This window comes from Streptomyces sp. NPDC002467, assembly GCF_042889825.1.
Lineage (GTDB): Bacteria > Actinomycetota > Actinomycetes > Streptomycetales > Streptomycetaceae > Streptomyces.
Map to the genome: position 1 here is coordinate 1 of NZ_JBIARJ010000036.1, position 53,895 is coordinate 53,895.

Genomic DNA, 53,895 nt, shown 5'->3' on the forward strand with positions numbered 1-53,895 from the left:
AGGGGGGAGCGTTTTGCCAGGTCAGCGATGTGCTGCCGATTTTTTTCCGACCAGGTCGGTCGGAAATCCGTCGGGTCCGATCGGAAATCCGACCATCGAAACGACCTGGGACTTTGTGCATCGCCGCAGGTCGCTTCGATGGTCGGAAATCCGACCAGCACCGTGAAGCTCCTCCGGGCCGACGACATCCCCGGGCCCCGCCCCACACCGTCTGATCGAGCGTCATTCTGATCACAGAGAGCTACTTTTCACTTCGCGGCAGCTTCGGGAGGACAGGGCCGTGACGTCGAGCACCTGTGCTGGCTGGCAGCTCCAAATCGCTTCCCGCCTGCCGCCCCCACCCGCAAGATCGGGGCGTGAACGTCATCACCGAGGTCTACCAATTCCTCAAGGCGCACCAAGCGGCCTTGATGCCCCTCTTCACCCTGGCCGTCGGCTTCGGGGGCGCCCTGCTCGGAGCCCATCTCCAGGCCCGGGGCGGCTTCGCCCAGGCGCAGGCCGCCAAGGACGCCGCGGAGACGGCCGCCACCGCGACGATCGCCGCCGTCCGGGAACAGACCGAGCGCGCGGCGGCCGCCGCGCACGCCGCGACCGTCCGGGACCGGAGGGAAGCTGCGATATCCGAGCTCCTGCGCACCACGCGGGAGTTCGCGGCGGCCCTGGACCGCCTCTACCGGGAGCCGGACACCGCTGCCGTGGACGTGGCCTACGACGCCTTCCTGCGCGCCCAAGGCGCCGTCGAGCTGACCGTTCCCACCGTGCTGACACCCGCCACCAACCTGGTGGTGGAGACCGCGCAGAACCTGGCGGTACTCGCCCGGGACCGGGCCGAAGCCCAGCGTGCCCGGGTGCACTTGGCGGCCCTGGCCAGCTCCATGCCGGAGTACATGGGCATGGAGCTGGCACAGACCGCGTTGACGTCCTTCCGCGAGGCCTGCCAATCCGACAGCCCGGACCTGATGGAGCGGCACAACGCGGCAAACCAGGAGCTCTCCCAGATCTCGGGGATCACCACCGACGAGCAGACCGTGCTGCTCCTCGACTGTTTCAACGAGGAGCTGGCCCCGCTCCGCACCCAACGCAAGCAGGAGCACGCCGAGGCGGTGAAGGAGTTCATCGCCCGCTCCCGCGCCGTCCTGGGCGTCAACGACTAAAGATCGGCGAGATGCCGCTACTGACCGTTCCGATCCTCCCCGATGGCCAAGCTGCCCGGCCCGGACGCCGCGAACGACGACGCCCCCGGCGCGGGAGTGCGCCAGGGGCGGAGCCGGTGTGTGACTACGGATGGCACTGTTGCAGACGGAGCGGACACTGTCGCGGGCTCACGCGGACACGATGTCGGCGAAGCGCGCGTAGTGGACCTGGAAGGCGACGTCGGCCGCGATGGCGGTCCGGGAGCTGCGCGCCTTCGCGACGACCAGGTCGGCCTCCAAGGGCCGCGACGTCGGGTCGTACGCGTCCTCGCGGTGGACCAGGACCACGGTGTCCGCGGCGAAGGCCACCTCGTCGTGCAGGTCCTCCAGGGCCGGCATCCAGTGCGGCCGCCGCGAGACGCCGCCGAGTGGGGCGGTGGCGACGACAGGGACGGCCAGCTCACGGGCCAGGGCCTTGAGGGCGCGGGCCGCCTGCCCCAGGGAGAAACCGGGCCCCACGGCGTCCAGGCCGTCCACCTCGACGAGCTGGACCTGGTGTTCACGCACCAGGCGCCGGGCGTGCTCCATCAGCTGCCCGTCGCCAAGTACGGCCGGGGCCAGGACGAACAGCGGGGCCACCTCGAGGATCGAGCGCGCACGCGCCAGCCGGCGGAGGTCCTCCTCCACGAGCTCGCCCGTCCGGACGTGGTCTCTGGCCACCCGTCCGGCCGTGACCAGTGCGCGAACCATGATCTGCTCCGCGCTCTGCTCGGCGGACGCGAGCAGGACGGGCACCACCACGCGCTCCTCGTCCCGGCCGCCGAGCGTGCCCCCGGCGTTCCACTGGCAGATGTTCTGCAGGAGGGTGCTGCGGCCCAGGCCAGGCCGGGACGCAAGAACCGTCAGTGTGCCCGGCTCCAGCCCGCCCATCACGGCATCGAGCCCCTTAAGCCCGGTTCGAAGACCCGGCCGGTGCCCGAGGCTGTGCGCCGGCGCCTCCCCGCTCTGCGCGAGGAGCTCCGCCATCGTGAGCACGGGCGACTGCTCGGTCCACTCCATCTCGGAGGACGTCCTTTCAACGAAGGGGTGGCCGCACCGGTGCGGCCACCCCAGGGTGGGAAAACAGGCAGGTCACAGGCCGATCAGGTGCTCGCCATGTCGACGAACCGGCTGTAGTGGCCCTGGAAGGCCACGCTGATCGTCGCCGTCGGCCCGTTGCGGTGCTTGGCCACGATCAGGTCCGCCTCGCCCGAGCGGGGCGACTCCTTCTCGTACGCGTCCTCCCGGTGCAGCAGGATCACCATGTCCGCGTCCTGCTCGATGGAGCCGGACTCGCGGAGCTCGCCGATCTGCGGCTTCTTGTCGGTGCGCTGCTCGGGCCCGCGGTTGAGCTGGGACAGCGCGATGACCGGGATCTCCAGCTCCTTGGCCAGCAGCTTGAGGTTGCGGGACATGTCGGAGACTTCCTGCTGGCGGTTCTCCGGGCGCCCCATGCCGCCGGACTTCATCAGCTGCAGGTAGTCCACGATCAGCAGGTCCAGGCCGCCCTTGCTCTGCTTCATCCGGCGGGCCCGCGAGCGGATCTCGGTCAGCGACAGGTTCGGGGAGTCGTCCACGATCAGCGGGGCCGCGTCGATGTCGGGCGTGCGCCGGGCCAGCCGGTTCAGGTCGTCCTCGGTGACCGTGCCCGCGCGGATGTGGTGCAGGGCGACCCGGGCCTCGGCGCTGTAGAGGCGCTGCATGATCTCGGAGCGGCCCATCTCCAGGGAGAAGAAGGCGACGGTGTGGCCGTAGCGGACCGCCGCGGCCCGGGCCATGTCCAGGGCGAGGGTGGACTTGCCCATCGCCGGGCGGGCGCCGATGACGATGAACTGACCGGGCTGGAAGCCGTTGGTCAGGCTGTCCAGGTCGGCCAGGCCGGTGGGAATGCCGTCGATCTTGTCCGTGCCCTTGATCCGGGCGTCGAGCTCGTCCCAGAAGGAGGGCACGTCCTCGCGGACGTAGGCGTAGCCGGCGGTCTGCTCCCGGGTCGCCAGGGCGTCGAGGACCTCGGCCTCGACGGAGCTGCGGACCTCGTCGAGCTGGCCGACGCCGGAGTAGCCGAGCTGTGTGATCTTCGTCCCGGCCTGGACCAAGCGGCGCAGGACGGCGTTCTCGTGGACGATCTCGGCGTAGTAGGCGGAGTTCGCTGCCGTGGGCACGGCCTGGACCAGGGCGTGCAGGTAGGAGGCACCGCCGACCTTGGCGATGTCACCGCGCCGGGTGAGCTCGGCGCCGACGGTGATCGGGTCGACCGGCTCGCCCTTGCCGTACAGGTACAGAATCGCGGCCTGGATGGTCTCGTGGGCCGGGCGGTAGTAGTCCCGCTGCTGCATCGGGGTTTCGAGGACCTCGCCGATCGCGTCCTTGCTCAGCAGTTGGCCGCCGAGGGCGGCCGTCTCGGCTTCCAGGTTGTGCGGCGGAACGAGCTCGAACCCGTCCCGGCGAGGGCGGGGGTACTCGTCGTCAGGAGCAGCGTGGGGTGCGACGATGGTCATACGGATCTCCTTGGTGAGGTCTTCTGTGGCGGCCGGTTCTTAGCGGGAGTGGCCGCCACAGGCATGTGCGGAACTACGGGTACGGGTCACGCGGGCTGACCGGCGCGGAGCCGGGCCAGCAGGTCGGCGCCGTTGACGGACGCGGGTTCGGACCCCTGACGCTGCTGACGCTCACGCTCGGCGAGACGGCAGGGCGAGCAGTCCCCCTCCTCGAACGCGGGATGCCGTTCGCACATCGCCGGGCCGGAGCGCTGCTTCGGGACCGACGCCTGCGGGGCCTCGGGCCAGGTCATCGCGTCCTCGATGCTCTTCCAGCTCGGCTTCACCCGGCCCATCCACTCGGCCAGTCGGCACAGGTGGTCCTGGTTCGCGCCGGCGGCCAGGAGCTCGGCCGCCTCGGCGCCGATGGCGGCCGCGCGCTTGGGCAGGTACGGGTGGCCGCTGGCCGTCATGCCGCTGGCCCAGGCCTCCACCACGGAGGCCGCAGCCGAGACGTCAGCATCGGGGGTGGCGTCGGGCGCGGGCGCGGCCGCCTTCTTCGCCAGCTTCTTCGGGGCAGCCTTGGCGCCGGACGGCGCCTTCGCGGCGGGTGCGGACCGGCGGCTCTTGGGCGCCGCAGGCCGCTCCGCACCCACTCCCTCGGGGGCACCGGCCCCGGCCCGGGCCGCGGGCTTCTCCGCCCCGGCCGCAGGGGCCGGCGCGGCAGCGGCCTGCGGACGGTTGGAGGTCCGCCGTACCTTGCCGTCGTCGGTCCGGGTGTGGAGCGGCGGCTGCGGCGGGTTCTCCCGCCAGTCCGGGGTGTAGGCGTCGAGCTTGTCCCACACGTTCCGCCAGCCCACGTACGCGTCCGGCGGCAGGTCGTTGACCTGGTACTTCCGGAAGGAGTTCTGGATGCCGCCCTTGCCCGTCGAGGTGACCAGCCGCTCGTCGCCGTCGGGGTTCACGACCAGGTCGTGCTCGGCGAGCAGGCGCAGAGCGTCCTTGACCATGGTCGGGCTGCAGGGCTTGTCGTTGATGCCGGGCAGCAGGTAGCACAGCTGGTCCACCGACATCCGGCGCAGGCCACCGCCGGTCCGCCGTGCCGTCTCGGAGACCATCGCCCGCAGCAGCAGGTACAGGTGGAGGGCGGTCCGGGTGATGCCGGGCACCAGGAGCACCCAGTCACGGACCTGGGTGTAAGACCAGTAGTCGGTGATGTCGCCGACGAACTCGATGTCCTCGGCGTTCTCATCCATGACGGGAGCAGTCATCGGGCCACCGCCCCGGCGGCCGGCGCGGTGGTGAAGGCGGTGCAGTCGAGCGCGTTCGTAGTCACCAGGCCGTTGTATGCGCCAAAGCGGACACCCTGCTCAGAGCAGGTCAGCGGGCGACTCAGGGTGTAGTTCGTAGTCATCACGGCGCCTTCGTACGCGGCCGCGACGGTTACCGTCGCGGGCTCCGCAGAGGCGGGCCGGAGGGGGCGGTGCATGAGGTGTTCGGCTCCCGTTCGGGGTAGGAGCCGTACGTCGGTGGGGATCACCCGGACAGCGAGGTCATACGCAGGGTGGTGCTGCGCTTTCCTGCGATTGCTCGCTATCCTGGGCGGTGGTAACCGGGCCTCGTGCTTGGTGCCCGGCGTTACCGCCGACGTACGACTCGGGAATCAGTGGCTTTCTCAGGGCCTGGTGGCGAGTCGTGGTGCATGAGATGGCCGCTTCCTGTTGACGCAGGGGCGGCCATCGCCCGTTTTACGGGTCCATCGTCGCGTCCGATCTCCGGTTGGGCTGACCGGGAAGTCTGTGGTCAAAGCAGGCCCGCCCGCGATCATGCGTGGTCGTTCGCCTGTTGTAACTTGCCGGACGGTGCTTTGGTCCCGCTGTCCCGTCTGCCGGGCGAGAACTTGCGTGGGCGTCCCGCAGGGCGGGCCGACGGCGTGTCGCCGGGCCCAACGTGCGCGCGACCGCATACGGGTACGCGTAGCCTGCTGCCATCGCAGGCACCTCCAGTCCACTACAGGTGCTTTGGACGCGGGCGCCGACCTTCCACAACCGGCACCGCGACCGGCAGGCCCTCCGCATCGCGGCGGGCCTGTTCGCGTTTTGCGGGCCCATCATCCTCCTCAGCCCACCCGATCGTGCTCAGCGGACGAACTCTGGGTGTGTCGGGCGTCGTCGAAGGTGACGTAGGCCGCCGTCGCGTCATCGCTCACCTTGAACCTGGCCCAGCGGGTGCCATCGGCGTCGGACGCTTCGGCGGATCGGGTCTTGGAGATGAGCGCTGCCGGCCCGGCCCCGTCCAGCACGTCGAGCAACTCCTCCCAGGAAAGCTGGTGGAAGGTGTCGGCGAGACGGCTGGCGCCATCCGACAGCAGCGCTGCACGCCGGACTTCAGCGGCGGGGACACTGCCGGTGATGGCGTGGTCTGCGGCTGCTGGATTGGTGGATGCGACCCAGTAGCCGCCGGGGCTGTTTCGCAGGCTGCGCTGCACGGCTACGAGTTCAGAAACCCGAGCGGCCCGCTCGGGGGTGCCAGCGGGTCCGGCCAGCGCCGCCGCCATCTCCTCCCCCGCGACGTCTTCGACGCTGGTGTCCGCTACGGCCTTGACCGTCCCGGCCGTGTCCAGCACCAGGACGGAGTCCGACAAGACGAGGTAGTCGAGAACACTCTGACGCTGCCGGAGCATGACTACGGTCGCCGCGGGGACTGCCTCCTGGTCGAGAGCGCAGGTACCCGAGTGCATCGCGTTGACATCCTCGATCGCGGTCCGGAGCGCCTCGGCGAGCGGCCGATCGTCGTCACCCATCAGCGCGACCAAGCGCGTGCCGAGCTGCCGGACGAGCCACGGTGTGCCGTGGCTGCACGCCATCGGCAAGTCCTTCGGTGCGGACAGTCCATCGAGCACCACGACACTGCCGGGGCCTGTGAAGACGCCGTCCTCGTTCTCGTCCCCCACGCCCTTGGCTGACGCCGTGGTGATCTGCATGTCAGGCCCCTTCTGGGCGGTAGAAGGGAGTGATGCGCTCGCTCTCGAGGATCTCCCCCGTCGTCGGGTCGAATCGGCTGGAGATCAGCGTTGAGAATCGCTTGGCCCGGAGTTCGCTGTGCACGTTGGCCAGTTCCCGGGTCAGCCAGTGGACGACGCCACCGGAGCCGATGGCGTGGATCCCCGCCACGTACAGGAAGGTTCCCTGACCGTCGGGGCGCGGCAGCCGGCCGAAGTACGCGACGTCGCTGTTCTCCCCACTGTCCATCGGTGAGCGGTAGGTCTTCCCGCTGGTCCGGTCGGTCAGGTGCCAGCCCTCGGAGTCCTTGGCGAACCGCAGATGCGGGTCACCTTCGAGGATCTGTTCAAGGAGCGGGGACAGCCGGGGGCCACAGATGACGACGAGATTGTTCCGGTTGAGGCGGACGTTGCCGCCGACCGGAATCGGCTCCAGGGTGCAGGCAAGGCCGACTTCCTCGGCCAGCTCGCTCAGCTTCCCGTAGGTCTGGACGTCCGGCGTTGCGATCACCGGGCCCTGGACGGCCTTCTCCTTCCCGTCCTCCAGCTTCTCGGCCAACGCCACGATGACCGTGCCGGAGCCGAGGAAGAGGCGTTCAGGGGGCGACCCCTTGGCCAGTTGGCTCACGCGAGCCTTACTGATGCCGAGTTCCGTCGCCAGCTGGGTGCTGTTCAGGTTGCCCGTACGCAGGGCTGCGTTCATGGCTTCATTGCGGACGGCCTGGAGCTCGTTGCCGTAGTCCAGCACACGGCCGGTAAGGCTGTGGGCGGACTTGGCCCGCTCAAGAGGGTCGATCAGTTCCTTGAGCTGGGACAACGCGGCATCGAGAGCCGCATCGAGCTGTTCCTGATCCATTCGTGCCTCCCTTCGTAGGGTCCTGTTTAGCGCATTTAACCGTAGCTGTTCAAGGTGCTTGACGCTTCGGCGGGGTCGTCCTATGGTTTCGATGTCGCCAGGTTAAGCGGGCTTAACCGAATCGGTTGAGCGTGCTGTACCTGCACGTCAAAGCACTTCTTTTGCTAGCGCAGCCGCTGAGCAGCACCCGGTTGCGGACGGCACCTCCATGCCCAAAACGGCGACACCGGACCGCCTCGGAGCTGTACCGAGCTGGTGTCCCGAGAAGAACTCCACAGAGTGACAAGGCGAAGAAACACAAGCTCAGGCCCTATGTCTTCAGTCCGGCGCTCGCCCTTACGGGGGTGCCGCGGCTGTGGCTATCAGGCCACCAGCTACGCCCTTCCCCGCCAACGGGGAGCGGCCCCGCCAGTCCCTGGTGCTCGAACACCTGGGGCGGGGCCGCTGCACGGACAACCCCTCCAACACAGGAGTTGAACCGATGGACAGCATCTCCTACATCCACGCCGCCGCGCAGCAGCCGGCGGCTGAGTCCCGCCTCTTTGCGATCGACCGGATCGGGTTGTCGGCGGTCCTTGGGATCGACGTCGACCTGGTCCGCGGCCCCGCCGGCGCCGAGGACGAGCTCGACGAGTACACCCGCCTCTGCGCGCTGGTCGACATGACCGACGCCGGGTTCGTCGGCGACGCCGACCTGGACCTGATCGGCGGTCTGATCGAGGACATGGAGCGCGAGGACGACGACCTCGGCCCCGAGCCCGAGGGCCGCTCCGGCATCCTCCCCGTCTCCGACGCCGACATCTACGGCGAGGCCGACGACTACTTCGCGACGGGGTGGGCGGCATGAACGCCGACACCCTGCGCCGGGCCCTGGACGGCGGCCGCGACCTCGCCCGCCGCCTGATCGAGCGGGCCGACCGGCTCCACCCCGCCGCTCTCGTCGTCCTGGTCGCCGTGCTCCTGGCCGTCGGCTACGGCGCCGGGGTCGTCCTCGTCGCCGCCGCCATGGCCGTGGTCACCGCCGTGGCCGCGCTCCTCAAGGCGGGCGCCGTGGTGATCGCCGGATGGCTGCTGCTCCGCCTCGTCTACCAGGGCGCCGTCCGCTGGTCCGCAGGACGAGCCGGGCCGGTGACCACATGACCCGGCCGTGCGTGATCGAGACGCTCCTCGACCCCGAGACCCTCACCGTTGCCCGCACCACCCGCACCCGCGCCCACGACGAGGGCCGGTGCGCGCAGCTCCTCGCCGCCCAAAACCGCCGCCGTGCCCACCGGGCCCGGCTCGACGCCCAGGCCGACCCGACCCCCGAGGGAGTACCCGCATGATCCGCCAGCACTGCGCCGACTTCCGGTTCGCCCACCCGGGACCGGTCACCGACTGGACCCCCGACGAGTTCGAGGGCTACCTCGCCGCCCAGGACGCCGACCGCGCCGCCGCCGCCCGGACCCTGTCCCGCCGCATCGTGCGCGCCGGGTGGGCGCTCGTCGAGGTCGTCCTCGCCGCCTACGCCTGCCTCGCCGTGGTCGTCCTGGTCGCCACCAACAAGCTCGGCGACGGCGCCGACTGGGTGGCCGACAAGCTGTGCAACGGAACGGACCACACCACCCGCCGCCTCGCCCGCCTCGGGCGGCCCGGCCCGAACCGGCTTCTCGTCCGGCTCTACGACCCCGGCGAGCCCGGCCGAATCCTCCCCCACGACGACCCCGACGAGGACGACGCCGCCCGCTGGTTCGCCCACTGGGAAGCCGAGGTCGCCTACTCCGACGCCGCCGAGGCCCGCGCCGACGAGGCCGAGACCCGCGCCGAGCGCGCCGAGGAGCAGCTCGCGGGCGCCGAGGCCGCCCTCGCCCTGCTCTACGTCGCCGCGAACCTGGACGCCGTCCGCGCCGCGCAGCGCGAGCAGTTCATGACCGGCACCCTCCGGTCCGGCAAGTCCTTCCCCAACCCCACCCCGCCCGCCGGCATCCCGGCGGCGGGCAGCACAACCCGTAAGGAGATCACCCCGTGACCGCCGTCTCGCTGGAGAAGCCCTTCGACGACCTCGCCGACGAGCAGCTCGCCGACCCGGCGGGCACCGAGCCCGGCACCGACCCCGGCCTCGCCTCGTACGTCACCGCCCAGGCCAACGCCAAGGCCGCCGAGATCAGGGCCCGTTCCGAGGCCAAGGTGCGGGAGATCAAGGCCCAGGCCGAGGGCGACGCGCTGCGCGCCGCCGCCGAGGCCGACGCCGAGAAGCAGCGCATCGCCAACCGGCGCGCGGCGATGAAGCTGGAGCAGGACGAGGCCGCGCACGAGCGGAGGATCGCCGAGCAGCAGGCCGCCAAGGCGAAGGCCGACGCCGAGAAGGCCCGCACCGACAAGGCCTCCGCCGACCAGGAGCAGGCCGAGGCCGACCGCGTCGCCGAGGAGCAGCGCAGCGAGACCACGTGGAAGTGGGCGGCGCGCGGGATCTACGCCGCCGGCATGGCGCTCGCCGCCCCGATCCAGTTCCTCGCGTTCTGGGACCCCGAGCGGAAGTTCATGGTGTCCGCGCCGATCCTGCTGGAGGGGCTCGCCCTGGCCCTCGCCGCCGGGGCCGCGTGGGCCGTCGCGACCCGCCGCGACGTCCTGCCGTTCCGGATCGGCATCGTCATCGCCGCGATGATCGCCGCCGGTATCAACCTGTGGCACGGGCTGACCGACGAGACGATCGGCTTGAACGCCGGGATCATCGGCGGCATCGCCTCGCTCGCCGGGCCGTGCGTCCTCATGGCGTACGAGCATGGCCTTGCCCAGAAGCGCGACGGCATCCCCTCGTTCCGGGAGCGCCGCGACGCCGAGAAGCGCGCCAAGGCAGAGCAGGCCGAGGCCGCCCGCAAGGCCGAAGAGAAGCGGCTCGGCGAGGAACAGCGGGCCGCCGAGCGGAAGGCCGCCGACGAGGCCAAGGTCGCCGAGCAGACCCGGCAGGACACCGACCGCCAGCAACACCACCCCGACGTGTGGGCGGTCGCCGAGATGATGCGCTCCGCACAGGGCACGGCGGTCGTCGACACCCGGATCTGGGCGGCCGCGTGGAAGGTCGTGCACGGCACCGACAAGCCGGGCGAGACCGCCGACACCGAGGCCCTCGCCCGCGCCGCTGCGGCCCGCGTCAAGGCCGCCCGCGAGGGCCTGCTCGGCGAAGACCCCGAAGAGCTCCTTGCCCAGGCGGGTAAAGGGCTCTACGGCCTCGACGGAGGCGCCGACGACACCTTCACCGAGGAGCAACTCGACCTCGTGCGCGAGCTCGCCGCAGAGCTCGGCGACGCCGCTCTCCTGTCGACGGGGAACATCCGCAAGCGGGTCACCTGCCGCACCGCGACGGCCGGTCTGCTGCGCGACACCGTGCAGGCCGAATGGGCCGCGTCGGTCGGCTCCCTGAACTGACGGCACCACTCCGGCGGGGTGCCCGGCCGATGCGCCGGCACCCCGCCCCGAACCATCGGCCCCCGCCTCTTGAGGAGATCCCTCATGGCCATGACCCCGATCCGGTTCCGCACCCTCGTCGACCGTGCCGGACGGCACTGCCAGTGCGACGCCGACGAGCCGTACGGCTGCGGCAAGACACACCCCACCACCGGGGACCGCTGCTACGAGTCCGGCTCCTGGCGAGCCCCCCTCGTCGTCGTCCCCCGCGACCCTCACCTCCCTCTGCACGAGGCCGTCGGGCTGCTCGACTCGCAGCTCGTCGTGATGTGCCGCCCCTGCTCCACCCGCCGCGCGAACAAGGCCAAGGCCGCCCGCGCCGCCCAGGCCGCCGAGCAGCTCGCCGACGCGCAGCTCGGCATGTTCGACGCCACCCCCTACGTCGTCCCCAAGCCCGCCAAGACCCGCACGCCCAAGGAGTCCGCCGCATGATCCCGCTCGCCCACATCGGCGCCGACAGCTCGCCCGCCTCGCAGGAGGGATGGAACCGGCTCGGTGACCGGCTCCACGCCCAGGCCCTCGCCCTCATCGAGAATCCCGACCGCACCGAGGCCGACCTCGCCGCCGCCACCGTCCGGATCGCCGCCGCCACGGCCGCGTGGCAGCGCGCCACCACCGCCCGCCCCTGACCCCCGAGGAGAACCCCGCAGTGAGCGAGACCGCCAACACCGGCACCCGCATCCCCCGCACCGTCATCCTCGCCGCGCCCGTCGGCACCTACCTCGGCATCACCGGCCCGTACGGGAACGACTGGTCGGCCGTCGAGACCACCCTCGTCGCCGGGGGCGGGTTCCTCGTCGTCCTGTTTGCCGGCCCCATCGCCAAGGGCCTCGGCAAGGCGAACAAGGCCGCCAAGGCCCGCGCCAAGGCCAAGGCCGCCGAGCTCAAGGCCAAGGCCGACGAGGCCGCCGCCAAGGCCAAGGACATGTAGGAGCGCCACCCATGCACACCGCCTCGACCCCCGGCGCCGGTACCCCGGCCGCCGGGACCGGCGAGACCTTCCTCGCCACCGCGCACCGGCTCGCCGCCCTTGCCGACGCCAACGCCGCCGCCCACTGGCCGAGCCTCGCCCGGTGCGCCGCCGACCTCGGCCTCGTCTACCTCGACCTCGCCGCCGTCCTCCCCGACGGCGGACCCCCGCGCCGCCCGCACCTGGAGCGCGCCCTCGAAGCGGCCGAGCAGGCCCGCGAATCCCTCGACGACGGCACCGCGGTCGGCTGCTCCGCCCACACCGCCCGCGCCCGTCTGCACCTCGCTCTCGACGAGCTCGAGCGCCGCCCGTAGCCGTGCCCGGACATGCGAGAGGGCCCGGCTGGGACGACACCCCGGCCGGGCCCCTGGCCCCAACCCTGCTGAGAAAGGACCACCCCCCATCATGACCGAGCACACCTCCGGTCACGCCCACCAGGGCGACGACGAGCAGCCCCTGGACCTGACGGCGTTCATGGACGCCGACGAGCTCGACCGCCTCGCCGCCGACGCCCGCGCCGCCGTGCGCGGCACCCCCGCCGGATACGCCGACATGACCACCGGGACCGTCAGCTACTACCCGCAGCACACGCACCCCGCGGGCACCCTCGGCGACGAGGGCCTGGTGATCGAGCAGCTCGACCAGGACCCGGGCGCCGGCGCCCCGGCCCCGGTCAAGGTCCCCCGCCCCCGCACCGCGTGGCAGGACTGGGTGCCCGAGCTGCTCATCTCCGCCGAGGCCCGCCTCGCCCGGCGCCGGGCGATCGAGCACGCCGCCGCCCACCACACCCGGCGCTCGCACCTGTACCTCGGGCGCCTGTTCAAGGCCGGGTGGTACGGCATCCGCTACGGCACCGGCAACCTCGTCGGGCACTTCACGGCCGCCGACTCCTACGCCGACGACATCGCCAAGGCCAAGGCCGCCAAGGCCCGGAAGATCGGCGAGGCGTCCGGCAACGACTGGGTAAGGGCGTTGAAGGCCGAGAAGCGCGCCGAGGGCAAGGCCCGCCGTCACGAGACCCTGCCCGTCCTGGGCGCCGCCGGGGCCACCTCGTACGTCGCCGCGCTCCTGGCCGTCGCCCAGGTGTGGGGCCTGATCATGGCGGGCGTGATCCTGCTGCCCGCCATGGCGGCCCTCATGGCGTACGGGCAGCGCGAGCACGCGCGCCGGCACTCCGACCTCACCCCGGTGGTGCACTTCGAACCGGCGACCCTCGCCGCCGATGCCCCCCTCGGCAAGGACTCGTTCGAGTCGGCCCTCAAGCGCATGGGGCTGATCAAGGAGACCAGCGAGATTCACCTCGTCGGCCTGCCGCGCGCCGTCGCCATCAGCGCCGTCGAGATGACCGTCGAACTCCCCGACGAGTGCAGCCTCGCCGCCCTGGTCGCCAAGAAGGACAAGCTCGCCCAGGCGTTCCGCATCCGGCCCGAGTGGCTCGACATCCGCGACGGCGAGCACTCCGCGCAGGTCGTCGTATGGATGGCCTCGGCCAACCCGTTCGGCACCCCGTTCGTCTCCCCGCTGGTTGACGAGCCGGTGCGCCAGGATGCATGGGGCAAGGGCATCCTGATCGGCTTCAACCGGCGCGGCGAGCCGGTCTACCTCAAGCTGGCGCACGTCATGGTGCTGCTCGGCGGCGCCTCCCGCACCGGCAAGGGCATGCTGCTGCGGAACCTGATCTGTGGTCTCGGCCTCGATCCCCGCGTCAACATTCGTCTTGCTGCGGGCGCCAAGCCCGGCGAGCACATGGGGTACAGCTCCGTGTGCGCCACGTTCTTCGGCCGCAACCCCCGCCGCCTGGTTGCCCTGCTCGACGCCCTGCTCGCCGAGGCGTACCGGCGCGAGGACGTCCTCGCCCGGCAGCGGCGGGCCAAATTCAGCGAGAAGGACCTCGCCGAATTCCCCCTCGAACTCGCCATCATCGACGAATTCGCGCAGTACATCACCGCCACCGAACTCGTCCCCCGCCCCGGCGACCCGGAGAAGGCGATGAAGGCGGGCGACCGGATCGCCGAGCAGGTCGAGGAGCTCGCCGGTTTCGCCGCCGCGCTGAACATCACCGTCATGCTCACCACCCAGGACCCGGACGCCGGGACCATCCCCCGCAAGTTCAAGAACAACAGCAACGCCAGGGTGGCGACGAGGACCCGTTCGGCAGTCCAGACGAATGCGATCCTCGCCGACGGCGCGACCGGCGCTGGACTGCGCGCCCACGACATTCCCCAGGAACTCCGGGGCGCGGCCATCGTCGATATCGACGGCGCGGACGGTGAACTCATCCGCTCGTGCTTCATCGAGGACGAGCACTACGACGGCGCCGAGCCGATCATCGCCGCCGGATACGCGCTGCGCGCGGCCGAGGGCCGGGCCCCCGGCCAGTTCGCCGACCAGGTCGAGGAATGGCTCATCAGGGCCACCGGTGAGACCTCGGCGGCCGGCGGCCCCAACGGGTCGGGACGGCCGGGCAGGCCCGCGGCCGCCGTCATCGCCGCACCCATCCTCGACCTGCTGTTCGGCGCGTTCCCCGAAGGCGCCGACAGGGTCTCCATGGCGGACGTGCGCAAGCACCTCGCCGACTACGACGCCGACCGCTGGGGGCAGGGCGACGGCGAGGAGCGCCCCGCCTACGAGGCCCGCGTCGGCAAGCAGCTCGCCGCCGAGATCGAGGAGGCACTCGCCGGCACCCCGGCCGCGCTGGAGTCCAAGCAGGTGCGCATGCCGGATGGGAAGCGGCCCACCGGCTACCTGCGGGCCGACGTCGAGGCCGCCCGCAACGCCGCCCGGAATAACCCGAATTGACCGGCTGACAGGCCCCCTGACATGCGGCAACCGCGCAGGTCAGGGGCCTGCCACCCCCGACTACGCACCCCCCGGACCCCCTGACTCGGCATGAGGTCACCACTGCCCGTCAGGGGGTCCGGCAAGCCCCTGACCTGCGCGAATGTCGCCAGTCAGGGGGCCTGTCACCCCACCCAAACCACCGCAAAGCGATCACTCCCGAAAGGGGCCCGTCATGACCAGCACCCCCGAGCAGACCACCGCCGCCACCGTCCTCGGCGCCGCCGAGCGCGGCCTCGCCGACGCCCTGCTCGCCGAGGCGTTCACCACCGGCCCGACCGTCCGCCCCGCCCCGGCCGCGCCCGCCATCCCGCCCGGCTTCCGCCTCGTCGAGACCGTCCGCCCCGACGGCACCACCGTCCGCGAGTTCATCCCCCAGGCTGCGACCGCCACCCCCGGCGAACCGGCCCCGGCGGCCCTGCCCGACGCCACCTTCCCCAAGCCCGGCCGCATCCCCGCATGGGCCTACTCGACCCGCGCCCTCAAGACCTACTGCGTCCTCGTCGCCACCGCCTCGACCACCGCCCTCGCCGTGATCTACGGACCCGCCATCGGCGCCGGCCTCACCGAGGCCGCCGCCGGGGTGTGGGCCGCCATCGTCACCGCCGCCAAGGTGCTCGGCTCGATCGCCCTGGTCCTCGGCCTCGCCTACCTGTTCCTCCCCAAGAACAAGAACCGCGCCCCGCGCACCGGCACGTTCGAGGGCATCGTGCGCGGCACGTGGAAGGAGGACTAGCCCCCGCCCTGACCCGACGACCTTCCCCGGCGCCCGCCCCCGACCCCGGGGCGCGGGCGCCGGCACCCCGACCCCAGAAAGGACCCCCGGCACCGTGACCGCATCCATGAACATCAAGGCCCTGCGGGTGAAAGGCGACTACGTCCAGTGCCCCGAGCACGGCACCGTGACCGGCGTCATGCGGGTGCTCGCCACCGACCCCACGACCGCCATGGCCTCATGCGTGCGCACCGCCTCGCTCATCCCCGGACGGGGCAGCACCGGCCAGTGCTTCTTCCCCGTGCCCAACCTGACCGGGCAGCAGGTCGCCGCCATCGCCGCGCAGATCAAGCCCGGCCGGTTCCGCGTCACCCTCCCCGGCGGCACCCTCCTGGAGGGCGAGGTCGCCGCCGCCCAGGCCGCCCCCGCCGCCAAGCCCACCGCGTCCGGGAAGTTCGCCCAGGCGCAGGGCGGACAGGGCGCCGACCAGCGCGGCCGCGCCCCCTCCGGCGGCGGCACCGCCAAGGCTGCGTTCGGGGCGCTGGCCGCCACCGCCAACATGGTCGGCGCCGTCGCCGGAGCCGCCGGACAGGTGGCCGGCGCAGCCGCGCAGACCGTCACCGCGACGGCCGGGGTGGCGGGCAAGGTCGTCGACGCCGGTAAGGCCGGGCTCAACACCGCCACCGCCGGGATCAAGGCAGTCGACAACGCGGCCGCCCGCTCCTTCGCCAAGAACAACCAGAGCAACGACAGCGAATGACCACACCAGCCCGGGTTGGGTCTGTTACCCCCAACACCTCCAACCCGGGCTGTCCGACACCCGCCCCGCATCACCGTCGACCACCGAATGGAGAGCGAGATGCCGAGCAAGACGGCCCTGAACCCGCCCCGCGGCGAGTGCAAGCAGTGCTGGCGCCACGCCTACGACTCCCGCGAGATGCACAAGACGCTCGGCCCCCGCGAGGACTGCCCGGACTGTGTGGACCACATGCTCCACGGCCACCCCGCCCACATGATCGTGAGCTGAGCTGACCCCATTGGGTCCAACAGGCCCGACCCGGCCCGGCGCCCCGACCAGGGGTGTCCGGGCCTTCCTCGTGTTGGCAACTTTGAGTTGGCCAACTTCGTATTGACATGCCAACTTTGAGTTGGCACTCTTTGGGTGTGGGCAGCAGCCCGCGCCGACCGAGACACGGGAGCCGAACGCCATGACGCAGTCCTCCACCACCCCGGCCGACACCGCCACCAGCGCGCGACTGCTGCAGGCCCGCACCGACGTCATCGCCGAGATGGGCCGGACCGACGCCAAGGCCAGCGCGCTCCTCACCGTCCTGGGCATCCCGCTCGCGGTCCTCATCGCCGCCGTCCCCGGCCACCACCTCCCGGCCGCCGCCACCGTCCTCGCCGGGCTCGGCGTGGCCGGCCTCGCCGCCGCGATGCTCCTGGTCCTCGCGATCGTCCTGCCCCGCCTCGGCGGAGACGCCCGCGGCTCCTACCTCCACTGGGCCACCTGCACGCCCGAGGAGGTGACCGCCGACCTCGCCGTCGACCGCAGCGCCGAGCGGCTCGTGGTCCTCTCCAAGATCGCCCTCAAGAAGATGCGCGCCTTACGGGTCGCCATCTTCGTCACGGCGGGCGCGCTCGCCGCCCTCGCCCTGGCCCTCGCCGTCACCCTCGTCTGACCGTCCAACCCGACCCGCGAACAAGGAAGGCCTGTCCATGACCGAGGTCATCACCACCAACACCCCGGCGCCCGCGCCCCACAGCATCAGCCTGCGCATCCGCTACGCCGCCGTGACCGGCGCCGAGCTGCTGTGCCCGATCCTCGCCGGTGTCGCCGCCCTGCTCGCCGCAAACGCCTATCTCCACCACTCCGGGCCCGAGGCCGGACGGCTCGCCCTCCTGGGCGGCCTCGCCGTCGCCGCCGGAATCCTCGCCCAGACGTTCTTCGGCGACGCCCTGCGCCAGACCACCGCCCGCCTCAACGGGCAGCTGCGCGGCGGCCGTACCTGGTCCTGCGCCTCCTGCGGCACCAGCATCCGCGCCGACCGGTGGTCCGACCACGACATCGACACCGCCCAGCGACTCCTCGGAGACCCCGACGCCCACGGCTGCACCGGCCCGCGGACTTGATGCACGGGGCGGTCGGCCACCCGGCTACCAACCTTGACGCCGACCGCCCCGCGTCCCAGCCCGCTCCAACCCGGAGCAGGGGGCAGCCACATCGTCCCTCACACCCGAGACGGAGCCCGAACCCATGACCCCCACCCGACCCGACACCGACCAGACCATCGCCGCGAAGAAGCGTCTCGATGCGGCTGCCGCCGCGCGGGACGAGGCTATCGAGACCGCCCACCGCACCTACTGGGCAGCGGTCAAGGCCGAGCTGGACGCGAAGAACCTCACCCAGAAGGCCGTCACGCAACACCTCGACTTCAGCCGCGAGCACGTCCGCAAGCAGCTCATCCGCTACACCGCCGACCAGTAGGCCGGCGCAGATCCCGGGCGGCCACAGGTGCGGCCGCCCGGGATCCCCCTCCAGAGCAGAACCCGCCCACCTTGAAGAGAAGGACACGACATGAGCGAGTACAGCCCCGTGGACGTCACGCCGCCCGAGCTGCAGCCGTCGGCGCTGGCCCACCACGTGCCCCACTGGGCGGAAGCGGCGCGGACGCCGGCGGACGTGACCGACTGGCCCCGGCGACAGAACGCCGCGCTCGTCCGGTTCGAGTTCGATGACCGCGGCTGGCCGCTGCATCCCCACGGCCGCACCGGCCGCATCGGCCGCAACCTCGGCAAGTGGGGAGAGAACCAGGCGGCGGACCCGATCGTCGTCGCGGGCGCCGGCCAGGAACGGCGGGTACTGCTGATCACCCGGGACGACATCGGAGTAGAGGCCATCCCCGGCGGCATGGTCGACCCGGGCGAGACCGCCCCGGCCGCCTTGGTCCGCGAGCTCCGCGAGGAGACCGGCGTCGACCTCTCCGACCACCGCCCGATCATCCTCGGCCAGGACCTCGTGGACGACTGGCGCAACAGCGACAACGCCTGGGTCGCCTCCACCAGCGCGCTCTACCTGCTGCCCGCCACGGTGACCGCCGTCGCGGCCGACGACGCCCTCGACGCCACCTGGTACCCCTTCGGATCCGTCGACCAGCTCGACGCCGCGATCACCGCCACCGGACGCACCCTCTACGCCGCGCACCGCCCCCTGCTGCAGCGCGCCCTGGACCACCTCGACACGGTCGTGCAGCCCGACCAGACCCGTTAGACCCAACGCCCCCAACGGGGTTCATCCCGGCATTCCAGCCCGCCGGGGCGCGACGGGGCGACAGCATGAAGCCCGGGGCCGCCGTAATCGGCCCCGGGCTTCGCCATGAAGGGAACCACAATGAGCACCTCCACCAGCGACTCGCAGACCAGGGTCCGCCGGATCTACGACGGGCACGCCGGGCTGTATGCGCCCAGCGTCGTCACCGAGGCCGCGGCACTCCTGGACGCCTACCTCGCCACCGCCGACCAGCACGGCCTCGACCAGAAGGCCGCGGACTTCGACGGCTGGCTCGCCCTGGCCGCCGCCGAGGCGGTCTCCCGGAAGTACAGCCGCCCGACCGAACGCAACTCGGGCGAGCTGTACGAGCTGCTGAACTACCTGCGCACCGCGCTGGCCGCCGAGGGCCTGGAGGTGGTGACCACCCCCGTCCGCATGGGCGTCGGCATCGCCCCCGTGCCCGGCGGCCCCACCTGGGGCACGGCCGGGGGCCTGGCCGTCGCGCTCTACACGGACAGCAGCTGGGAGCTGATGCTCAACTCCGCACACACGACGTCCCACACGATCCACGCCCCGGCCACGGAGGCCGGCGCCGCCGAGGTCGCCCAGCTCGTTCACGGCGTGCTGCGCGGCGACGTCGCCGACCCGTTCAGGAAGAACCGGTGAGCCTCCACCGCGAGCCGTCCCGCGTAGGACACTCGAACCACCGACCGAAGGAGGGGCCGTGACCGCACAGCCTGAGCACCACGACGCCGTCCCGCCGATGCGCACGCTCGCCGAGCTGCGGGCCGCCCTGCGCGTCTGGGGCTTCCCGGCGGACCTCGCCACGTTCGAGCGGGAACTGTCGGAGGCGGACCTGGACGACCTCACCCGGGTCCGCGAGATCACCCAGGCATACCGGCACCGGGTGCTTCTGCGCTTCGACCCGCAGGCGATGGCCGCGCTCGGCCGCAGCACCGAGGACGTCACCGACGAGCTGCGGCGCAAGATGAACGAGGCGGGCGCCCGGTGACCCACGCGTTCCTCAGCGACGCCGCCGAGAAGATCCTGGCCGACCTCAGCCGGAGCGAGCAGGCCGCCGTCGAAACCGTCCGCCGCGCGCTGGAGGACGACCCCGACCCCGACCACGCCCGCGGACTCCCGGACGCCGACCCCCGCTCCGAGACGTACGTGATCGAGCTGCTGCCCGAGCAGACCGCCGGCCGCGGCATCAGCGTCGTCTACCGCTACAACCAGGACATGGACGCCGCGCTGATCCTGTGGCTCATCGCCGGACCCTGACCCACGACCACCGAAGCGACCCCCGGCAGGAATCTGCCGGGGGTCGCTTCATGCTCGGAGGTGGTCGGTCCGGGGCCGCCCGCTCGTTCAGCGTTCGGGCCCCGCCAGGCCGTCAAGGGCGCCTTCGGCGTCGCTGTGCGACGCGCGCTGCGCACCCTTGACTGCCCGCCGTGTCCCTGGTGCCTGTCTATCGGGCGGCCCCTCCGCTGTGGTGCCCGGCTGTCTAGTGGCGTTGCGCCCACCAGATGGTCCCCGCCACGACGGCGCTGCCGGCAGCGGTGGCGAGGCCACGGACGAAACTGTGCCCCGCCGTTCGTACGAGCCGTCGCCAGCCGCGCTGGCGACGAGGTCGGCGATTGTTGACGCCGTCGGTGTTACCCGTCGGACGTGAGATACGAATCTTGGGCCAGCGGGGTCGACTCGACTGCGCGCGAGCGGGCGCCGTAGGCTCGGTAGGAGTACTGATGGCTTTCTCCAGTCCATGACTTGCGCGGAGGCCGTTCGGGACTACGTGATGAGCGGCCCCCCGTTGGAGCGGGGGGCCGCACCCGTTTTCGCCTCCTGATGCATGCGGATGTTCGGAACTACGTGAGACGGCAACCTGTTGGAGCAGGGGTCTCCCAGAGTCGGCGAACAGGTCAACAACTCGCAGCGGGAGAGGCCGCTTTGCCGTCATGAAGAACCCTACGGAGAGCACCCCGGCCTCATACAGTGGCGAGAGATGTCGCGAGACATCGCTGACAGGACGACTCCCTGGAACTGAGAGGTAGGTCACATGCCTGCGCGTTGGAGCCCGGTAGACCCCTCTCGAAGCGAGCTTGAGGCCTTCGCGTCCGACCTGCGGAAACTCGGACGGGGCAAGGCCTCCGTCGCGTACATCGCGGATTCGGAACCACTGGTCTCTCGGGCCGCCCTCTACGCGGCCCTGTCCGGACGGAGACTCCCCACGCCGAAGACCGTGTCGACACTGCTGCGGTGGTGGATTCCCACGCCGCCAGTCCGTACCGGTGGAGGAGAACCTGCCTGGGAGTGGGTCTACGGCATCAAGGATTCCGAGACGGCAGCCGTCGCCTCCAACTGGATGGAGCGGCATTCAGCTCTGCTCGACCGACGGCAAGCATGGCCAGCGAACCGCAGAGCTCCCGTACCAATTGCCGTTCCTCCGGAACAGCAGCGCTTCATTAAGAAGCTCCGTGAGACGCTGGAAAAGTACGACATGTTGGACGGCGTCTGGGACTGGGACCACGACGAACAGGCGTACGCCACTCTCGTCAGCGCCCACAGCGTCCAGCGGTACCTGACGGGCAAAGCCATACCGACGGACGACACCATCAGCCGACGTCTCCTGTACTACGTCCCCGAAGCACAGGTGCGGAGCGTGCTGTTCGAGCTCGTGCGGTTGGCCCAGGAGGCGCGCAGAGCCCGAGTCCGCAGTCGCCGCATAGCCCGGGCATCCATACAGGGAACCGCGGCAGACAGCGATTGACTCCCTCTGTGGAGCCGGCCGGGCAAGGTCAGCGCGTGGGCGGCTTGGACGTGGTCAGTCGTAGTCGTGGCCGACGCCTGCGAGGTCGCGGTAGTGCGGGAACCGAGCACGGAGTTCAGCGACGTGATCCACGAGCTCTGATCTGTAGTCGAAGAACTCGCCGGCTACTCGTAGGTGGCCAAACTGCCAGTGCCGCTGCGTTTCCTCGTAGCTGCCACCGGGCTCCACCACCAGGAGTCTGGGACGCTCCCCGAAAGGGCGCAGGTCGCCGCTGCTGAACCTCTTACGAGCGTCAGCAGTGGTGCCGATCTTCAGTCGATCAGAGCGAGACGGCCAGGTGGTGTAGTAGACGATGCCGTCGCTGTGCAGGTGCTCGGCGGCAGGGTCGTACACCAATTGCCATGCTGGCACCTTAGGCCGCGTTTCAGGCGATTTGGCGGCTGGGGAGGCTTCCCGCTTCTTGGCCTTCACATGCTCGACGATCAGGTGTGCGGAGAGCTCGGCACGATGCCTGTCACACAGAGCGACGCCCACGGGGTAGTCAGTGGCAGCATTCAGACAGCCAAGGGACGTGCAGCTTGTGAGGGGATGGCTCACGGCTGGGAGCTTCTCGACTTGGTCGATGAGCCCCGCGTGGGCACGACATAGAGGAACTTCTAAGGGGTACACCGCGGCTGCGTTGAAGCAGCGAAGCGATGAGCACCGGGTGTAGGCGGCCATGCCGGGATATTAGGGGTCCCCACTGACACGATTCCATCTTCATGATCAAAAATGAGGTATGTACAAAGGGGGTTACCCTCGCGGGTAACCCCGGCCAAGGCCGGGGAACAGCAACAGCACAAGCGCACAAGGCGCGTAGGGAAGACGGGGTGCGCCGGTGGCGTGGGTGACGGATATCGGGGCGGACGAGCAGGTCGACTACCGGCTGAGCAGGCACGCCGGGTGCGGCGTGGTGGAGAGCACCGGCGCCCTCGTGGAGGCGGACCAGGCCGTCGAGGCCGACTCGCCGGATCCGGCTGTCAGTTACCGTCTGCGATCGGACGGGGTGCTCGTGTGGATGGGCTCCGGCCTGGACGCGGTCGGTCTCGCCGAGGGCCAGGTCCTCGACCACGAGGGCGAGGAAGCCGCCCGCCGGCTCATGAAGGGCTGCCACCCAAAGACCGGCGCCCGCCTCGCTGGATCGGCCACGTCGGTCCGCGCGCACGAGTCGGCGACCCTCACGGTCGCCCCGCTGCTGAAAGAGATCGAGCTGGCCGCAGCCGAGGCCGGGGTCGAGCCGGAAGCCCTGCTGGACGGAAAGCCGTACCAGCAAAAGAAGCTCGCCCAGCAGCAGCGAATGGTGAACTACAAGGGCGAGGCCCACCGCCTCCACGTCGGCACCCTCCACAAGCTGGCCCGCGCCGCTGGCCTCGACCTCGCCGACATCTACGCCGAGGCCGAGCTGACCCGGGCGCGGGAGAACAAGGACGAGCGGACCGACTCGCGGGTGCGCGGGTGGGACCTCGTCCTCGACTTGCCCAAGTCCGACAGCGTCCTCGCCGGGTTGATGGGCGAGCTGGACGACGCCGAGTATCGCCGCCTGGTCCACCAGGCGAAGACGGATACGTTCCGGCAGCTGGAGCGGTGGATCGGCTACGGGGTCGGCAGCCAGGACGGCAAGCCGGTCCGGCTGGCGACCGGCGGGCTGGTCGGCTGGTCCGTCGAGCACCGCTCCGCCCGCCCGATGGGCGACGGGGCGCCTGGCGATCCGCACCTGCACCTGCACGTCGTCATCGCGAACATGGCGCGCTGCCAGGACGGGAAGTGGCGCTCGATCGCCAACTCCGGCGCCGACCTCTACCGCCACGCCTCCGCGGCCGACGCCTACTTCAAGGCGCGGGTGCGGTCGCTGACGTACGAGCGGTTCGGCGTGCGCCGCACCCAGTCCGCCACCACCAGGTCGTGGGAGGTCGACGGAATCCCCGAGCCGGTCCGTGACGTCTTCTCCCGCCGCTCGGCGAAGGTGGTCGAGGAGCTCGGCGAGGACGCCACCCGCGAGGACCAGCAGCGCCTGGGCGCGCTGACCCGCCGAGCCAAGCACGCCGCCGACCCGGCCGGGATGCGGGCCTCCTGGCGCGAGCGGGCCGAGGCCGCCGGCGTCGAGGTGGACGCGATGGTCGCCGCCGCGGCCCCCGGCGGCCCGGGCCCGGACAGCGGTGGCGCAGGCCTCATCGGGCCGGGCGGTGGTCCGCGGATCCCGCCGCCCGCCGACATCGCCCGCGTGGTCTTCGATCCGGAGACCGGGGTGACCGCCAGCCAGAAGGCATTCAGCCGCGCCGAGCTCCTGGCCGCCGTCGCCAACGCTCTCCCGTACGGGCTCGGGGCGGAGCCGGCCGCGCTGGAGCGGCTGGCCGACGACGTGCTGCGCGTCGAGGGTTACGCGGTGGCCCTGCCCCACGTCGGCTCCACCGTCATGAGCAGCACCGACCGGTACACCACCGCCGACGTCCTGGCCGCCGAGGAGACCGCGATCGAGCAGGCCACCGCCCGCTACGGCGACGGCTCCGTCCGGCTGACCGGCGCCCAGGCCGAGGCCGCCATGAGCGTCTTCTCCGTGGCAGCCGGGTTCGAGCTGTCCGCCCAGCAGCGGCAGGTCGTCACGCGCCTGCTGACCGCCGGGCACGGCATCGAGGCCGTCGTTGGCGTGGCCGGCGCGGGCAAGAGCACGCTCATGGACGCGTGCCGGATCGGGTGGGACGCCACCGGCAAGACGTACGCGGGCGCGTGCCTGTCCGCCGTCGGCGCCAAAGGCCTTGAGGACGCCTCCGCGATCCCGTCGCGCACGGTCGCGTCCTGGCTGCAGCAGATCGAGAGCGGCCGGGGTCTGACCGGGGTCGACGTCCTGGTCCTGGACGAGGCGGTGATGACCGACGACCGCTCCGCCGCCAAGCTCCTCACCGAGGCCGCCCGCACCGGCACGAAGCTCGTCGCGATCGGCGACCCCAAGCAACTCCAGGCCGTGGGCGTGGGGGGCTGGTTCCGCGAGGTCCACCGCCTGGTGGACGGTGAGGTCCTCACCGAGAACCGGCGCCAGGAGCACGAGGCGGAGCGGGCCGCGCTGGAGGTGTGGCGGACCGGCGACCACCAGCGGGCGCTGGAGATGCTCGCCGCCGGCGGACGCGTCCACGCCGTCGCGACCGCCGACGAGGCGCGCTCCGAGATGCTGATGGCGTGGGACGAGCTGCGCCGGGTCTGGCCCGACGAGCAGGACCTGGTCGAGAACTTGGTGGTCCTCGCCGCCCGGAACATGGACGTCGACGCGCTCAACTCCGGCGCCCAGCAGATCCGGCGTGCCGCCGGCGAACTCGGCGCCGAGCAGACCTACGCCCTGCCGGGCGGGGGCTCCCTCAGCCTCGCCGAGGGCGACCTGGTCCGCGTCCGCGTCAACGACTACCGCAGCCGCCGCGGCGAAGGCCCCGACGTCCTCAACGGCTACCGGGCGGTGGTGACCGCGATCCGCGAGGACCGGCACGTCGAGATCAGCTGGCGGACCAAAGACCGGAACCCCGACGGCAGCATCCGGACCGAGTCGGCGTGGATGCGGCCGGACGACATCGGTGCCGGCGCCCTGTCCCTCGGCTACGCAATGACCGTGGCCGCCTCCCAGGGCCTGACCTGCCACACCAGCCTGCTGTACGGGCACGGGGCGAACGCGTTCGCCACCTACCCCGGCATCACCCGCGCCCGGCACGCCAACCACCTCTGGCTACCCCTGGAGGTCATCGAGGACCAGCGCACCCAGCAGGCACTCGGGGCCGCCCGCTCCGAGACCGAACAGCTGCACCGCGCGGTCTCCGCGTTCGCTCGCTTTCTGGGGCAGTCCCAGCCCGACGGCATGGTCTCCGACGAACTGCGGCCCGCCTCGGAGCCCGTGGCCGTGCCGCACCAGGTCGAGGCCGAGCAGGTCCGGGCCCGGCAGAGCGTCGAGGCCTCCCTCCAAGAAGCCCGGCGGGTGGTGTCCGCGCGGGCGGCCCGGATGAAGTCGACCTCCACCACCGGTTCGACCGAGGACTCCCGGCGTCGCCAGGCCGAGAAGCAGGCCCGCCTCCAGCAGCACCAAGAGCCGGTCCTCGGAGAGCCCCAGGAACCCGGCGAGCCGGACGTCCCGGACTGGAAGGTCCGGCCGTACGGCAGCCGTATCGACACGGCCCTCGCCGACGACATCGTCTACTTCCTCAAGCAGGTGGAGGCGTACGAGAAGAAGGCGGCCGAGGCCCGCGCGGCCCATCAGGTCCTCGCCGAGAGGATGGAGCGGGAGCGGGCCGCCGGAGCCAGCCGCGGCCAACAGTGGGCGCGCGAGGCCGGAGTCGTCCTCGACCGGGCCGTCGGACACCTGACGACGGCCGTCGAGGAAGCGGGGCTTGCCTGGGCTGCGGATGAACAGGCCAGGCATGCGCGCGAGAAGGTTCTCCCCGGCATCGCAAAGCAGCTGCTGTCCTCTCGGCTCGCGCTGCGGCTGGCCGGCAGCAGCCGGAAGGAGGTCAAGGAGCTGCACGAGGAATACCTGGGGAAAGCCATCGCAGGCGAGGACGAGAACGTCCGCGCACGGCGGGCCAGCGACGAGGCCCGCCTGGCCGCCTGGGAGGCGGTGAAGTCCAGCCCATACGCCGAGGCCCTCGGCGCGACCGGACATGCGCCGGCCCTGAACGACCTCGCGCAGCGGCTGGCCGACATGCGCCAGCAGCGGGTGCCGGAGCTGGCCCAGGCCAAGGACGCGCGCGACGAGCGGACGCTGGGCGAGCACCACGGCGTCGCCCAGGCCGCCATGCAGGAGGCCACGAACTGGCGTGGGCACGCGGCTCTGGCGCAGGCCGAGCAGCAGCGGCGCCGGATCCTTGCCGAGACGCGCCCCGACTTCCACAAGGCCGAAGGCGCGGCACGGGTCTTCCGCGCGCGTCTGGCCGAGGCCCAGCAACAGCAGCAGAAGCGGCAAGCACCGGCACGGGCCGCAGCCCCAGCGCAGACACCGCAGCAGAAGGGGCCCAGGGCACACCTCTGATCGGCGCAGGGGCGGTAAGCCGATGAGGGCTTACCCGCAGTGGTCCGTCAGCTGCGGGGTCCCTCCCCCAGCAGCCGGCGCTCCGACGAGGCACGGGCTGCCAACACCGGAGCGGGCGGGCGGAACTCGTCCGCCACGGCCCGCTCTGCAGCTGTCCCCCGCGGAACCATCAGCGACTCCTGGTCGGCGACGGCGGGGACAGGTCCATGCCCGAGGGGGCGACGCATCGTGCTCACCCTCGAAGTCTCGCATCACGGCTGACGGTACGTCGGGCAGGGGTTACTGGACTTACGGGTTCTCCTAGTAGTCCACATACGAGGTCTTGCTCCAGAAAGTGGCGGCCCCATGTCCCGGTCTCCCGACACATGGGGCCCCTCAGCCGACGAAATCAGCGCCGGATCTGGATGGTCACCTGGATACCGCCGAAGCCCAGCGCAGCCGCTCCGATGACAGCAACGGCCGTGGCAGCCTCCGTGTTGCCAACGGCGAACAGAACCACCGTTGCAACGGTGGCCGTCAGCGCAGTGACAGCAGTAAGCCACTTGAGCAGGGACGCTCGGAGCTGCGGACCTTGGGGACTGGCGGGGACTGGGGTACGGTCGATCGACGTCACTTGCCTTGTTCTCCTCACTGTGAAGCGGCAGCCCGACGTCAGACGAGAGGGAGATCCTCCGCGAGGCAGGCCCTAGGAAGCAGTCCTCGCAGCGGTCTCCCTTCGTCATTTCCGAAGGGCTCTCGATGGGCCAACACGATACGCGGGGCCGGTAGACCCAACGGGGTACGGTCACGCCAACTCCCCACGCGACACTCCGAACTGACCCACAGATTGCATGAATGTCACTCACCCGGAGTATGGGAAACAAGGCCTCTCGATCACCGCAGGTCAGAGGCGCATATCGACGTCATGCGTACTCGTTTCCTCAGCGTTCGCGCCCCAGGTCGTGTGGTGCACATCACTGACGACTTGCCGTCGAAATCCATGATCAGAGCCCGGCCGCCATCAGGCAGGGTCCGGATCCACACGCCGCTTTGAGGCGTTCGTACTGCTCAGGGCGTGGATGACCCTCCATCAGCGCCAGGTCTATGTGCCCCTGATCCAGTCCGGACTTCTTGCGCATGAACAACACCGCGGGCCTCGTCAGAGACGATGAGCTCCAGCTTCTCCATCGCCTTCTTGGACAGCGGCTCCGGCAATGCAGCATGCCGTTCATCACGGCCTTCTTCATGTACGCGGACGTTGTCGATCTCAGGCACCTCATGCGTCACCCCCTGAGGCTGGCCTCCACCCCCCTGGTTCTGATCGCACACGTTCTAGAAGGAGGTGCTGAGAACATGCCCTTCGGCACAACGGACAACGGTGTGCTCCATCGAGTCCCTTTCCCAAAAGCTTCCATGCTCGCAAATCGTGCTAATTAGAGCTAGAAGTAGACATGAAGTTCGTGGAGAACATGTAGCACTTGGGGTCAGCGACCTTCTCGACCTTCTCGTCGAGGTTGCGCTCCACGTACACCAGACCGATCTTCTCCCTTCCGGTCTGTGCCCTTCCCCAACTTCTAGGGGATGCAGATCTTCAAAAAACCATCGTTTTCTGCAGACTGGCCGACGGTGCTCACCAAGGCGCTCAGAGTCTGCAAGAACCCCTTCAGCAACCTCGACCGCGCTACCCGTCCGGGACAGACGTGGTGGGAGCGTCCAGTGGATCGGATGCTCCCACCACAGTTCTCAGAAGGCCGCAGAGATGCCCTTGACCAGTCCGGACAGCCATTGTCCGGGGCGGCGGGTCCGCGACGGTTTGGTGCGGGCCCGGGTGACGGGATCCGGTTCGGTGACCGGCTCGGCGACCTGAGGGTGCTTGGTGTCCGTGGGGCGGGTGTCCGGTGCGAGTACCAGCTGCGGCTCCGGCTCCGGCTCGTGGCGGGGTTTGGGCAGGGTGAGCACGGTGGCCAGGGTGGCCTTGGTGTGGTGGAGGTCCTCCTCGAGTGCGGTGAGTCGGTGGTGCATGTCGTGGTTGACGGTGCCGGTGCGGGAGGCCTCGATGCGGTCCCATGCCTGGAGCCAGCGCATGACCTCTGCCTCGTTGGTCACTCCGCAGGCGCAGACGAAGTGCGCGAGGAGCTCCCGGCGGCAGGGCCGGGTGCCGTTGAGGACCGCGCCGAGCGTGGTGCGCGGCAGGAGGGTGACGGTGCTGGAGCGGGGCGTGGCCCGCTTCTCCAGTTCGCGCAACGATGGGTTTCCGGCCCGAAGGCGCAGGTTCTGCATGGCGTGGAGCAGGTCGATGGGCTCGGAGATGTACTGGGGTGCCTTGGCCGGCGGCCGGGGTGGGGTCGGGTTGGTTTTGCCGGGGGCCGGGATGGAGGCGGCCTTGGTCCACAGGCGCCTCGCCTCGGTGATGTTGCCGCCGCAGGCCTTGGTGTAGGCCTCGACGACGCGCCATGCGGGGATGCTCGGCTGCTTCCCGACCATGCGGACCACCTCGGCCCGGTACAGGGTGCTGCGGGAGATGGACATGCCCATCCGCTCGGTTCGGCTCGCCACCTGGCTGACAGAGAGGCCCGAGGCCTGGCGCAGTGACAGCAGCCACTGCGCCAGACCCCGGGCGGTGTGCTCAGCCAGGGCGCTGGGTTCGCGCCCCATCGCGGTCTCTTAGGAGACCTGGCGGCGGGTGGTGAGCGTGTCGACCAGCCGGCGGATCAGCTCGATGCCGAGCAGGCCGCCGACGGCGAGGATGGTGATGACGGTGTCCACCGGCATCCCGTAGAAGGTGAGTGCGGCGGTGAGGAGGATGACGATGACCACGATGATCGTGGCGGGCACCGGAACCAGGGGTCCGGTGCTCGTCGTCGGAGCCTCCACACACGCGGCTGCGTGCGCGGTCTTCTTCTTCAACTGTTACTCCCGGGGATCGTTGCCACTCGACAGGCCCACGAGCTGACCGACGGCCTTGCAGGACCGAAGGTCGTAGACCTCCCCACAGCGTTCAGGACCCTCGTGTGCCCGTCTACGGGCGCCAGAGTCGTCGTTTCATGTTGTCCCACTGGAAGTTGAAACAGCGTCAGTGTTGAATTCGCAGGTCACCGCGATGGCGTCCGGGCCGCTGGCGACCCGTCGCTCCGCGGTGTCCCGGGTGCGGCTGCCAAGGGCTCTTGTCCCGGCACGCTGGAACCCTCAGGCTGCGATGCGTAGCCCGAAGCAGGTCGGGCCTCACGGAGGGGAGCACAGGCGATGCGTATCAATCGGTCAGGACCGCAGTCCCTCGCCCTGTTCCACGCCGGCCTCGGCCTGGTGAACACCCTGGCTCTCTCGTGGGATCCCTCTTCAGCCCTGGTGCGGGCCACTGCGCCCGTCTCCCGGACGGCTCCGGGAGACGCGTCCGGATGCCCACCGGCCAGGCATGGAACCCATGCCGGCCGTCCCAGGAGGCTGTCCCAGGCCTGGTCTTGGACCGTGCCGTAACAGGGATGTCTTCCAGCGCCATGTCCACATGTCTGCAGGTCAGGCATGTCCGGGACGTGGCCGACTGCGTCCGCCCCGATGGGGCGGATCTCTCGTACGCGGTCTCCCCGGGCCGTTGCCACTCGACACAACAGGGGAAACAGGTCGGTTCTCGTTGCAGCGAAACCGGCCCTCGGTGCGGCCTTCGGCCGCACCCTGAGCTTTGAAACACCGAAAGATCATGGGTAGAGGGGGAACTCTCCTCACCGGCCGTCGGCAAGGCTTCAGGCATCGGCCGAACGGGTGACTGGGCGTTTCACGTCCCGGTCGCCGCAGCCACCGTGAAACGCGGCCCCGCAGCAAGTCCGTCCGACCTCGATCGCGAAGCTGCTCGGTGCCTCCCCCAACACCATCTGCAAGTACGGGCCTGAGCTTCAGGCGCTTCGCCGCGGTTTCCCCTTCGCGGCCGTCTTCTTGGCGGCAGTCTTTCCGGCGGCCGCGCTGCCGGCCTTCTTCGAGGCCGTCTTCTTGTCCGGGAGCTGGTGGACGGTGCCGGGCTCGCTGCGGGTGGCCTTGGCGTCCTGGACGGACTTCTCCAGCATGGCCATGAGGTCGACGACTTCGGCCGGGGCCGGCGCCGAGCTCCCTACGGGCGCGGGCGTCGTCCCGGCGCTCTTGGCGGCGATGACCTCCTCCAGTGCATCTCTGTACTCGTCGCGCATCTCCTCGACGCTGCGGCCGGTGAGTGTCTCGGCGAGGCGGACGGCCGCGTCCACCTCGTCCTCGGAGACGGCTGTGTCCGGCACAGGGACCTGGGAGGCGGACCGGATCTCGTCGGGCCAGCGCAGCGAGTGGAGCACGATCACCTTGCCCTTGACCCGCAGCAGGCCCAGCCGCTCGCGGTCACGCATCGCGAACTTCGCCACGGCCACCTTCGAGGACCTCTCCAGGGCCTGGCGCAGGAGCTCGTAGGGCTTTGCTGCTATCTGCTCGCTCGCGGCCAGGTAGTAGGAGGCGCCGATCTGGATCGGGTCGATGCTCGCCGCCGGCACGAAGGAGACGATCTCGATCGCCTTCGCGGTGGGCAGCGGGAGGTTGTCCAGGTCCTCGTCAGTGACGGGGATCAGGGTGCCCGTCGCAGTCTCGTACCCCCGGACGATCTCGTCCTGGCGCAGCTGCCGGCCATCGAGCTCGCACACCTTGCGGTAGCGGACCCGGCCGCCGTCGGCGGTGTGGATCTGCCGGAAGCTGATGTCGTGCGACTCGGTGGCCGGCACCACCTTGATCGGGATGGTGGTGTTGACTGAACTAGTTCCCGAGTAACCGCAGGTCAGAAGCAGTTTCTGCTAGCTTCCGGCCATGCTTGAGACAGGTGATCCCTCTCGGGATCTGATCAGCTTCGTGTTACCCCAGACCGGTGCTCTGGTGGAGGTGGCGAACCCGGCCCAGCCGTACGTGCTGCTGGATGCCACGGGCGCGGTGGTGGAGCCGGTGTCCGCATTCTTCGCCGAGCTGCAGGCATGCTCGCGGCCGCCGTCGACGATCCGCTCGTACGGGATGGACCTGCTGCGGTGGTGGCGGTTCCTGAACGCCGTTGGGGTCCGGTGGCATCAAGCCACCCGGTTGGAGGCGCGGGACTTTGCCCGCTGGATGGCGATCGCGCCGAAGCCCGTCAGGGCGCACTGGCGCGGGCGGGCGGCCGGCCCCACGGCGCGGCCAGCCGCCAAGCCGTCGGCCGGAGTGCCGAACACCGTGACGGGGCGGGCGGGGCCAGGGCTGATGTACGCGGCGGCGACACGGGCGCACTGCGAGACCGTGTTGCGGTCGTTCTACGACTTCCACCTGGAAGCGTGCACCGGCCCGATCGTCAACCCGTTCCCCACGGGACGGGAGCGTCGCCGGCTTCCTTCGGCCGCTGGCGGGCCGGTCCGTACTTCACCTGGCGGCCGGTATCGGCCTTCGGTACCGGTAAAGGTCCCCCGGCGGATCCCGGACCAACGGTTCGACGAGTTGTTCGCGGCACTGCGTCACCACCGGGACCGGGCCCTGTTGGCCTTCTGGGTCTCTAACGGGGCCCGGGCGGAGGAATTGCTGACGTGCCGGCAGCGCGATGCCCTGCCGGGAGAGCAGCTGCTCGGGGTCGTGCGGAAAGGGACGCGGGCATATCAGCAGGTGCCGTCGGCGCCGGACGCGTTCGTGTGGCTGCGCCTGTACCAGGAGGAGGCGTGGCGGGCAGGGGTGCCACGGGGGCCGGGGCGCTGGCTGTGGTGGACGTTGCGCCCTCCGTTTCGGCCGTTGACCTACCACGCGGCGCGGGCGATGTTCGGCCGGGCCAACCGGTTGCTGGGATCGAACTGGACGTTGCACGACCTGCGCAAGACGGCCGCGTACCGGATGGCGCGGGACCCGAAGCTGGCGCTGACGGACGTGCAGTGGGTCCTGGGCCACGCGCACCTGAGTACCACCCAGATCTACCTGCCCGCGGGCCGCGAGGAGATCGTCGATGCGGTGCGCGCCCACCACGCGCGGCAGAGCCGCGAGGCCCGGGTGGTGGCGGTCCCGGCGGCCGGCTACCGGCCGGACTCGCTGGACGAGCTGTTCGGGAGGACCAGGTGAACGCGCGGGTCCGGGAGACCACCGGCGCTGCCGCAGCAGGCCCGGCCGTGCTAGCGCCGGCACCACGAGCGTCCGGAGGGCTGCTGGCGCAGGCCCGAGCTCGCTTCCCGGCCCGAACTGCCAGGCGGCGGTGGCCGATCACGGACGCGCCGGCCGACGAGGTGCTCGCAGTCTTGGAGCGGCCGCCCTTCCGCGCGGACACGGCCCACACCCGGTGGCACCGGCGGTCAGGCGCCCGCGCGGTCCTGGCCTGGCTGTCCGGCTTCGAGGGGGAGAGTTGGCAGGAGCGATGGGAGGCATCCCCGGCCGCTGCCTGCCCGCAGCGCTGGCGGCGGGAGGCCGAGGCGTGGGTGAGCATCCCGGCCGTGCGCGGGACCAACATTCAGGCTGGCCTGCTGATGCTGGCAGCCGCCGATGTGATCCGGCTGTCACTGTCGTGGCAGAGGGGCCTTAACAGCCCCCACGTGCGCACCTTCGTCGAGGAATGTCGCGACCCCGACGGCTTCGCCCGCCTGAAGGAGGTCGTCGGCGCCGAACGGTGGACGTCAGCGAGAGGGGGCCTGGCCCGCCGTGCGCTGACCCGGATCATGCTGGCCAAGGGCGGCGGCCTGGCGGACATCACCGTCGGCGACGCGCTCGAATACGACGCCGGACTACGGGTGAGCGCTCACGGCGTCGGCAGCGGTGGCACCCTCTACTATGCGTGGCTGCGCGAACTGGGGCATCTGCCGCCCGATGCTCCGACCACCTTGCGGTTCCTGGAGCAGGTGACTGGCCAGCTCACCTGCATCCAGCTCGTCGACCGCCACCCCGTCGCCTCCCCGGGGATCAGAGCGCTGCTCATCGACTACCTGGAGGAACGCCGCCCCCGCCTGGACTACTCCACCTTGGACAACCTCGCCCGGCACCTGACCAGGAACTTCTGGGCCGACATCGAACGACACCACCCCGGCATCGACACCCTGCGCCTGTCGGCCGACGTCGCCACCGCCTGGAAGGAACGCCTGCGTACCCGTGTCCAACGATGCCGCCGCCCGGACGGCTCCATCGAGGAGACGGTCGTGGAACGCGGCGACCGCACCATGATCTTCATCAACGTCCGTGCCCTCTACCTGGACATCGCCCGCTGGGCGATCGAGGAACCCGCACGCTGGGGTCCCTGGGTGGCGCCATGCCCGATCAAGGTGGCCGAGATCGCCAACCAAAAGCGAGTCACCCGGACCAAGGCCCGCATGGACCAACGCACCCGCGAACGCCTTCCGGTCCTGGAGGCGTTCGCCCGGGCCTCCGCCGACCACCACCGCCTACGCGCGGCCCACCTGGAGATCGTCCGCGCCACCCCGCCCGGCGAACGCTTCACCCTCGACGGCGCCCCCTACACCCGCGGGGCGAACAAGGCCGGCGCCGCTGCCCGTGACGCGGAAGGCCGCCTCGTGCACCTCGACCGTGCCGAGCACCGAGCCTTCTGGGCCTGGGCGACGGTCGAGTTCCTGCGTCACACCGGCGCCCGTGTGGAGGAGATGCTGGAGACCACCCACCACGCGATGGTGCAGTACCGGCTGCCCACCACCGGCGAGATCGTCCCCCTCCTGCAGATCGCCCCCTCCAAGACCGACGTCGAGCGCGTCCTGCTCGTCAGCCCCGAGCTCGCCGACGTCCTGGCCACGATCATCCGCCGGGTCCGCGACCCCAAGACCGGCCTCATTCCCCTCGTCACCCGCTACGACAGCGAAGAGCGCAGGTGGGACCCGCCCGCACCCCTGCTCTTCCAGTACAACCGCGCAGGCGAACCCTCCTCCATCAACTCCCAGACCATCCGCGAAATCCTCAAGGAGACCGTCGCCTTCATGCGGCTGACCGACGCCACCGGCCGCCCCCTGACCTTCACCCCGCAGGACTTCCGCCGGATGTTCATCACCGACGCCATCCGCACCGGCCTGCCACCCCACATCGCCCAAGTGATCGCCGGCCACGCCAACATCAACACCACCATGGGCTACAACGCCGTCTACCCCACCGAGACCATCGAAGCCCACCGCGCCTTCATCGCCCGCCGCCGCACCCTGCGCCCCGCCGAGGAGTACCGCACCCCGACCGACGCCGAGTGGGAGGACTTCCTCGGCCACTTCGAACGCCGCAAACTCTCCGTCGGTACCTGCGCCCGCGCCTACGGCACGGCCTGCATCCACGAGCACGCTTGTGTCCGCTGCTCCCTCCTGCGGCCGGATCCGGCACAGCGTGGCCGACTGGTGGAAATCCGCGACAACCTGCTGGACCGGATCGCCGAGGCCGAGCACGAGGGCTGGCTCGGCGAGATCGAAGGGCTCCGCGTCAGCCTCGCCGGAGCCGAGTCCAAGATCGTCCAGATCGATGCTGCGGCATCCGGCGGGCCGGTCCTGCTGGGACTCCCCACCCCGCGACCTGCCCAGCAGAGGTGATCAAGCCACGTCCAGGGAAGGACGGCCTCGGGGAACATCGGTACAGCGGTTATCGGCGAGAACGATCATGGTCCTGTCGGCGGGAGAGCGGCGACTGCTCTCGTACTCTCGGCGGGCCTTGCGCTGGGCGCCGTCGAGGGGCTGGCAGCGGGCGAGGAGCTAGCGGTGCACCGCGGGGGCGGCGGTGACGCGCAGGGTGTAGCCGTGGCCGCGTCGCACCGTCACTCGCTGGTCGAGAGCGGCGCGGTCGGCGGGCTCCAGCTCGGTGGTGTGGAGGAAGTCGGCGACTTTGCCGGGTATGTCGAGGGTGACCGGCAGCTCGGTGGCAGGGCGGTCTTCGTCGGCGGCGCTGTGCTCGGGAAGGAGATCGGCGACGGCGGTGCGGATGGCGCCGCGGCTGATGCCGTGGTCGTGGGCGAGGGCGGCGATGGGATGGCCCTCCAGGTACGCGATGCGGACGGTGCCGGTCTTGCGCGAGCAGAGGGAGCGGGAGGCCCAGGAAGAGGCCGACCAGGCGGGCGATGTCGGCGCCCACACGCAGACTCGGCCGGTCGGCTGCCCTGGCACCGCCGCTTCGGCTCGGCACCCTACCGGGCTGAACCAGCAGCACGGCCCGCCGTCGAACTCCATTGCCCGACCTGACCCTCCACCTGCTTTCAGGCATGCAGCCTGGGTCTACGGAGTGACCCGTAGCATCCAGTGGCTACCGTGATCGTTGACCGGTTATGACCAAACTGATCCATCGTGTTCTCTGCGGTGCTGCTGTAGCCGGATTCGCCTGTCTTGGTGGAGCCAGCACCGCTCACGCCGTGCCGATCGACAACGACAACAGCCTGTCCTCGACCTTCAGCGACGTCACAGAGAGCGTTGCTAAGGTGCCCGTCCTCGGTGTAGCGGGCCGGGTCCTCACCGATGTCGTGGGCAAGCCTTCCTGCGACGAGAGCGTCCTGGAGCGTTCCCTGGACGTGATCAGGAGCGCCTACAACCCGAAGCTGGCTGAGGACCTTGTTGAGAGCCAATGCAAGCTGCCCGCCAACTCCGACCCGTCCGACAGCGACGATACGCCCGAGCCGGGCGACACTCCGCCCGTCTTGATCTTGCCCTAGGGGCTTCGGCGAGACGGTCGAGGCTAGACGGCCACGATCGTTCTCGCCGATAACCGCTGTACCGATGTTCCCCGAGGCCGAAAGAGAGCTCGGTTCATCTTCAAGACCTGATCAACGCCTCGGCGACCGCCAGGCAACGCCTCCAACTGTGACTGAGTGCTCGACTTGGCGCGGGTCTGGCCAAGTCGAGCACTCAGTCCTGGGCCGGGTCAGCGGCGCGAGTCGGAGTGCCGATGGCCACTGTCGTCCGCTGTCCCTGCTGGTTACGGCTGGGCAGCGCGCCGACTGCACGCAGTTCGTACCAGTGCTTGAGAAGATTTGGGTTCCCCGTCAGGGAGTGGGCAGGCCCCGCAAGAGGCCGGACAGCGTTGCGGCCGACAGGGCCTACAGCAACGGGCTCTGTCGCCAGTACCTGCGGCGGCGCGGCATCCGGCATGCCATCCCGGAGAAGGTGGACAGCCAGGCCGCCCGCCTGCGTAAGGGATCACGCGGCGGACGGCCACCCGGCTTCGACCAGGGCCTGTACAAGAAGCGCAACACCGTCGAGCGGGCCATCAGCAAGCTGAAGAACCATCGGGCCGTCGCGACGCGCTACGACAAGCGAGGGTACGTCTTCCTCGGCACCGTCACCGTGGCCGCCCTCTTCATCTGGCTCCGGACCCGACCATGAAACTACCTACGGACCGGCGGTCTTCTGCGTCATCGCGATCGAGACCATTCCCTGGAAGCGATCGGCGACGTCGATAGCCCCAGGGGTCTTCTGTGCGATCTGCAGCGGCATCGACACGGAAGCGCCCGGGAGCGCACCGTCGAACAGGTCAGCCACCAAGAAGTCCGTCACAGCCAGGCCCACCTCCCGGCCGTTGAGGGACACGGACAGCGGCACACTCGGGGTGCCAGCCGCGTCGCCGATGAGCACCGGCTCGTTGATCAGGCGCACCTCGATGTCCTGGTCGATGTCGTTGCTGTAGATGCGCACCTGCTGTGACCACGGGATCAACCCGCGGCCCGGGGCGTGGTCCAGCTTGACCGCATCCAGCAGGGGACTGCCATCGGCCTGCAACAGCGCCAGGGTCGGATCAACATCCGCAAGAATCGTTACGTGTGTCTCCACGTGACTCTCCAGGTAGTGGGCCTTCGGTTGATCACCGGTCAGAGACCGGTATAGCGGATCTGATCAAGCTCCACTGGCTGTTCGATGAAGGGAACACCTTCGGGTGCGGCACTCTGCCTGCCTGAGAGCTGATCGGCCGGACAGCTCCTAGGCGGTGTCCCGGCGATCACTCGTCGCCACATGAACGCCGGTCCATCTCGATCAGTGTCGATCATTTCTGGCCAGACGCCGTGATACTCGTGCGGCCCTCACCCCTCGCTTGCCATGATCGCGTGGCACGTGACGCCGCGACGACGAAGGGCAATGCAATGAGTGACGCAACTGAGGTGATCGAGGAAACCGGCGGGCGGCTGTCCTGGTCGATCTCACCGGAAGAGGCCTCCGTTGAGCCCGGCCAGATGCTCCAGTTCCAGGTGGAGCGTGGGCCTGCGCAGGTGAAATGGCGTGTTGTCCCGGCGGATGGCTATGCGGGCGAGACCGGCTCTATCGACAGTGACACCGGCCTCTACACCGCACCCGAGGTGCTTGGGGAGACCGACGCTGAGTCGTCAGAGCGCGGCGCCAGTGTGGTGGTGGAGGCGCACGGGGCTGCGCCGGGCGACACGGCGCGAGCCGTCGTCAAGTTGGTGCCCGACAGCTCGCCGTGGGAGATCGTCCCTGCGAAAGTGACCATCGCAGCGGGAGAGGAGTACGGGTTCGCCCAGAAGCCCGTACTTGACGGTGTGGAGTGGTCCGTTACGGCGGCCCCGGGCTACGGCGGCGAGGTCGGCTTCATCGACTCCCACGGCTTCTATCGTGCACCCGGGTTCGTCGGGGAGGCCGAATCCGATGCTTCGGGGCCCGGAGCCAGTGTGGTGGTGGAAGCGCAGGTCGCGGCCAGGGGTAAGCGGGTGAGGGCCCTCGTGCACCTCGTCCAGGAGCACGGGACCTCCGAAGGCGAGTAGGCGCAGGGTGCTGGGCGCTGGTTCCGCGCCGGCTCTTTCACGTGCGCAGCCAGATGGCCCACGCTGCAGCGGTGACCGTGCCGAGGAAAACGTAGGCACGCTTGTCGTATCTGGTCGCGGCAGCACGGAAGTTCTTCAAGCGATTGATTGCCCGCTCGACGGTGTTGCGCTTCTTGTACCGCTCCTCGTCGAAGCCTGGTGGCCGCCCGCCCCGCGCCCCCTTGCGCAGGCGGGCGGCTCGACTGTCGGTCTTCTCCGGTATCGCGTGCCGGATACCGCGCCTGCGTAGGTAGGCACGACACAGGCCGTTGCTGTACGCCTTGTCGGCCGCCACGCTGTCGGGTTTCTTCTTGGGCCTGCCCGGCCCGGGGCGGGGGACGCGGATTTTCTCCAGAACCGCCTCGAACTGGGTGCAATCCGCGCGTTGCCCTGGCGTCACAATCAGGGACAGTGGGCGGCAGCGGCCGTCCGCGCTCAGATGAACCTTGGTGGTGAGCCCGCCGCGCGAACGCCCTAGGCTCTCACCACCCGTACCGCCCCCGCCAGGCGGACGGTACAGCACCATCACCGCGTCTCGCTCTGGCGTTCTGCCACCCCGTCCCCCGGAAACGACGGGCGGCGGATCGGAACGGGCGCCGGCCGCGTGCTGGTGGGCCCGCACCACGGTGGAGTCGACCGAGATATCCCAGTCGATGCCGCCCGTGGCGTCCGCCTCTGCCTGGACCCGCTGGAGCAGACGCTCCCAGGTTCCGTCGGCTGACCAGCGCCGATGGCGCTCGTAGACCGTTTTCCACGGCCCGAATCGCCCAGGGAGATCACGCCAGTGCACCCCGGTCCGCACCCGGTACAAGATCCCGTCAATGACCTGCCTGTGGTCACGCCATCGGCCACAACGTCCATTGCTCACCGGTAGGAACGGACGCGACCGCTCCCACTCGGCATCCGTGAGATCACCCCGTCCCATACCCAGGCTAACGATCACAACTATCGACAGTCACATGATCGTCAGGACACTGCCTAGTTCAGAGAAGTGACCAGGCCGAACGAGATCGCACCGGACCAGATGGGACGCACTCGGACCTCCACGTCGCGGGCCCCTGGATCCAGCGTCGCACCGCTCCTCGTCTGCCGCGGTACGCGGGAGTCCGTAGGGGGCTAGGGCTGCAGACGGAGCCGTGCGGGGGACCGAGCGGAGTGGCGCGTTCCGATCTAAAATCGAACAGGTTTACGATTGAGTGGTGACCTCATCCGAAGCCTTCCCCGACGATCTCCTGAAGCTCCAGGAGGAGCTGCACCGTGCCTACGCCGAGCACCGCGCCTACCTGGCCGGGCTGCCGTGGAGCGTGGAGCCCATAAAGGGGTGGGTGCGCGGGGAGCGCTTCTCCCACCGCGGAGACGTCCCCGACAGCCCCGGCTGGTCGGAGGAGGAGAAGGAGACCGTCGACCGGATGTGGGCCGAGATCTGCGGGCTGGCGATCGCGGTCGTCGACCACCCCCACTGGGCGACCGTGGCGCGGGAAGACGTCGTGTCCGCGCGCATGAAGCTGAAGAAGCAGGCCCGCCCCGCGGAGGATCCCGTCGAGACCGAGGCGGCGTAGACACGTGTCCGGTTCCGACCCCCTCCTGCCCCTGCCGCCCGCGCTGGAGCAGCTGCTGGTCATACGCCGCTGGCTGGAGCTGACCCTGGCCCGCGTGGACGAGAGGATCACCGCCGTCCGCGCGGCCGACGCCGAGCAGGCCCGGCGCCGGCCCGCGCCGGAGCCGCCGCAGTGGTGGATCGAGTACGGCATCGGCGTACGCCACACCCCGGAACGGGTCCACACCGGCGACTGCCCGATGAGCAGCCGCGGCCGCCCGGCGACCGCGCAGAGCGTCCGGGAGATCCTGCTGACGGTCCCTGACGTGGTGGCGTGCCCGCTGTGCCGGCCCGACAGCGAACTGGGCCTTCTCGATACCTGAACGGCCTGGCGCCTCCCTGGAGGCGCCAGGCCGTTCACGACGTCCATGCTCACCGAGGGGACACGGTCGAAGCCGGGGTCGTCGTGGGCGAGGCAGGGGCCGCCTGTCCGAAGCCGGGTGTGAGCAGCAGAGCGAGGAGCGTCGCAACGGTGGCCCCCGAGGCGATCGACGCCACCAGGTCCCCGCGGCCGGCGGCGCCGTGCGCCCGGGCGGTGTACTTGAAGACCGAGTAGCCGACGGCGTGGCCCACGACGATGAGCAGGGCCGCCAGCGGCGCGATCTGGATGGTCACGACGTTCTCCTTCTTCGTCCGCCCGAACTGGCGGGCCGTGTGTGCCGAGCGGCACGACGTCATGTCACCAGCAGGTCTATGGAAGGGGCGATCCCGGAAGTTCGCGAGGTTCTACGCTCGGCCGTATGGCGAGGACCACGAGCGCGGCGATGCGCGAGCTGATGCGGCTGTCTGGGGCGTCCCAGACGCAGATCGAGCGGTGGCAGAAGCGGGGCTTCCTGCCTCGGTTCCCCCGTGCTTACGCCGGCGGTGGTAGCAGCGAATCGGAGCTCAGCGAAGAGATCGTCGAGCGGGCCCGGTTGCTCATCGATCACGCGCGGCAGGGCAGCTTGACGATGGGCCCGATCTCGTTGATTGCCACGCTGTCCGAACCGGATGTAGCTCTTCTTCGCGAAGCTGTCATCGAGAACCTGGCAGTGGGGCGCCGGCGTCTGGGCATGGACGTGCGGGCCGATTCACCGAAAGAAGCCGCGATGGCCCGGCTGGGCGCCGCTGAACGGAAAGCCCGGCGGTCGAGGCGCACCTGGAACCTCGAGGACGTCGAGACGGGTCCGGTTCGAGAAGAGTCGCGGTACTCGCCTGAAACCGTGGCCTTGTTCTACCGGGACTCGGACGATGAGATCGACACAGACGACCTGGAGGTCGTGGTCGACGGCATGGTGGAGCTTCTGAAAGAGAACGTGTCCCGCCTGAGCGGCGTCCCGGTCGGCGTCCTGCCGCCAGACCTTGAGGCGAACATCAGAGCCGACGCCCGCCGACGGCTGCTTGCCGCGCCAACGTTCCGCGACCAGTGTGAGCTCGTTCGATCCACGACTGAAAGTCTGTTGCTCCGGGCATGCCGCCTTGTTCCGCAGGTCCGGCGCCTTCAGGTTGCCGCCGTGGAGTCCGCGAGGTTGGCCCACGCGCTGCATACCGGCGCCCTGACGGCGGAGAGGCTCGGTACGTGGCATGACTTCGCCATGCCAGTCGCCAATATCCAGCGGATGCAGGCGCACCCGATGTGGACGCGCTGGGGAAGCCCGGTGCTCTCCGCCGGAGCGGTGAGCGACAGCGGCGACGGCCCCCGCATCGTGGTTTGCCTGGAAGAGCCGAGCCTGCTGGACGAACTGGAGCTGTTCGTTGACTTCCTGGCCTCTCTGATCCCGGTGCAGGCTCTTCACCGGCTGGCATTCCACCGACCTGAACCTGGAGGCCAGACGGTGAAGTGAGGACCCCAGGCGCTTCGCGGACTGGTATTCGCAGCTTCAAGACCCAGCTCCCTGGGCATGGGATGAGGTCCTAGGGTCGGTTGACTCAGGTGAAGGGGAGAGGTGCCACGTGGCGTCGAGGCAGGAGAAGGAAGAGGAGTACGGGCCCGGGAGCCCGGACTACGGGCTGTCGTACGAGCCCGACCCGCAGGCGCAACCTGGGGAGGAGTACGGACTCGGGAGTCCTGACTACGGCTTGTCCTACGGACCTGATCCATGGGCGGATCCGGAGCCGCGCAACGTTTCGGAGGCGGCCTCCGCGTACGACGAATCCGAGTCGATGTGGGAAGCGATGTTCCGGGACGGCCATATCACTCGGGAGCAGTTCCAGAACAGAAGGCGCGGCGGGGGCCACTGCTGAACTGGCAGGTCCTGGCGGCTTGCCACCCGTTTCATATGTGGTCCCTTATGAAACACCCGGACCCAACAGGTCTACGCTGGGCGTTTCTTGTTTCATGGGTCGTTTCAAAGTGCTGGACTCTTGAAACGCACAAATGAAACACTGGCGAGGTGAGTGACTTTCAGCGCGTTGAGGCGCATGCCTGTCCCATGTCCACCTGCGCCGCCCCGGCGGGTTCTCCTTGCCGCACGACCAAGGGAAGGGTGGCGATCCAGTACCACACGGCCCGTTTCCGGCTAGTGCCTGCGCTCGCCAAGACCCTGAACGTCCCGACCCCCGCCGTGCGGAAGCCCGGAGCGGCCTGGGTGGAGCTCCCCCGCCCGGCCGCCGCCGGCACCGAGCCGGTCGGACACATCCGTATCGGCTACGCCCGGGCCTCCACCGCACGCCAGTCCCTGGACACGCAGCTCGACTCCTTCGCCGCCGAGGGTGTCACCCGTGTGTTCTCCGAGAAGATCTCCACCCGCGTCGCCCAGAGGCCCGAACTGGAGAAGGCCGTCGCCCTCGCCCGCGAACTGCGCACCTCCGGAGCCCGGGTCACCCTCGTCGTCCACGAGCACAAACGGCTCGGACGTGGCATCGAGCTGGTCACGCTTGCTCAGGACCTCAAGGCCGCCGACGTCGGCCTCCAGTTCCTCACGGGAGAGCTCCAGGGCTCCCACGACCCCTCAGGCGTCGTCTTCAACGTGCTGGCCGCGCTGTCCGGCATGGAGCGCGAGTACATCCGCGACCGCACTCTGGAGGGCCACGAGTCCGCCCGCAACCGCGGCAAGACCATCGGCGGGCCCACGGTGACCAACTCCGACATGCTTGCCATGGCCCTCCAACTGCGGGCCGAGGGAGTGAGCCTGCGCGACATGTCGGCCCGGCTCGTCATCACCAGCGGCACGAAGAAGGGGCAGCACCCTTCGCCGCCCACCATCATGCGGATGCTCCGTGAGCACGACGACAAGGTGAAGGCGGCCGCGCTCGCCGACGAGACCGCCTGACTGACGCAGGCAGCAGTCAGCCCCTATTGGATCCAATGGGACCAACAGGGGCTGACCTGTATTCATGTCTGCTGCAGGTGGCGCGGGATCAGGCGCGGGCGCCAGTACCGAGAGCCCGGCGGGTTGTTGAGACAGCGGCCCGGGGCGGGACAGCCGACGCGGTCCCCTCGGTCGCCCGCTCGGCGGCTGTGCGGCCGCGTACGGCGCGCTGCTCCTGGTCGTCAACGATGGGGGCTGGTCCGTGTCCGAGCGGGCGGCGCATGGTGCTCACCGGGGAAGTCTCGCAGTCGACGCCGCCGCCCCTGGCGGCGGCCAAGTCACCGGAAGGATCGGGCCCAGGGGTTGCCCTCGGATGGCTGCGGCGGAGTGTCTGGGGCGCAGGTGGTGGAGCAGAACTGCGGAGGGACGTTCCAGCCGGGCCAGTGTCGGGACAGAGTGCGGCCGCACGTGGTGCAGGAGTCCCCAGCAGCCTTTCGGAGCCTTGCAGCTTCGGCCTTTGCTTCCTTCTCCAGGCGTAGCCGTTCACGGTCCATGCCGTGGCGTACGGCCATGGCGACGTCGGCGTCCCAGTACACGTCATCGATCAGGTTCGGGTCCTGGAAGCAGGCCTCGACCATGACGTCCAGGGTCTCCGAGACGGCAGCGCGAGCCACGGCGGCACGGACGAGCAAGGTGCCCTCCAACCCTGTGGTCGCGTTGCCCGGATCGTTGGAGTGCGTCTCGTGCTGGGCGTACCCCCAGGCCCTCGCCATCCTCACCAACTCCTCTGTCGAGCGCTCGGCCAGATGAGCAGTGCAGAACGGGATGTCGAACTCCTCCACTGGGTGATGGTGGCACCGAGGAGTCCGGCAGAGCTCGTAGACCATCTCCTGCGTGAGCACCAGGTTGAAGCGGCGCCCCTCACACCTCACGACCGCGCCCTCCAGGCGGCTGTGGGACTCGACCAGCAGCTCGGCGTCCATCGCGGACTGCGACAACGCCCCGGCGAGCGCCAACACGGTGCCGTAGGGGACAGGGCCGCCCATCAGCTCGGAGTCGAACATCTGCGGACCGCGGACGTCGTAATCGGGGTGGTAGTCCCAGTCCACGACGACCAAGGGCGACGTCGAGCACTCGGCCAGCAGGTCACGGAGGGCGAAGGTGCTGAGCGGCTCGCCACCAGCGGCCTGGCGCAGGAGGGCGGTGAACTTCCCGCCGCCTTGCTGCTGGGCTTCACGGGCGCGCTGGGCGGCGGTGCTCTGGCTGCGAGGCATCAGTGTCTCCGGATCCGGCGGGTACACCCACGCTGCCCGCCGACGGGAGGTACACGTCTACGGATTTCGCGGGCCCCGAAGGACCTTGGCCGATCGCTGGCCGACGGCGTGGGCGTCGGGCCTGCGGCGGGTGGCGGTGCGCGTCCAGCCGGGGGCACCGTAGCGCAAAGTCGCGCCCGGACAAGGGCACGGCGGGATCCTCCACTGGTCACGTCGATGGTTGGGCCCGTTAGTCCTAACGAGCCCAACCCGGTCTGAACTGCTCAGCGGTTCTTCAGCTCCAGCCGAATGCGTTCGGCCACGATCTCCCCGATGCCGAGGTCGTACGCGGCCTTCTCCAGCGTCCTGCGCATCGGCTCGCCCACGAGGAACTGCCCCATTGCGGTACCGGCCACGTACAGGCACACCGGGATCCACGCCCGCGACTCACCGACCGGCACCTTGCCCGTGCGGTACAGCGCCGGCGCCACCCCCGGGCCCCGCTCCACGAACGCCTCGCCGGTCTGCAGAGAGGCATGGGCGTAGGAGGACAGGTAGCGGTAGACCGGGTACATGGTGCGGATGCCCCGGGAGGCAACGAGATCGGCGACGTTCCCGATCAGCCCCTTGAGTCGACGGTGGCGCCGGGCCTCGTCATCGTCGGCGAACTCATACGCGGGCTCCTCCCCAACCTCGATATCGGCCGGCACCGGCCAGTCCACCGCCTGAAGGTTCTCGATCAGCTTCTTCCGCCGCTCCCACTCGGCGTGCTCCATCGCGCGGAGCCCCTCGGCCCGGTGCTCGGCCAGCCAGTCCATGCAGTGGGCGTGCTCGATCAGATTCCGCATCAGCCCGGCCGCCTCCACCGTGAACTCGCTGTCGTACGAGCGCATCAGCAGGTCTGCGGTCCGGTTCGTGAACTGCCACCACCCGAGCATCTGGTGAGCGACGTCCTGGTCCACCGTGGGGATCAAAGGGTGGGACGCGGTAACCTTCGCCGCCTCCTCAAGGAGCTGGTGGGTGATAACGCGGGCGCGCTTCGCGCACTGGGGGTTGTCCCCGAACTTGTAGACCATGGGCCGACGGTAGGGCCCGGAACCTGCTTGGCACACCGGGATTCCCCAGGCCGTGCAGTCGGTTCGCGGTCAGGTGGCCGGGCCGCGTCCCCCGACAGGGCTTCAAGATCAACTCGCTGTTCCTTGGAGGCGTATCTTCACCCCAGGAAGGCATCCTGGGACCATGGACGAACCCTCCGCAGCAGAGCGGCGCCTGGCAGAGCGCGGCGTCATCATCCACGACGAGTGGCCCGACATAGCGCGGCCGGAACACAACGGCTTCGCCCAGATCATCGACTTGGGCGACGGCAGCCTTCAGGTGAACTTGCTGATCCGCCCAGGTGCCGGTCCGGAGGGCCGGGCGGCATTCGCGGAGTGGGCAGAATCCCGTCTGGATCGCTTCTTCGAGCATGGCCCTGAGCCGGACGGCTGGCACTGGGTCGAGGCCGTGGGAGGCTGGCAGCTGTGGACCCGCTGGATGCAGATGCCGGAGCTGTAGGTGCGGCCGCCAGGGAGGCAGCGAGCCGTTCGGCGAGTGCGGCCATGTCCGGGTCGTCGGGGCCGGCGGGGTGCTGTTCGGCGCGGCACTCGTCGAGCTGCTGCTCGAAGGACTTGGCGTTGGGCCCGTAATGCTCGGGGTAGGTCCGGGCGAGCCACCATGCGAGCGCCCGCCACTGAGCCCGCAGGTAGCGGGTCTGCCGCTGGGTGACCTCCGCGCCCGTCTCGGGGTCGATCCACGTACGTACCTGCTCCTGGACCACGATCCGGCCCATGCCCGCGTCCATGACCCCCTTCACCGCCTGCAGCGCCATCTGCGCCCGGGCCTGGGTCGCCCGCATGTAGAGGTCGATGTACGGGTCGTCGGCGGGAACGGGACGTTCTCCGTCCTCGCGGGCCTCGGCGGCGTCGCGGCCGCGCGAGAGCCAGCGGGAGAGAGTGCCGCGGGCGATCCCGACGGCGGCCGCCGTATCGCCGACCGACACCCCGAGGGCCAAGACCCGGGCGATGGTGTCGATCCGGTCGGAGGTCAGCATGCTCGGCCGGCCGCGGCGGCGCGGGGTGCGTCGTGTGCTCATGACGGCGGACCGTACGGACCGGCACCGCTACGGTCGCGGGCTCTTTCGTGCAATAGGTGACAGTCCCTACGCGCGCGTGCGCGAGGTCTCACTACGGACGCCGACGGTTTGCGCTGGTCAACGCCTTCGGGGGTCAACCCTGTTGGACCTAATGGGGTCAACCCTGTTGGGGGCAAGGCCCTGGCCTGCGGATTTCCCCGGCCTGGCCGAGCGGTGCGAGGTGGGCGTCCAGACCAGGCCGAGACGGTACGGTCGGGCGGGAAGTCGTCCACGGGGAGGCCCGAATGAGGAGAGAGCCATGGTCCAGGTAACGCTGGAGCCGTTGAAGATTCCGGACCGGCTGCGCATGCCGACCGTCTTTGAACGTGAATGGACGGAGCCGGCCAACAAGCTGCGCCCGCGCATCCTGCTCCCTGCCTCGTTCACCGGGCCGTCCCCGATCGCCCCGGGCGAGCACCGTGTCTTCATCGTCTTCAACCGCAAGGGCGGTGCCGGGAAGACGACCACGACCCTGGAGCTCGCGTGCGCCTGGGCGGCGATGGGCTACACCGTGCGCATCATCGACGCCGACCCGCAGGACGCCGGCCTGACGGGGTGGCTGTCGCCGGTCTATCCCGAAGGCCTGGACCCCAAGCACCGGCTGACGCTCAAGGACGTCATGTACGGCGAGGCCGGCCTGGACGAGGCGACGTACTACACCCGGTACAAGAACCTCTACATCGTGCCCAGCTACGAGGACTGCGCGGTCGTCGAGTACGACCCGGCGGTTAACGGCGAGCGCACCCTGCGCCGGGCGATCAAGCGGAGCGAGGCGCCGGTGGACATCACCATCGTCGACTGCCCGCCGAAGGTCGGGAAGCTGTCGACCTTCACCCTGGCGATCGGCGGCGAGGTCCTGGTGCCCAGCCAGCTCAGCGGCCTGGACAAGAAGTCCAACGAGCCGCTGCGGCGGACGATCGCCGACGCCCAGGAGGAGTACGACGTGAGGGTGCGGGCCGCCGTGCTCACGGCCTGGGGCAAGACGATCATCTCCCGCTCGGTCGGCAACGAGATGGCCGCGCACTACCCGGACGCGCTCGTGTGCCCCATCCGCAGGTCGGTGGACGCCACCACCGCGCCCGACGAGAACCAGTCCATCCGCGAGTACAACAAGCGGTCCACCACCACGCGTGACTTCGACCAGCTCGGTCACATGCTGGTGGCGCCGCGGGGAGCTGCAGCATGAGCAACGGAATGCCCTTCGGGCAGGGGACCCTCCTCGGCAAGGAGCTGGGAGCCCAGAAGACGTCCGCCCCGGGCACGAAGGAGAAGATCCCGGCGTACGTGAGCCCGGAGACCATGAACCGGCTGCGCAACGCCGTGGTCGCGCTCCAGCGGATCGACGACGAGGACGCCGACGTCCCGGTGTCGCTGTCCGCGTACGTGGAGGCCGCCGTCCTCGCGCAGCTGCGCCGCGACGAGCGCGAGTACAACAACGGGGCGCAGTTCCCCCAGCGCCGCAACAAGAACCTCAAGAGCGGGCCGCCGGTCACGAAGTAGCTGGCCGCAGACCACGAGGGCCCCACCGCTTTCGGTGGGGCCCTTGCTGCGTCAGGGCACGGTCAGGGCGGCGACTCCGCCCAGGTCTCCGGCCCGCCACCGCGCCACTCCACGAACTCGCCCGGCGTGAGGTCGAAGTCCTCCGCGTTCTCCATCCCGGCCTGCCTCAGCAGCTCCGGGATGTCCGAGGCCCGGTAGGCCGTCCCGAGGATCTGTCCGTCGAAGCGGACCTTCCGCCAGCCGCGCTCGTCGGGCTCATAGATCACCAGCTTGGGAATCGACATCTCCCCACCCTCGTCCGCGCCGGGCTGTCGCGCACCACGGGAGCCGCTGTACCGGTACCCCGTGGCAGGCGGCCACCCTCCTCTGCCGCACCACGTCAGCGGTGGTTGGGCCTATTGGTTCTAATGGGTCTAATTCTCGGTTCGGTCAGTACCCCCGGCCGGACGTGGCTACCGTGCAGGGCGTGACGAAGAAGGTTGACCTCCTGGACGAGATGCCCGAGCTCCAGGAGGCCGTGGACGCCGTGTGCGAGGAGGCCCCCTCTGACGCCCGCCGTCGGCAGATCCGGGCTCACGCCCGCGAGCTGGTCCGTGCCCTCCAGCACCCCGGCCACCCGCACGGCGTCGGCGACGACCTGGCCGACATCTTCGACCCGGAGTCGCTCAAGGCGTACGAGAAGCTCGCCCTGGAAGGCGAACTCCGCGACCGCGGCGAGAAGCGCCCGACCTCCGAGGCGACGGCGATGGTGCGCTCCGGGGTGATGGCCCTGCTCCAGCGGGAGCTCGGCCTCGAGGTTCACTACCTGCGCCAGCTCAAGGAGCTCCCCCGCAAGGAGCCGGTCGACGTGGCCCGGCGCGAGCAGCTGCGCGAAAGCCTGGTGACCCTGTCCGACTACGTCGGCCGCCGTACCCGCTGGAGCGTCGAGGGCGGCCTGATGGAGCACGGCTACCCCCGCTGGGTGCGGATGCTCGCCATGGCCTCGGTCGTCCTGGACACCGGCGCCCGGGTCGGCGAGCTGTGCGCGCTGCGCCTGGAGGACCTCTCCCCCGCCCTGGGGGAGGTCCGCATCCGACGCCGTCCGCAGAACGCCCGCCCCGACAGCCCGGTGTCCGTCGAGGTCTACCCGCTGCGCCGGGCCACCAGGGCCGCCCTGCAGCGCTACCTCCTGGTGCGCCGCATGCTGATGGGCGACGTCACCGGCGGCGCCGACTGGCTGTGGGTGTCCGTGCGCGGGAACCACGGGGGCGTCGTCGGTGAGAACGTCGAGCCCGAGTACCGGCCCGCCGGCACCGCCCTGCAGGCACGCGGCACCGGCCGCGCCTACAGCGCCACGGTGGAGAAGGTGAACATCGACCTCGCCGGGACACCGGGCTGGTCGCCGCTGCCGGTGCGAATGGAGCAGCTGCGCCGCGGAGTCGCCGCCCCGGAGCTCCACCTGGTGCCGCCTGCGCCGGACGCCGAGCGGGCCGCCGAGCTGATGGACCGGCTCCGGCGGGCAGCCCGCAGCCTCGCCGCCCTGCCCGACGCCAACGACGCCGCGACCACCGGCCGCAAAGCCCGCGACGAGGCCCGCCACGTCCTGCGCGAGGCCTGGCGCCTCGGCATCGAGCACCAGGTCCAGCTCGCCGCGCTCAGCGCCGGCGGCCTGCTCGCCGTGGACGTCCCCCGCGCCGGATGGGAGCCGGAGCTGCTGCGCTCCCTGGACCGGGCGCTGCACCTCACACCGCTTTAGACCTGTTGGACCCAATGCCCCCGGCCCTCGCTGCAGGCCGGGGGCGTTTCCATTGGCGGGGCCGCCCGGCGCTCACACCCTGTCGACGCCCGTCATGATCCGGACCATGTCCCGAACGCTGATGTGGCCCGGGCCCCGGCCTACCGGCGTCACGGTGACCCCGCCGCCGGCGCGCTGCTCGGGGACCTCGGACGCCTCGGCCTCCAGGACGACGACCCGTTGCCCCGGCGCAGCCTGCCCCGAGATACGGGCCGCCTCCCGCTCCGTTGCGGCGAAGAACACCAGCCCCTCCAGCTCCCGCCGCAGCGCAGGCAGACGACTGGCCACCGGGCAGATCACCCCGTACAGCTCACCGTGCACCGTCACCGGTAACCCCATGGCGAACGCGGGTTCCGGGTCCTTCCCCGTACGGACGGCGGCGACAGGATCCCCGGTCTCCTGGCACACCCACGCTCGGACCGGGCGGCGAAGGCCGGCCTGGCGGGCCTCCAGCTCCCGGATACGCGCCATGTGGTCGGCCTGGTCCTGCTCTCGCCGCCGCTCGGCGGCCGCGGCCCGCTCGGCCGCCCGCCGGTACGCCTCGGACGCCGCCAGCTGCTCGGCCTCCCACTCGAAGTACCGCCGGGCGATCCACCGGAGCACCGGCTCCCCGACCCGGAGCCGGTACGGGCGCACGGTGTTCGCGACCAGGGCCGCCACGAACTGCTCCAGCGCCAGCTCGGCGACGTCCACCCACCGACCGTGTCCACCGCACGGGAGCGCACCGGGGACGCGTTCGCACAGCGGCCGCTGGACGCACCACTCCGGTACGAACCGGGCCGCCCCGGCGACGACCAAGAGCGGGCCGTCGTCCTCGGCCCGGGCCAGTCGGACCGCCGGCACGGCGCCGAGCCACGGCACGGTCTTCCGGTCCGTGAACCAACAGACCTCAACCCCGGCCGCCGAGTACCGGGCGGTGCGCTGCTCGATGTCCTCCACCGTGATGGCGGACACCTGTGCCTCCAGCGCCACCAGGCGGCCGTCCGGCATCGTCGCCAGGACGTCCGCCCGCCAGGATCCGTCCGGCGCGAACGCCTCCAGCTCGGCCTTCCCGCCGGCGTCCCGGACGGCCAGGGCCAGGTCCAGTTTCAACAGGTGATGCGCCATCGACTCCCCGGCCGTCGGGCAGTGCGGGGCGCCGTCCGCGTGCCGCAGGTACCAGAGATCCCGGCCGCCGTGGGTGACGTGCACCAGGTGCAGCGCCCACCCGCACGCCGGGTCCCGGCAGACCAGCGGGGCCGGTCCGTCCTTCGGCCGGTGAATCGCGGTCCGGTCCTGGCCGCATCCGAGGTCCGGCAACGTGACGTCGACACGCCCCCACTCGGCGTGGGTCCCGACGAACACCATGGGCTACCCCTTCCCCTCGGCGGCCGTCCCCACGACCGCGTGATAGAGCCATGGTTGCGTCGGAATCCGCCCTGCGCATCGGTGCCCACCCCGTGTCCGGGTGTGAGTAGTTGGCGTGCGGGAAATCCCGGTGAGATTGGTCTTGATCGGCGAGCTCGGCCCTACCGGCGTCGAGCAAGCGAGGGAACCTGCGCCGTGATGACGTCGAAGGGGGTCATCCAGTAGAAGCTGGTCTGCGGCAGTTGGTGAGACAGGACTCCAACGACGCGGCCCGATTCGTCCAGAACCGCGGCGCCCGCGAGCCAATTACCGATTCTCGCCGGGGACATGCCGTCACTGTCTGGCGGTACGGATACATCAAGCTGCCAGCCGCCATCTGACCCCGTCGGGCCCATCGTTGTGCCCGCGAGCCAGATTCCCGCGATGCGGTGAAGGCCCTCTCCTCTGCGGGAATCGTGCACACCGTAGATCCTCACTCGTGATCCGGGCGGAGGCACTGTTCCCCACCTTGCGCCCGCTGCCCCGTCGACCCTGCTGCTCGGCGCGAGGACGGCCAAGCCACTGAGTTCCGGATCGCGCCAGAGGATATCTGCGTCAGTCCAAGGCCCGGAAGAGTCGATTGCCCTGACGGCAAGGCCACGCCTGGCCGGCTGGCTGTTCTCGTCTTCTGTAACGAGGCTGGCGCGAGTGAGTACCGTTCCGTCCTGGAGCAGCACACCCAAGCCGAGCTTGGTATTGCAAAGGACCATGAGTGATGCCCGGCTTGCGACGGGCGCTCTGGAGGTCAGGTCTCCCACAACTTCAGCGTGCTGGTACAGCGCGAGGAAGCGGTTGGCTTCGGCATCCGGGTCTCTGCCGTCGATCGCCCGCCTGGTGAGCCAGCGTACGAGGCTGTCCAGTTGCCAAGCGGTGGGCCACTGATCGCCTCGGAAGACCTGTGAGACGAGGGTTCGGTTCATCGTGGCCCGGAAGTCCCCATCGGCGAGGCCGTCACTGATCGTGCGTACCCCGGGTCTGTCTGCTGCCCGGTACAGGGCGTGCAAGTTCTCAAGCACTGTCCGGCGTGGGCCTTCAGGAAACTCCTCCAGCGGAGGCATCTGCACTCCGCGGCTCCCTCTGCGCTGCATAGACGGCCCCCTGTGAAGACAGAGTGTCAGTAAGTGTCAGCGAGCGTAGTACTGGCAGCGGATCTTTCTCCAGGTGACAGCAGGATGTGAGGGACGAGTGTCCGGGGCGTGCGAGGCACTTGGGAAACGGGGGCGCAATAGAAAGCGGGGCACCACGAGGTGCCCCGCTTCCACACCGACCTGCCGCATGACGTTGGCGCGCTGCGCGGCAGATCCCGTCCCTCTGGAGAGAGAACGATGTCTTTCAACCGTAAGTCTCGCGACCCTCGTATCCCCAGTGACCTTCTTGTCTTCTTGGCGGTGCTCCTGGTCGTCAGCGTCTTTGTCCTGGTCGGTCACAGCACCCCTCAAGACCTCGCCGGATATGCCACCGCCGCGACGGTGCTGTATGCCGCGTGGCGGCGGCCGCAGGACGGGGGCCCGAAGGGGGGCAGCTAGTCGCTGCCGCCGCCAGGGCACGGGCCGGCCTTGGCGGCGGCACACCGGGCAGCAGGGCTGATCAAGATCAATCTGACCGGGATTTCCCGTACGCCAACTACTCACGCCCGTGTCGGAAGGCCTAGGCGGGCGCGTTCAGAGACTGAACATCACATATGCGGATGCTCTATCCCAAAGCAAGGCCTGACCTGCACCGACACCAGCACTTGGCGGGCCGGAGGATCATGCGGAACGGGCCCAATACGGGGCGTGGAGGGGGTCCGGAGCGCCGATCTCCGCCTCGGCGCCGGGGAGTGTCGATCAGCACCGGAGAGCCGCACAGGCCCGCTCAGGGACGCGCCGCCTTGCTCCTGTAGTCGCCGCCCGAAGGGCGTCTGTGTTCATCGGCGAAGCCGATGGGGCCTTGAAGGTCGTGCCCGAAGGGCCCCTTTTTATGTTCTGACCTGCACGGACTCTCCCAGGGACGTCCCACGGCGCGGCCGCGTCACCCGAATGGGTGACGCGGCCGCGCCCCCCTCCTCTGGGCTATTAACAGGCCCTTGCGCTTGCAGCTCGCCGGTTCTGTCCGGAGCATGGCCGTCCGGTTTCTCCGACCGTCCGCAGTCCCAGGTTCGGGTCACGACCTTGGCCTGCTGCGCGACGGGGGTCGAGATCGTTTCGGGCCGGATGGCGGGCTGAGGTACCCCGAGCGGGGGTGGTGGGTACGGCGCGGGCCGTACCCACCACCGGGAGCCGGGAGGAGCAGCGGCCTGTTAATAGGCGGCGGGCCGGTGGGGGTATCGGCGGCCCATCACCGTCGTGGTGACCACCGCAAGCCGGTCCACGTCGGGGGCGCCACCCGCCGGCCTTTGACTGCGGCCGGTACGGGGTCGGGCACCAGGAGAAGAAGCGTGGCCGGGGCGGGTGGGGCTGCGGCGAGGCCACCGCGGACCGGGACCATGTGCACGTTGAGTGGGGCACACGTTCGTCGGCTGAGGCCAAAGGCGGGCCAGCAGCAGAGGCGGGGTTGCTCTGCCCGGCGAAGCCGAGGTCTCTCTCGCTTGCCCGTCACAAGACCAGGCCGAGGCGGCGGTGCCGCTGCGGCCAGCGGTACGGGAGAGAGAAGAACTTCTTGGGGGGGCTTATTAGGGGGGAGCGTTTTGCCAGGTCAGCGATGTGCTGCCGATTTTTTTCCGACCAGGTCGGTCGGAAATCCGTCGGGTCCGATCGGAAATCCGACCA

At 70.1% G+C, this 53,895-nt stretch carries 56 protein-coding genes; 35 read left to right on the plus strand and 21 right to left on the minus strand.

Annotated features, from left to right (window positions below; genetic code table 11):
• Positions 1-356: 356 nt before the first annotated feature.
• Complete coding sequence (locus ACFYYJ_RS40185) at positions 357-1,154, plus strand: hypothetical protein (protein WP_389139699.1); 798 nt, start codon at positions 357-359, stop codon at positions 1,152-1,154.
• Positions 1,155-1,322: 168 nt separating this feature from the next.
• Here ACFYYJ_RS40185 and ACFYYJ_RS40190 read toward each other — a convergent pair whose 3' ends face one another.
• From ACFYYJ_RS40190 to ACFYYJ_RS40215, 6 genes are all read right to left on the minus strand, one after another.
• The gene (locus tag ACFYYJ_RS40190; RefSeq protein WP_389139701.1) at positions 1,323-2,192 is read right to left on the minus strand and encodes a DnaB-like helicase C-terminal domain-containing protein; all 870 of its coding nucleotides are present in this window, start codon (positions 2,190-2,192) and stop codon (positions 1,323-1,325) included.
• Between the two features lie 83 nt (positions 2,193-2,275).
• Positions 2,276-3,670, minus strand: a complete 1,395-nt coding sequence (gene dnaB, locus ACFYYJ_RS40195) for a replicative DNA helicase (protein ID WP_389139703.1) — start codon at positions 3,668-3,670, stop codon at positions 2,276-2,278.
• Between the two features lie 86 nt (positions 3,671-3,756).
• Positions 3,757-4,905 (minus strand): hypothetical protein, encoded by a 1,149-nt coding sequence (locus ACFYYJ_RS40200; RefSeq protein WP_389139705.1) that lies wholly within the window; start codon positions 4,903-4,905, stop codon positions 3,757-3,759.
• Between the two features lie 11 nt (positions 4,906-4,916).
• On the minus strand, positions 4,917-5,063 hold the full coding sequence (locus ACFYYJ_RS40205; protein WP_389139707.1) for a hypothetical protein: 147 nt from the start codon (positions 5,061-5,063) through the stop codon (positions 4,917-4,919).
• Positions 5,064-5,768: 705 nt separating this feature from the next.
• Positions 5,769-6,632, minus strand: coding sequence for a hypothetical protein (locus ACFYYJ_RS40210; protein ID WP_389139709.1), 864 nt, complete (start codon positions 6,630-6,632; stop codon positions 5,769-5,771).
• 1 nt (position 6,633) lies between these two features.
• Positions 6,634-7,506: a sigma-70 family RNA polymerase sigma factor gene (locus ACFYYJ_RS40215; RefSeq protein ID WP_389139711.1), complete on the minus strand. Its 873-nt coding sequence runs from the start codon at positions 7,504-7,506 to the stop codon at positions 6,634-6,636.
• Positions 7,507-7,987: 481 nt separating this feature from the next.
• Between ACFYYJ_RS40215 and ACFYYJ_RS40220 the strand changes: the two genes are divergently transcribed.
• The 21 genes from ACFYYJ_RS40220 (at position 7,988) to ACFYYJ_RS40320 (ending at position 21,511) form a co-directional block, all read left to right on the plus strand.
• Positions 7,988-8,353, plus strand: coding sequence for a hypothetical protein (locus ACFYYJ_RS40220; protein ID WP_389139713.1), 366 nt, complete (start codon positions 7,988-7,990; stop codon positions 8,351-8,353).
• Positions 8,350-8,646 (plus strand): hypothetical protein, encoded by a 297-nt coding sequence (locus tag ACFYYJ_RS40225; RefSeq protein WP_389139715.1) that lies wholly within the window; start codon positions 8,350-8,352, stop codon positions 8,644-8,646. Before ACFYYJ_RS40220 ends, ACFYYJ_RS40225 begins: the two co-directional genes overlap by 4 nt.
• An 11-nt stretch (positions 8,647-8,657) precedes the next feature.
• Complete coding sequence (locus ACFYYJ_RS40230) at positions 8,658-8,831, plus strand: hypothetical protein (RefSeq protein ID WP_389139717.1); 174 nt, start codon at positions 8,658-8,660, stop codon at positions 8,829-8,831.
• Positions 8,828-9,514, plus strand: a complete 687-nt coding sequence (locus ACFYYJ_RS40235; RefSeq protein WP_389139719.1) for a hypothetical protein — start codon at positions 8,828-8,830, stop codon at positions 9,512-9,514. Before ACFYYJ_RS40230 ends, ACFYYJ_RS40235 begins: the two co-directional genes overlap by 4 nt.
• Positions 9,511-10,911: a hypothetical protein gene (locus tag ACFYYJ_RS40240; RefSeq protein WP_389139721.1), complete on the plus strand. Its 1,401-nt coding sequence runs from the start codon at positions 9,511-9,513 to the stop codon at positions 10,909-10,911. The genes ACFYYJ_RS40235 and ACFYYJ_RS40240 overlap by 4 nt, the downstream gene beginning before the upstream one ends.
• Positions 10,912-10,995: 84 nt before the next feature.
• Positions 10,996-11,382, plus strand: a complete 387-nt coding sequence (locus ACFYYJ_RS40245; RefSeq protein WP_389139723.1) for a hypothetical protein — start codon at positions 10,996-10,998, stop codon at positions 11,380-11,382.
• Positions 11,379-11,579, plus strand: coding sequence for a hypothetical protein (locus ACFYYJ_RS40250; protein WP_046780837.1), 201 nt, complete (start codon positions 11,379-11,381; stop codon positions 11,577-11,579). Before ACFYYJ_RS40245 ends, ACFYYJ_RS40250 begins: the two co-directional genes overlap by 4 nt.
• Positions 11,580-11,599: 20 nt before the next feature.
• Positions 11,600-11,881: a hypothetical protein gene (locus ACFYYJ_RS40255; RefSeq protein WP_389139725.1), complete on the plus strand. Its 282-nt coding sequence runs from the start codon at positions 11,600-11,602 to the stop codon at positions 11,879-11,881.
• An 11-nt stretch (positions 11,882-11,892) separates the two neighbouring features.
• Complete coding sequence (locus ACFYYJ_RS40260) at positions 11,893-12,234, plus strand: hypothetical protein (protein ID WP_389139727.1); 342 nt, start codon at positions 11,893-11,895, stop codon at positions 12,232-12,234.
• Between the two features lie 91 nt (positions 12,235-12,325).
• A complete protein-coding gene (locus ACFYYJ_RS40265; RefSeq protein ID WP_389139729.1) occupies positions 12,326-14,719 on the plus strand; it encodes a hypothetical protein in 2,394 nt (797 codons plus the stop codon).
• Positions 14,720-14,933: 214 nt separating this feature from the next.
• On the plus strand, positions 14,934-15,494 hold the full coding sequence (locus ACFYYJ_RS40270) for a hypothetical protein (protein WP_389139731.1): 561 nt from the start codon (positions 14,934-14,936) through the stop codon (positions 15,492-15,494).
• A gap of 94 nt (positions 15,495-15,588) precedes the next feature.
• On the plus strand, positions 15,589-16,233 hold the full coding sequence (locus ACFYYJ_RS40275) for a hypothetical protein (RefSeq protein WP_389139733.1): 645 nt from the start codon (positions 15,589-15,591) through the stop codon (positions 16,231-16,233).
• Positions 16,234-16,332: 99 nt separating this feature from the next.
• The gene (locus ACFYYJ_RS40280; protein WP_389139735.1) at positions 16,333-16,500 is read left to right on the plus strand and encodes a pRL2-8; all 168 of its coding nucleotides are present in this window, start codon (positions 16,333-16,335) and stop codon (positions 16,498-16,500) included.
• Between the two features lie 181 nt (positions 16,501-16,681).
• Positions 16,682-17,155 (plus strand): Pycsar system effector family protein, encoded by a 474-nt coding sequence (locus ACFYYJ_RS40285; RefSeq protein ID WP_389139737.1) that lies wholly within the window; start codon positions 16,682-16,684, stop codon positions 17,153-17,155.
• Between the two features lie 37 nt (positions 17,156-17,192).
• On the plus strand, positions 17,193-17,606 hold the full coding sequence (locus tag ACFYYJ_RS40290; protein WP_389139739.1) for a hypothetical protein: 414 nt from the start codon (positions 17,193-17,195) through the stop codon (positions 17,604-17,606).
• A 124-nt stretch (positions 17,607-17,730) separates the two neighbouring features.
• Positions 17,731-17,961 (plus strand): hypothetical protein, encoded by a 231-nt coding sequence (locus tag ACFYYJ_RS40295; protein ID WP_389139741.1) that lies wholly within the window; start codon positions 17,731-17,733, stop codon positions 17,959-17,961.
• Between the two features lie 90 nt (positions 17,962-18,051).
• Positions 18,052-18,744 carry an NUDIX domain-containing protein gene (locus ACFYYJ_RS40300; protein ID WP_389139743.1) on the plus strand — a complete coding sequence of 231 codons (693 nt, stop codon included), beginning with the start codon at positions 18,052-18,054 and terminating at the stop codon, positions 18,742-18,744.
• A 120-nt stretch (positions 18,745-18,864) separates the two neighbouring features.
• Complete coding sequence (locus ACFYYJ_RS40305) at positions 18,865-19,410, plus strand: hypothetical protein (RefSeq protein WP_389139745.1); 546 nt, start codon at positions 18,865-18,867, stop codon at positions 19,408-19,410.
• Between the two features lie 58 nt (positions 19,411-19,468).
• Complete coding sequence (locus ACFYYJ_RS40310; RefSeq protein ID WP_389139747.1) at positions 19,469-19,756, plus strand: hypothetical protein; 288 nt, start codon at positions 19,469-19,471, stop codon at positions 19,754-19,756.
• Positions 19,753-20,025: a hypothetical protein gene (locus tag ACFYYJ_RS40315; protein WP_389139749.1), complete on the plus strand. Its 273-nt coding sequence runs from the start codon at positions 19,753-19,755 to the stop codon at positions 20,023-20,025. The genes ACFYYJ_RS40310 and ACFYYJ_RS40315 overlap by 4 nt, the downstream gene beginning before the upstream one ends.
• Positions 20,026-20,983: 958 nt before the next feature.
• On the plus strand, positions 20,984-21,511 hold the full coding sequence (locus ACFYYJ_RS40320; RefSeq protein ID WP_389139751.1) for a hypothetical protein: 528 nt from the start codon (positions 20,984-20,986) through the stop codon (positions 21,509-21,511).
• 54 nt (positions 21,512-21,565) lie between these two features.
• Here ACFYYJ_RS40320 and ACFYYJ_RS40325 read toward each other — a convergent pair whose 3' ends face one another.
• On the minus strand, positions 21,566-22,231 hold the full coding sequence (locus ACFYYJ_RS40325) for a hypothetical protein (protein WP_389139753.1): 666 nt from the start codon (positions 22,229-22,231) through the stop codon (positions 21,566-21,568).
• 166 nt (positions 22,232-22,397) lie between these two features.
• Here ACFYYJ_RS40325 and mobF point away from each other — a divergent pair, with 166 nt between their 5' ends.
• Positions 22,398-26,549, plus strand: a complete 4,152-nt coding sequence (mobF, locus tag ACFYYJ_RS40330; protein ID WP_389139755.1) for a MobF family relaxase — start codon at positions 22,398-22,400, stop codon at positions 26,547-26,549.
• A 388-nt stretch (positions 26,550-26,937) separates the two neighbouring features.
• Here the strand turns inward: mobF and ACFYYJ_RS40335 are convergent, their stop codons facing one another.
• The 4 genes from ACFYYJ_RS40335 to ACFYYJ_RS40350 all read right to left on the minus strand — a co-directional run bounded on the left by ACFYYJ_RS40335 (position 26,938) and on the right by ACFYYJ_RS40350 (position 31,321).
• Positions 26,938-27,162, minus strand: coding sequence for a hypothetical protein (locus ACFYYJ_RS40335; RefSeq protein WP_389139757.1), 225 nt, complete (start codon positions 27,160-27,162; stop codon positions 26,938-26,940).
• Positions 27,163-28,271: 1,109 nt separating this feature from the next.
• Positions 28,272-29,183, minus strand: a complete 912-nt coding sequence (locus ACFYYJ_RS40340) for a hypothetical protein (protein ID WP_389139759.1) — start codon at positions 29,181-29,183, stop codon at positions 28,272-28,274.
• Between the two features lie 9 nt (positions 29,184-29,192).
• Positions 29,193-29,435, minus strand: coding sequence for a hypothetical protein (locus ACFYYJ_RS40345; RefSeq protein ID WP_389139761.1), 243 nt, complete (start codon positions 29,433-29,435; stop codon positions 29,193-29,195).
• A gap of 980 nt (positions 29,436-30,415) precedes the next feature.
• Positions 30,416-31,321: a Ku protein gene (locus tag ACFYYJ_RS40350; protein WP_389139816.1), complete on the minus strand. Its 906-nt coding sequence runs from the start codon at positions 31,319-31,321 to the stop codon at positions 30,416-30,418.
• A gap of 61 nt (positions 31,322-31,382) precedes the next feature.
• On the opposite strand from ACFYYJ_RS40350, the gene ACFYYJ_RS40355 reads away from it, so the two are divergent.
• Positions 31,383-32,597, plus strand: a complete 1,215-nt coding sequence (locus ACFYYJ_RS40355; protein WP_389139763.1) for a tyrosine-type recombinase/integrase — start codon at positions 31,383-31,385, stop codon at positions 32,595-32,597.
• 173 nt (positions 32,598-32,770) lie between these two features.
• Entirely contained in the window at positions 32,771-35,035 is a 2,265-nt protein-coding gene (locus ACFYYJ_RS40360; RefSeq protein ID WP_389139766.1) for a tyrosine-type recombinase/integrase, read from the plus strand.
• A gap of 159 nt (positions 35,036-35,194) precedes the next feature.
• Here the strand turns inward: ACFYYJ_RS40360 and ACFYYJ_RS40365 are convergent, their stop codons facing one another.
• Positions 35,195-35,602, minus strand: coding sequence for a resolvase (locus ACFYYJ_RS40365; protein WP_389139768.1), 408 nt, complete (start codon positions 35,600-35,602; stop codon positions 35,195-35,197).
• 158 nt (positions 35,603-35,760) lie between these two features.
• Between ACFYYJ_RS40365 and ACFYYJ_RS40370 the strand changes: the two genes are divergently transcribed.
• Both ACFYYJ_RS40370 and ACFYYJ_RS40375 read left to right on the plus strand, forming a co-directional pair.
• Positions 35,761-36,141 (plus strand): hypothetical protein, encoded by a 381-nt coding sequence (locus ACFYYJ_RS40370; RefSeq protein ID WP_389139770.1) that lies wholly within the window; start codon positions 35,761-35,763, stop codon positions 36,139-36,141.
• A 64-nt stretch (positions 36,142-36,205) separates the two neighbouring features.
• A complete protein-coding gene (locus ACFYYJ_RS40375; protein ID WP_389139772.1) occupies positions 36,206-36,811 on the plus strand; it encodes an IS5 family transposase in 606 nt (201 codons plus the stop codon).
• A gap of 6 nt (positions 36,812-36,817) precedes the next feature.
• Here the strand turns inward: ACFYYJ_RS40375 and ACFYYJ_RS40380 are convergent, their stop codons facing one another.
• Complete coding sequence (locus tag ACFYYJ_RS40380; protein WP_389139774.1) at positions 36,818-37,255, minus strand: CS1 type fimbrial major subunit; 438 nt, start codon at positions 37,253-37,255, stop codon at positions 36,818-36,820.
• Positions 37,256-37,527: 272 nt separating this feature from the next.
• Here ACFYYJ_RS40380 and ACFYYJ_RS40385 point away from each other — a divergent pair, with 272 nt between their 5' ends.
• Positions 37,528-38,199, plus strand: coding sequence for a hypothetical protein (locus ACFYYJ_RS40385; protein ID WP_389139776.1), 672 nt, complete (start codon positions 37,528-37,530; stop codon positions 38,197-38,199).
• Positions 38,200-38,236: 37 nt separating this feature from the next.
• Here ACFYYJ_RS40385 and ACFYYJ_RS40390 read toward each other — a convergent pair whose 3' ends face one another.
• Positions 38,237-39,163: an IS5 family transposase gene (locus tag ACFYYJ_RS40390; RefSeq protein WP_389139819.1), complete on the minus strand. Its 927-nt coding sequence runs from the start codon at positions 39,161-39,163 to the stop codon at positions 38,237-38,239.
• 274 nt (positions 39,164-39,437) lie between these two features.
• Between ACFYYJ_RS40390 and ACFYYJ_RS40395 the strand changes: the two genes are divergently transcribed.
• Entirely contained in the window at positions 39,438-39,797 is a 360-nt protein-coding gene (locus tag ACFYYJ_RS40395) for a hypothetical protein (protein ID WP_389139778.1), read from the plus strand.
• Positions 39,798-39,801: 4 nt separating this feature from the next.
• Positions 39,802-40,158, plus strand: a complete 357-nt coding sequence (locus ACFYYJ_RS40400) for a DUF6233 domain-containing protein (RefSeq protein WP_389139780.1) — start codon at positions 39,802-39,804, stop codon at positions 40,156-40,158.
• A 49-nt stretch (positions 40,159-40,207) separates the two neighbouring features.
• Here the strand turns inward: ACFYYJ_RS40400 and ACFYYJ_RS40405 are convergent, their stop codons facing one another.
• The gene (locus tag ACFYYJ_RS40405; RefSeq protein ID WP_389139782.1) at positions 40,208-40,450 is read right to left on the minus strand and encodes a hypothetical protein; all 243 of its coding nucleotides are present in this window, start codon (positions 40,448-40,450) and stop codon (positions 40,208-40,210) included.
• A gap of 125 nt (positions 40,451-40,575) precedes the next feature.
• Here ACFYYJ_RS40405 and ACFYYJ_RS40410 point away from each other — a divergent pair, with 125 nt between their 5' ends.
• Both ACFYYJ_RS40410 and ACFYYJ_RS40415 read left to right on the plus strand, forming a co-directional pair.
• On the plus strand, positions 40,576-41,658 hold the full coding sequence (locus tag ACFYYJ_RS40410) for a hypothetical protein (protein WP_389139784.1): 1,083 nt from the start codon (positions 40,576-40,578) through the stop codon (positions 41,656-41,658).
• A gap of 642 nt (positions 41,659-42,300) precedes the next feature.
• Entirely contained in the window at positions 42,301-43,086 is a 786-nt protein-coding gene (locus ACFYYJ_RS40415) for a recombinase family protein (protein ID WP_389139786.1), read from the plus strand.
• A gap of 317 nt (positions 43,087-43,403) precedes the next feature.
• On the opposite strand, the gene ACFYYJ_RS40420 is transcribed toward ACFYYJ_RS40415, so the two are convergent.
• From ACFYYJ_RS40420 to ACFYYJ_RS40430, 3 genes are all read right to left on the minus strand, one after another.
• Positions 43,404-44,339: a hypothetical protein gene (locus ACFYYJ_RS40420; RefSeq protein WP_389139788.1), complete on the minus strand. Its 936-nt coding sequence runs from the start codon at positions 44,337-44,339 to the stop codon at positions 43,404-43,406.
• Between the two features lie 263 nt (positions 44,340-44,602).
• Entirely contained in the window at positions 44,603-45,394 is a 792-nt protein-coding gene (locus ACFYYJ_RS40425; protein ID WP_389139791.1) for a DUF5677 domain-containing protein, read from the minus strand.
• Positions 45,395-45,663: 269 nt separating this feature from the next.
• A complete protein-coding gene (locus ACFYYJ_RS40430) occupies positions 45,664-46,449 on the minus strand; it encodes a hypothetical protein (protein WP_389139794.1) in 786 nt (261 codons plus the stop codon).
• A 298-nt stretch (positions 46,450-46,747) separates the two neighbouring features.
• On the opposite strand from ACFYYJ_RS40430, the gene ACFYYJ_RS40435 reads away from it, so the two are divergent.
• Together ACFYYJ_RS40435 and ACFYYJ_RS40440 are read left to right on the plus strand one after the other, a co-directional pair.
• Positions 46,748-47,674, plus strand: a complete 927-nt coding sequence (locus ACFYYJ_RS40435) for a ParA family protein (RefSeq protein WP_389139797.1) — start codon at positions 46,748-46,750, stop codon at positions 47,672-47,674.
• Entirely contained in the window at positions 47,671-47,988 is a 318-nt protein-coding gene (locus ACFYYJ_RS40440) for a hypothetical protein (RefSeq protein ID WP_389139800.1), read from the plus strand. The genes ACFYYJ_RS40435 and ACFYYJ_RS40440 overlap by 4 nt, the downstream gene beginning before the upstream one ends.
• A 62-nt stretch (positions 47,989-48,050) precedes the next feature.
• On the opposite strand, the gene ACFYYJ_RS40445 is transcribed toward ACFYYJ_RS40440, so the two are convergent.
• Positions 48,051-48,272: a hypothetical protein gene (locus ACFYYJ_RS40445; RefSeq protein WP_389139803.1), complete on the minus strand. Its 222-nt coding sequence runs from the start codon at positions 48,270-48,272 to the stop codon at positions 48,051-48,053.
• 182 nt (positions 48,273-48,454) lie between these two features.
• Between ACFYYJ_RS40445 and ACFYYJ_RS40450 the strand changes: the two genes are divergently transcribed.
• Positions 48,455-49,723 (plus strand): hypothetical protein, encoded by a 1,269-nt coding sequence (locus tag ACFYYJ_RS40450; RefSeq protein ID WP_389139806.1) that lies wholly within the window; start codon positions 48,455-48,457, stop codon positions 49,721-49,723.
• A gap of 72 nt (positions 49,724-49,795) precedes the next feature.
• Here ACFYYJ_RS40450 and ACFYYJ_RS40455 read toward each other — a convergent pair whose 3' ends face one another.
• On the minus strand, positions 49,796-51,109 hold the full coding sequence (locus tag ACFYYJ_RS40455) for a competence protein CoiA family protein (RefSeq protein WP_389139809.1): 1,314 nt from the start codon (positions 51,107-51,109) through the stop codon (positions 49,796-49,798).
• A 161-nt stretch (positions 51,110-51,270) separates the two neighbouring features.
• Positions 51,271-52,236, minus strand: a complete 966-nt coding sequence (locus tag ACFYYJ_RS40460) for a serine protease (RefSeq protein WP_389139813.1) — start codon at positions 52,234-52,236, stop codon at positions 51,271-51,273.
• Between the last annotated feature and the right edge of the window lie 1,659 nt (positions 52,237-53,895).

Coding starts and splice junctions, on each gene's coding strand:
- ACFYYJ_RS40190 (WP_389139701.1), bottom strand. CDS start 2,192: ATGGAGTGGACCGAGCAGTCGCCCGTGCTCACGATGGCGGAGCTCCTC.
- ACFYYJ_RS40340 (WP_389139759.1), bottom strand. CDS start 29,183: ATGGGGCGCGAACCCAGCGCCCTGGCTGAGCACACCGCCCGGGGTCTG.
- ACFYYJ_RS40270 (WP_389139731.1), top strand. CDS start 14,934: ATGACCAGCACCCCCGAGCAGACCACCGCCGCCACCGTCCTCGGCGCC.
- ACFYYJ_RS40420 (WP_389139788.1), bottom strand. CDS start 44,339: ATGCCTCGCAGCCAGAGCACCGCCGCCCAGCGCGCCCGTGAAGCCCAG.
- ACFYYJ_RS40375 (WP_389139772.1), top strand. CDS start 36,206: ATGTTCCCCGAGGCCGAAAGAGAGCTCGGTTCATCTTCAAGACCTGAT.
- ACFYYJ_RS40430 (WP_389139794.1), bottom strand. CDS start 46,449: ATGAGCACACGACGCACCCCGCGCCGCCGCGGCCGGCCGAGCATGCTG.
- ACFYYJ_RS40390 (WP_389139819.1), bottom strand. CDS start 39,163: ATGGGACGGGGTGATCTCACGGATGCCGAGTGGGAGCGGTCGCGTCCG.
- ACFYYJ_RS40440 (WP_389139800.1), top strand. CDS start 47,671: ATGAGCAACGGAATGCCCTTCGGGCAGGGGACCCTCCTCGGCAAGGAG.
- ACFYYJ_RS40290 (WP_389139739.1), top strand. CDS start 17,193: ATGACCGAGGTCATCACCACCAACACCCCGGCGCCCGCGCCCCACAGC.
- ACFYYJ_RS40200 (WP_389139705.1), bottom strand. CDS start 4,905: ATGGATGAGAACGCCGAGGACATCGAGTTCGTCGGCGACATCACCGAC.
- ACFYYJ_RS40280 (WP_389139735.1), top strand. CDS start 16,333: ATGCCGAGCAAGACGGCCCTGAACCCGCCCCGCGGCGAGTGCAAGCAG.
- ACFYYJ_RS40225 (WP_389139715.1), top strand. CDS start 8,350: ATGAACGCCGACACCCTGCGCCGGGCCCTGGACGGCGGCCGCGACCTC.
- dnaB (WP_389139703.1), bottom strand. CDS start 3,670: ATGACCATCGTCGCACCCCACGCTGCTCCTGACGACGAGTACCCCCGC.
- ACFYYJ_RS40425 (WP_389139791.1), bottom strand. CDS start 45,394: ATGGTCTACAAGTTCGGGGACAACCCCCAGTGCGCGAAGCGCGCCCGC.
- ACFYYJ_RS40300 (WP_389139743.1), top strand. CDS start 18,052: ATGAGCGAGTACAGCCCCGTGGACGTCACGCCGCCCGAGCTGCAGCCG.
- ACFYYJ_RS40205 (WP_389139707.1), bottom strand. CDS start 5,063: ATGACTACGAACTACACCCTGAGTCGCCCGCTGACCTGCTCTGAGCAG.
- ACFYYJ_RS40215 (WP_389139711.1), bottom strand. CDS start 7,506: ATGGATCAGGAACAGCTCGATGCGGCTCTCGATGCCGCGTTGTCCCAG.
- ACFYYJ_RS40435 (WP_389139797.1), top strand. CDS start 46,748: ATGGTCCAGGTAACGCTGGAGCCGTTGAAGATTCCGGACCGGCTGCGC.
- ACFYYJ_RS40410 (WP_389139784.1), top strand. CDS start 40,576: ATGGCGAGGACCACGAGCGCGGCGATGCGCGAGCTGATGCGGCTGTCT.
- ACFYYJ_RS40370 (WP_389139770.1), top strand. CDS start 35,761: ATGACCAAACTGATCCATCGTGTTCTCTGCGGTGCTGCTGTAGCCGGA.
- ACFYYJ_RS40245 (WP_389139723.1), top strand. CDS start 10,996: ATGGCCATGACCCCGATCCGGTTCCGCACCCTCGTCGACCGTGCCGGA.
- ACFYYJ_RS40210 (WP_389139709.1), bottom strand. CDS start 6,632: ATGCAGATCACCACGGCGTCAGCCAAGGGCGTGGGGGACGAGAACGAG.
- ACFYYJ_RS40325 (WP_389139753.1), bottom strand. CDS start 22,231: ATGGCCGCCTACACCCGGTGCTCATCGCTTCGCTGCTTCAACGCAGCC.
- ACFYYJ_RS40445 (WP_389139803.1), bottom strand. CDS start 48,272: ATGTCGATTCCCAAGCTGGTGATCTATGAGCCCGACGAGCGCGGCTGG.
- ACFYYJ_RS40460 (WP_389139813.1), bottom strand. CDS start 52,236: ATGCAGCGCAGAGGGAGCCGCGGAGTGCAGATGCCTCCGCTGGAGGAG.
- ACFYYJ_RS40455 (WP_389139809.1), bottom strand. CDS start 51,109: ATGGTGTTCGTCGGGACCCACGCCGAGTGGGGGCGTGTCGACGTCACG.
- ACFYYJ_RS40295 (WP_389139741.1), top strand. CDS start 17,731: ATGACCCCCACCCGACCCGACACCGACCAGACCATCGCCGCGAAGAAG.
- ACFYYJ_RS40235 (WP_389139719.1), top strand. CDS start 8,828: ATGATCCGCCAGCACTGCGCCGACTTCCGGTTCGCCCACCCGGGACCG.
- ACFYYJ_RS40265 (WP_389139729.1), top strand. CDS start 12,326: ATGACCGAGCACACCTCCGGTCACGCCCACCAGGGCGACGACGAGCAG.
- ACFYYJ_RS40250 (WP_046780837.1), top strand. CDS start 11,379: ATGATCCCGCTCGCCCACATCGGCGCCGACAGCTCGCCCGCCTCGCAG.
- ACFYYJ_RS40260 (WP_389139727.1), top strand. CDS start 11,893: ATGCACACCGCCTCGACCCCCGGCGCCGGTACCCCGGCCGCCGGGACC.
- ACFYYJ_RS40285 (WP_389139737.1), top strand. CDS start 16,682: ATGACGCAGTCCTCCACCACCCCGGCCGACACCGCCACCAGCGCGCGA.
- ACFYYJ_RS40220 (WP_389139713.1), top strand. CDS start 7,988: ATGGACAGCATCTCCTACATCCACGCCGCCGCGCAGCAGCCGGCGGCT.
- ACFYYJ_RS40305 (WP_389139745.1), top strand. CDS start 18,865: ATGAGCACCTCCACCAGCGACTCGCAGACCAGGGTCCGCCGGATCTAC.